This is a genomic window from Enterobacter sp. 120016 (assembly GCF_018383635.1).
GTDB classification, from domain to species: Bacteria; Pseudomonadota; Gammaproteobacteria; order Enterobacterales; family Enterobacteriaceae; genus Enterobacter; species Enterobacter asburiae_D.
In genome coordinates this window covers 115217-171620 of sequence record NZ_JAHAWC010000009.1, presented here as the reverse complement: position 1 = coordinate 171620, position 56404 = coordinate 115217, and the positions used below count along the sequence as shown (strand labels likewise).

The following is a 56404-nucleotide window of genomic DNA, read 5'->3' as shown; positions in this document are numbered from 1 at the left end:
CCACCAGACTGCTTAGCGTGTTTACCTTCAACATCGGTAACTTTCGCGCGAATCGCTTCGCGGTAAGCAACCTGAGGTTTACCCACGTTCGCTTCAACGTTGAATTCACGCTTCATACGGTCAACGATGATGTCCAGGTGCAGTTCACCCATACCAGCGATGATGGTCTGGTTAGATTCTTCATCAGTCCATACGCGGAATGATGGGTCTTCTTTCGCCAGACGGCCCAGAGCCAGACCCATTTTTTCCTGGTCAGCTTTGGTTTTTGGTTCAACTGCGATGGAGATTACCGGCTCAGGGAATTCCATACGCTCCAGAATGATCGGGTGATCTGGGTCACACAGGGTGTCACCAGTAGTCACGTCTTTCAGACCGATAGCTGCAGCGATGTCGCCCGCACGAACTTCTTTGATCTCTTCACGTTTGTTAGCGTGCATCTGTACGATACGGCCAAAACGTTCACGCGCCGTTTTCACGGAGTTCAGGATGGTGTCACCGGAGTTAACCACACCAGAGTAAACGCGGAAGAAGGTCAGGTTACCCACGAATGGGTCGGTAGCAATTTTGAACGCCAGTGCAGAGAATGGCTCTTCGTCGCTTGCGTGACGCTCAGCCGGAGTATCTTTACCGTCGTCCAGGATGCCGTTGATCGCAGGAACGTCAACCGGGGATGGCAGGTAGTCAACTACCGCATCCAGCATCGCCTGAACACCTTTGTTCTTGAACGCAGAACCACAGGTTACCAGGATGATTTCGTTGTTCAGAACGCGCTGACGCAGAGCTTTTTTGATCTCTTCTTCAGTCAGTTCTTCACCACCCAGGTATTTCTCCATCAGCTCTTCAGAAGCTTCAGCAGCGGATTCGATCAGGTTCTGGTGCCATTCGTCAGCCAGGTCCTGCATCTCAGCCGGGATATCTTCGTATTCGAAGGTAACGCCCTGGTCTGCATCGTTCCAGTTGATGGCTTTCATTTTCACCAGGTCGATAACGCCGGTGAAGCCTTCTTCAGCACCAATTGCCAGCTGCAGCGGAACAGGGTTCGCGCCCAGACGGGATTTGATCTGACCAACAACTTTCAGGAAGTTAGCACCCATACGGTCCATTTTGTTAACGAACGCGATGCGTGGAACTTTATATTTGTTCGCCTGACGCCATACGGTCTCAGACTGTGGCTGAACACCACCAACTGCGCAATAAACCATTACCGCGCCGTCAAGAACACGCATGGAACGTTCTACTTCGATGGTGAAGTCAACGTGGCCCGGGGTGTCGATGATGTTTACGCGATGCGGTTCGTACTGCTTAGCCATACCTGACCAGAATGCAGTAGTCGCTGCGGAGGTGATAGTAATACCACGCTCCTGCTCCTGTTCCATCCAGTCCATGGTGGCTGCGCCGTCATGAACTTCACCGATTTTATGGTTTACACCGGTGTAGAACAGAATACGTTCGGTAGTAGTGGTTTTACCGGCGTCGATGTGCGCACTGATACCGATGTTACGGTAGCGTGCGATGGGTGTTGTACGAGCCATTTGATTCCTCGTTTATATCTTTAGGCGTTCAGTTAAGTTACCCAGAGCGGGCGGCTTCTCTGAAGCGCCCGCCTGGTGACTAATACTCCGAAGGGATTACCAACGGTAGTGTGCGAACGCCTTGTTGGCTTCTGCCATACGGTGAACGTCTTCACGTTTCTTAACTGCAGTACCTTTGTTGTCTGCAGCATCAGAAAGTTCGTTCGCCAGACGCAGAGCCATGGATTTATCACCGCGTTTACGAGCAGCTTCAACGATCCAACGCATTGCCAGAGCATTACGACGAACCGGACGAACTTCAACTGGAACCTGATAAGTAGAACCACCAACGCGGCGGGACTTAACTTCTACAGTTGGGCGAACGTTGTCGAGAGCGACTTCGAAAGCTTCCAGTTCATTTTTACCAGAACGCTGAGCCAGGGTCTCAAGCGCGCTGTATACGATTGCTTCTGCAGTAGATTTTTTACCATCTACCATCAGGATATTTACAAATTTTGCCAGCAGTTCTGATCCGAATTTCGGATCTGGAAGGATTTTACGCTGACCAATGACGCGACGACGTGGCATGGGAATACTCCGTTGTTAATTCAGGATTGTCCAAAACTCAAAGAGTTTAGTGTGACATTAAGATAAATCAGTTTGGCCTTACTTAACGGAGAACCATTAAGCCTTAGGACGCTTCACGCCGTACTTGGAGCGAGCCTGCTTACGGTCTTTAACACCTGAGCAGTCGAGCGCACCACGAACGGTGTGGTAACGAACACCCGGAAGGTCTTTAACACGACCGCCACGGATCAGGATCACGGAGTGTTCCTGCAGGTTGTGACCTTCACCACCGATGTAGGAAGTCACTTCGAAACCGTTAGTCAAACGCACACGGCATACTTTACGCAGTGCGGAGTTTGGTTTTTTAGGAGTGGTGGTATATACACGAGTACATACGCCACGTTTCTGCGGGCAGGCTTCCAGCGCAGGCACGTTGCTCTTTGCAACTTTGCGTGCGCGTGGTTTGCGTACCAGCTGGTTAACTGTTGCCATTAAATAGCTCCTGGTTTTAGCTTTTGCTTCGTAAACACGTAATAAATCGACCTCATACAATATGAGGACGCGAAATTTTAGGGCTACGTCGAAAAGGTGTCAAGAAATATACAGCGATCTCAGATCACCAGTTCATTTGACTGGCGTGCGTCACAGTAAGATTGACGAAATCAGTATAGCCAACCACGTCAATTTTGGCTGAAATTTGACCAGAAAGACCCCGCGCATCCAGATCGTCTTTCAGCGCAGAGACTGTTATGGGGGCATTCGTGAGAATTTCAACGAAACGACTGCCTTCCAGTGCGGCAAGCACGCCATCCTGAATCAGCAGCAGGTCATCACCTTCGCGCAGCATACTCAGTAACGCGTCGGTATCACATTGCCATGGTGAATGGCTCAGAGTATGGAGCATGACGGCCTCAGAAAGTCAGAATAGTGTCGTAGTGGGAAAGGTGTTCGCGCAATGCAGCAGAAGACAGGACCGTCGCATCCAGCACGAAAGGCGTTGCCTCGTTTAAACCACGCGCGGCCAAAGAGTCAGCACAAACATAGAAGGTTTCGATATCGTAAAGCGGTAACACTTTGAACGTCGCGATGTAATCACGCGCCAGAATGGCCTGAGGCTGTTGCCCCGTCAGAAGCTGAAATACGCCGTCGCCCAAAAAGAAGACACCGATATCTTCGGTCAGCGCGGAAGTCGCAAGTAACGCATCCAGCCCTTCTCGACCAGAAGCGCTGCCGTGCGGCGCAGAGGTAAAAACAAATGCCACGCGCTTCATCAAAATTGCACCACTCTGTCACAGGTTAATGCCGCCTGTGCCAGTGCACCCAGACCACTCAACGAAAAACCGGGCTGCAGGTTAGAACCCGATAAACCAAGACGCGCGGCTTCGGTTGCATCGGTCACGCCGCGGCGCAGTGCCGCCGCCACGCAGATGTGCAGTTCTACGCCCTGCTTTTCGTTTAATGCCTGCCAGCCGCGCACCAGATCGAACTCATCGCTCGCCGGTGACGTAAACTGATTCGCGTTATACACCCCTTCCCGATAGAAAAAGACGCTCGCCAGCTCATGCCCGGCCGCCAGTAGCGCATGCGCAAACTGCAGCGCGCTGCTGGCCTGCTGAGTACCGTAGGCCGGGCCTGTCACCATTAACGCAAAACGCATTACTTATCTTGTCCCAGGAAATCGCCGCTTTTGAACTGGCGAATATAGAGGTAGACCGTGTGCTTGGAGATGTTCAGACGATCGGCCACCTGGTTGATGGCGTCTTTAATATCAAAAATCCCTTTCTCATAGAGATTGAGCACGATCTGACGATTCTTGGCGTTGTTCGAGACGTTGCGATCGGCATTCACCTCTTCAATCGTAAACTCAAGCGTCTGCGTCACCAGATCTTCAACGGAGGAGGCAAAGTTAACAGAAGAGCCAACGTCCGGCGTTTCTGGTGGAATAAAGGTGCTCATGATTTGCGAGAATGGCACATCAAGGTTCATGTTGATGCACAGTAGCCCAATAACACGATGCTCGCGGTTTCGAATCGCGATGGTTTCTGATTTCATCAGCACGCCACTTTTGGCGCGGGTGAAATAGCATTTGGAGACGCTGCTGTCCGCGCCGGTCATGTCATGCAGCATACGCAATGCAAGGTCGGTAATTGGCGAACCAATTTTACGGCCAGTATGCTCACCATTCGCAATGCGGATGGCGGAACACTTCAGATCTTGCAGGGAGTGCAATACGATTTCGCAGTGGGAGCCAATGAGCATCGCTAACCCGTCCACTACCGCTTCATAGGATTTCAGAATATCGAAGTCGGTCTGATCGAAAGGACGTTGATCCAGCAAATCAAGTTCACTGGTTTCGTTGGTTAAAAGCGACCTGGACATGAAAAAAACACTCCTTTTCAGGAGCCTGTCGTTAGGTTTTCAGGGCAGGCTCATTATCTACACGGACAACTAAATTAATACAGCGTGCCTAACGCTTTCCAGTGTTAATTATATCTGCCCCACAATAAAAAACCGCCGCCTTAAAGGCGGCGGTTTTTTTACAGCATTACTTCTTAGCAGCAGCGGCTTTATCGTCAGCCGGCGCGTCTGCTTTGGCATCCGCTTTCGGTGCCGGTTTGATGTCCAGCAGCTCTACGTCAAAGACCAGCGTAGAGTTGGCAGGGATACCCGGAACGCCGGTTTTGCCGTAGGCCAGATCCGGTGGGATAACCATCTTAATCTTACCGCCTTTCTTGATGTTTTTCAGGCCTTCAGTCCAGCCAGGGATCACACCATCCAGACGGAAGGAAAGCGGCTCACCGCGGGTGTAAGAGTTGTCGAACTCTTTACCGTCGATCAGCGTACCTTTGTAGTTCACAACAACGGTGTCGCTGTCTTTAGGCGCATCGCCGGTGCCTTCTTTCTCAACTTTGTACACCAGGCCAGTAGAAGAGGTTTTCACACCCTTCTCTTTCGCAAAGGTATCGCGGTAGGCTTTGCCTTTCGCTTCGTTGTCTTTCGCGTCCGCGTCCATCTTAGTCTGCGCGGCACCCTTCACGCGCGCTTCAAACGCCTGCAGAGTCTGTTCAATTTCCTGGTCAGACAGCTTGCTCTTATCTGCAAATGCGTCCTGAACGCCCGCGATCAGCTGAGCTTTATCCAGTTTGATGCCCAGTTTCTCTTGTTCTTTCAGAGAGTTTTCCATGTAACGACCCAGAGATGCGCCCAGTGCGTAGGCGGATTTCTGGTCGTCATTTTTGAACGCCGCTTTGCTGTCTGCAGTAGCAGCAGGCTTCGCAGCAGTATCAGCAGCGAATGACAGCGGCGCGTTCAGCGCAACGGCCATCGTGGTCGCCAGCAGCGTTACTTTAAACAGTGATTTCATCCATATCTCCAGGGCCTGGGGACTCTCACCCCAGCGTTAAACGTAAATGAGTGACGTACTATAAAACGTTGCGGAAGAAATCTACAGACAGACACTTCCAATTCTCGCCACTTTTCAGACTATTTTTGTTTAAATAAGTTTCCTGCCAAAGGGATGCGGACTGTACTTAAGGATAAACTCAGTTAAACTGCGCCGCCGCAGGGCCATTATGGCGAATCTGAAATAAACGAGGTGAATGATGAAGGATACAGCAATAGAAGCGAGATTGGCTGAGCTGGAAAGCCGCCTGGCTTTTCAGGACATCACCATCGAAGAGCTAAACCAGACCGTGACCGCACATGAGCTCGAAATGGCAAAACTGCGGGATCTGATGCGCCTGCTCACTGAAAAAGTGAAGGCAACGCAGTCATCGCACATCGCCTCTCAATCTGAAGAGACGCCACCTCCTCATTATTGAGGCGTAAAAAAAGCGGGATTATCCCGCTTTTTTATTTTCCGCATGACGGAATTAATGGCAGCCGCAGCCGCCGTTACCGCAACCACCTTTACCGTGATCGTGGTCGTGACCATGGTCGTGGCCGTGACCACCGCAGCAGCCGTCGTGGCCGTGATCGTGGTCATGGTCGTGACCGTGCGCACCGTGAACGTGGCCATGAGCCAGCTCTTCTTCGGTCGCTTCACGGATCGCAACAACTTCTACGTTGAACTTCAGGTTCTGGCCAGCCAGCATGTGGTTACCGTCAACCACGACGTGGTCATCTTCCACTTCGGTGATTTCAACAGGAACCGGGCCCTGGTCAGTTTCAGCCAAGAAGCGCATGCCAACCTGCAGTTCGTCAACGCCCATGAACACGTCTTTAGGAACGCGCTGAACCAGGTTGTCGTCATACTGACCGTAAGCGTCGTTCGCGCCCACAGCAACGTCAAATTTGTCGCCAACTTCATGACCTTCCAGCGCGGTTTCCAGGCCAGAAATCAGGGAGCCGTGACCATGCAGGTAGTCAAGCGGCGCACTCACCGGAGACTCATCAACCAACACACCGTCTTCTGTACGTACCTGATAGGCCAGGCTGACCACCAGGTCTTTTGCTACTTTCATGATATCTCCTGAGCGTGGGAAAATTGCTGGCGCAGATTGTAGCGGAAATCTGCACCCGTGTACCCTTTAGCTTAAAAAAACTCAGGGCATATCGCTAGTCCGGATGAAAAATCCCGATAACTTGCTCTTCTTTGCGAACGTGATCGCGGGCCTCTTTATCGGCCTCACGCATCTGGTGACCGCACTTAACACACTCAACAACATCAATATTATTTTCCCGCCACATCGCCAGGGTATCTTGCACCTGGCAGGTCGGGCATTTTGCACCCGCAATAAAGCGTTTACGTACAGCCATCTTTCGTTACCCTTTATTCAAATTCATCCCAGCCATCAAGCTGGCGTCGTTCCTGCTGCATCTCTCGCTGGAAGATCTCCTCCAGCTCGCGACGCGCTTCCCGCACGCGGGAGATCTGCTCAGTATCGGTATGTACCGGCATCAGCTCGCGCAACATTTGCATATCCAGCCGGCGGAAGTGCATCTGGGCGCGCTGCGCCTGATGCGGATGCATGCCGAGCGAGATCAGCGCCTTGCGGCCCAGCTCCAGCGCACTGGAGAACGTCTCACGGGAGAAGTGTTTCACACCCGCCTGCAACAGTTCGTGAGCTTCAACACGTCCCCGCGCACGCGCCAAAATATGCAGATGCGGGAAATGCTGCTGACACAGCTCCACCAGCTTCATCGTGTCTTCCGGATCGTTACAGGTAATCACGATGGACTCTGCCGCTTCCGCCCCCGCCGAGCGCAGCAGCTCGAGCTGGGTGGCATCGCCGTAATACACCTTATAGCCATATTTGCGCATCAGGTTGACCGCGCTGATATCCCGCTCCAGTACCGTAATGCGCATTTTGTTCGCCATCAGCAAACGACCGATAACCTGTCCGAAACGGCCAAAGCCCACCACAATCACCTGAGGCTTGTCGTCTTCCACCCACGGCGCTTCGTCTTCATCGTCCGTCGGGTTCAGGCGGCGCGACAGCAGTTTATCCACCAGCTTCATCAGCAGCGGCGTGGTCATCATAGACAGCGTGACCGTCACCAGCAAAAGCGCCATCTGATCGTCTTTAAACAGCTTCTGGGAGGAGGCGGTCGAAAACAGCACAAACGCGAACTCGCCCCCCTGGCTTAACACGCTGGCAAACTGCATGCGTTCCGAACTGCGCAGCCCGTAGATACGTGCCATGACGTACAGCACCAGCGTCTTCACCGCCACCAGGATGGCAACGCTCACTATCACCCACAGCAGATGGGTATAGAGCACGCCAAGGTTGAGCGCCATCCCCACCGAGATAAAGAACAGGCCTAACAGCAGCCCTTTGAAGGGATCGATGGCAATTTCCAGCTCGTGACGATACTCGCTCTCCGCCAGCAGCACCCCGGCGATAAAGGTCCCGAGCGCCATCGACAGCCCCAGCGCGTCCATAAATAACGCCGATCCCAGCACCAGCAGCAGCGTCGCGGCGGTAAATACCTCGCGAACGCCCGACGCGGCAATAAAGCGGAACACGGGACGTAGCAGGAAACGACCGCCGATCAGCATGCCCGCGAAGGCCAGCACCTTCATGGCGATTTTAGCCCAGTCGAAATGATCGTCCCCGGATCCCGCCAGCAGCGGTACCAGCGCCAGCGCCGGGATCACCGCCAAATCCTGGAACAGCAGCACCGAAAAGCCCAGCTGACCGGCTTCGTTGCGATTCATCCCTTTATCGCGCATCAGCTGCAGCGCCATCGCCGTCGACGACATCGCAAGGCCTATCCCGCCAATCACCGCCGCCTGCCATGAAAAGTGGGTCAGCATTAGCAGGCCGCCCAGGATCGCGGCGCTGAACAACACCTGCGCGGCGCCCACGCCAAAGATAGAGCGTCGGAGTTGCCACAGTTTCGAAGGATTCAGCTCCAGGCCGATGATGAACATCAGGAACACCACGCCCAGCTCGGAGAAATGGAGAATCTCATCTACATCGCTGATGAATCCCAGTCCCCAGGGACCAATCGCGATCCCCGCCAGCAGATAACCCAACACCGCACCGATACCAATGCGTGCAGCAAGCGGCACCGCGACGACGGCCGCAAATAAAAACAGCACCCCGGCGAGGAGCAAATTCGATCCTTCCATTAACGACCTCCTGCCGGAATGGGTGACGCCAGCCATTCACCGTAGGCTCTGGCGTGGCTTGCCAGTTCTTTCGGATCCTGTCGCCGCGCCCAGTAGACAATAATCGGGCTCATCCAGTGCATACGGCACATCGCCGCCGTCAGCTCGAAAGGCCGCAGGATGTCGCTCATCGGATAACGATTCAGCCCGTCGTGACGGTAAGCGCTTTCGGGTTCACCGGTCGTAATCACACTACGCCAGTACTTTCCCGCCAGCTGGTTGCCCCCCACCCCGCTGGAGAAGCCCCGGCTCAGCACGCGGTCCAGCCACTCTTTGAGCAGCGCCGGACAGCTGTAGGTATAAAGCGGATGCTGGAACACAATCACGTCATGCTGACGCAGCAGCTCCTGCTCGTAAGGGATATCAATAAAGAAATCAGGATAGTGCGCGTAGAGATCGTGCACCGTCACGTTGCTGAGCTGTGTGGCCGGCTTAAGCAGCACCCGGTTTGCCACCGAGTCCTGAGATTCCGGATGGGCATACAGCAGCAGCACTTTTGCTGTCTGAGACATCATTCCCCTCCCGGTCTTGTTTCTGTTTTTGTGTATCGTCGTTGTTTTGGGCTACCATGGCGGCCCGGTGCGGAAAATGGCCCACACCTTACATTATCATAATGACAAATTAACATAGTCGGAACATACGGCGCTTCTATGATTGTTTTCTCCTCGTTACAAATTCGTCGCGGCGTGCGCGTCCTGCTGGATAACGCCACTGCTACCATCAACCCAGGCCAAAAAGTGGGCCTGGTCGGCAAAAACGGCTGCGGTAAATCCACCCTGCTGGCGCTGCTGAAAAACGAGATTAGCGCTGACGGCGGTAACTTTACCTTCCCGGGGAACTGGCAGCTTGCCTGGGTAAACCAGGAGACGCCTGCGCTGAGTGAACCGGCGCTCGACTATGTTATCGACGGCGACCGTGAATACCGTAAGCTCGAGGCGGAACTCAACGCCGCGAACGAGCGCAACGACGGCCACGCCATCGCCACCGTTCACGGCAAGCTGGACGCTATCGACGCGTGGACCATTCGCTCCCGCGCCTCCAGCCTGCTGCACGGCCTGGGCTTCAGCAATGAACAGCTGGAACGCCCGGTCAGCGACTTCTCCGGCGGCTGGCGTATGCGTCTCAACCTGGCGCAGGCGCTGATCTGCCGCTCTGACCTGCTGCTGCTCGATGAACCGACCAACCACCTCGATCTCGATGCGGTTATTTGGCTGGAGAAGTGGCTCAAGAGCTATCAGGGCACTCTGATTCTGATCTCCCACGACCGCGACTTCCTCGACCCGGTGGTGGATAAAATTATTCATATCGAACAGCAAACGATGTTCGAGTACACCGGCAACTACAGCTCCTTCGAGCGCCAGCGCGCGACGCGTCTTGCCCAGCAGCAGTCCATGTACGAAAGCCAGCAGCAGCGCGTGGCGCACCTGCAGAGCTTCGTGGATCGCTTTAAGGCCAAAGCCTCAAAAGCCAAGCAGGCCCAGAGCCGCATCAAGATGCTGGAACGCATGGAGATGATTGCCCCGGCGCACGTGGATAACCCGTTCCACTTCAGCTTCCGCGAGCCGGAAAGCCTGCCAAACCCGCTCCTGAAGATGGAAAAAGTGAGCGCGGGCTATGCCGACCGCATTATTCTCGACTCCATCAAGCTCAACCTGGTCCCGGGTTCACGCATTGGCCTGCTGGGGCGTAACGGTGCCGGTAAATCAACGCTGATCAAGCTGCTGGCGGGCGAGCTTAACCCGGTCAGCGGTGAAATCGGCCTGGCGAAGGGCATCAAGCTGGGCTACTTCGCCCAGCATCAGCTGGAATTTTTACGCGCGGATGAATCGCCGATTCAGCACCTCGCGCGCCTGGCGCCGCAGGAGATGGAGCAGAAGCTGCGCGACTATCTCGGCGGCTTCGGCTTCCAGGGGGATAAGGTCACCGAAAACACCGAGCGCTTCTCCGGGGGCGAAAAGGCCCGTCTGGTGCTGGCGCTGATCGTCTGGCAGCGCCCGAATCTGCTGCTGCTCGATGAACCGACCAACCACCTGGATCTCGACATGCGTCAGGCGCTGACCGAAGCGCTGATTGAGTTCGAAGGCGCGCTGGTTGTAGTTTCGCACGATCGTCACCTGATCCGCTCTACCACGGACGATCTCTACCTGGTGCACGGCGGCAAAGTCGAACCGTTCGACGGCGATCTGGAAGACTACCAGCAGTGGCTGACGGACGTGCAGAAGCAGGAAAATCAGCCAGAAGAATCAGCAAAAGACAACGCCAACAGCGCGCAGGCGCGTAAAGACCAGAAGCGTCGTGAAGCGGAGCTTCGCACCCAGACGCAGCCGCTGCGTAAAGAGATTACCCGTCTCGAAAAAGAGATGGAAAAGCTCAACGCCACGCTGGCTATCGTTGAAGAGAAGCTCGGCGACAGCGGTCTGTATGACCAGAGCCGCAAGTCTGAGCTGACCGACTGCCTGCAAACGCAGGCGAAGACCAAATCCAGTCTCGAAGAGTGCGAAATGGCGTGGCTGGACGCGCAGGAACAGCTGGAAGCGATGCTGCAGGCTGAATAACACGCCGGGAGGGTTATGAGTTTCGATATCACGAGCGAGATTACGTTCCGCAAGCTCAGCATCTTCATGACGTTTATGGAGAAAGGGAATATCGCGCGTACCGCCGAAACTCTGGGCCTGAGCGGCGTCAGCGTGCACCGCGCGCTGCACACGCTGGAAGAGAACGTGCGCTGCCCGCTCTTTACCCACAAGGGGCGCAACCTGATTGCCCTGCCTTCCGCCTGGACGCTGCTGGAGTATTGCCAGGAGGTGATGCAGGTGATGGAGCGCGGGCTGGAAGAGTCGCGCAAAATCGCCGGTATCGGCCAGGGGAGGCTGCGCGTGGGCACGCTCTACTCCCTGACGCTGGAAACCGTGCCGCGCCTGATTATGGGCATGAAGCTGCGCCGTCCGGATCTGGAGATGGATCTGACGATGGGCTCCAACGACACCCTGCTGCACATGCTGGATGAAGGCTCGCTGGACGCGATTCTTATCTCCATCTCCGAAAGCGACATCGACCGCAACAGCCTTGAGGTTCTGCCGCTCTTCCACGACGACATCTTCCTCGCCGCACCGGCTTCCGCCACGCTGAATACCAGCGGGCCAGCGGATCTGCGTGATTACAAAGACCAGAAATTTGTCGCTCTGGCAGAAGGGTTCGCCACGTATGCCGGGTTTCAGGAAGCGTTTCATATCGCCGGGTTCGAGCCGGAAATCGTCACGCGCGTAAATGACATTTTCTCGATGCTGAGCCTGGTACAGGCGGGCGTTGGATTTACGCTGATGCCGGGCAGGATGAAGAAGGTCTACGAGAATTCGGTGCAGCTGTTGAAGCTGGCGGAGCCGTACCAGATGCAGCAGCTGATCGCGATTGTCTTTGCCCGCAACCGCGAGCAGGACCCGAGCCTGCGGGCATTAGCCGCCGAAGGGCGGATGTATGCGCGCAGTTTGCAGGAAAGTGTGTGATACAAAACAAGGCAACCGAACCCGTAGGACCGGTAAGGCGCAGCCGCCACCGGGCAAAAAAACTCACGCACGAAGCCGCTTCGCCAGATGCACCGCCACGTCTACCCCGCTGCGCTCCAGCGAAAGGGTCTCCCCTTCCCACGCAGCCTGCCGCGTCAGGCAGGTCAGTACGCCGCCGGGCGGCATCTCAATTGCCAGCCGCGCTTCGCGCTCGTTAGCGGAAATCACCGCCTCCTGCCAGCGCACGGTTCGCGCCATGTTCATCGCCAGATCGTCGGCAATCTTTTCCGGCTGCCAGAGCACGCGGCCGGTACTGCCGCTCAGGTACGCGCAGCGTGGACGAGCCAGCGTGACGGACTCAAACGCCGCCGCCAGCTTTTGTGCCGGTTTCGCCAGCAGCGCGCAGTGCGACGGCACGCTTACCGCCAGCCGTTTGGCCTTGCTCGCCCCTTTTGCCAGCGCTCGCGCCGCCACCTGCGCCATCCCGTCATCGCTTCCGGCAATCACGATCTGCGTTTCAGCGTTCAGGTTGGCAATGTAGGTTCCGGTGCCTTCAATCAGCGTTTCCACCTGCGGCAGGGTTAAGCCCATGATTGCCGTCAGGCCGTAGCCGTACGGGTACGCCTGCTCCATCAGGTCACCGCGCAGCGCCACCAGCCTCAGCGCGTCCGAAAAGTCCAGCGCGCCTGCGATAACCGCCGCCGGATAAGCGCCGATGGACAGCCCGCTAACGATATCCGGCGACACGCCGCGACGCTCCAGCTCTCGCCCCCAGGCCACGCCTGAAATCAGCAGACACAGCTGAACCGCACGGGTGTGAGCGAGTGAGGCTGCACTATCCAGCGTATCGACTTCGCTGCCCAGCACCTCGCGTGCCTGTGCCAGCGTCGTTCCCGGCAAATTTTGCAGCATGCCTTCATGCTGCGTGCCCTGTCCCGGAAAGGTAAACAGTATTTTCATCACTCCTCCCTGCGCCACGGATCCGCCACCAGGCGCGGTCCGCGGCGGGTTTTCAGCAGCGTTTTGCCGTCACGCAGCCACTCCGCCAGCGCAAAGCCCCCTTCGGGCGTATCCACCTGCGTATCCGCCCGACACAGCGCGCGGCTAAGCTGCGACTGCCATGCGGTAAAAGCATCGGGGGAAATCGGCTGCGGCGCGCGGATCAGCAGATCGAGATCGCTGTCGGCATGGATCACCGGAATGCCGGTCGCCAGCGCGTAGCCGGTGCTGCCGGTGATCCCCCACGTCCACGGCCACGCCTGCTGCGCAAGCTGCAGCGCCACCTGAACCGGCGGCTGGGTGACAAACGGCGAACGCAGCAGATCGGCGGTGGCGCACAGGTCTTCCGGCGACACCACGCGCTGCACGTTTTCGGGCTTCACCCATCCGGCCGCCCGCTGGTCGCGGCGCAATCCGCGCACGCCAACGGGAATGCGGCCTTCACTATCAACATCACGCCGCACCACCACCGGCAGGCCGGTATGCCATGCCGCCTCCACCCAGGATTCGGTGATGCCTTCCAGCGCGTCGCGCGCGGTAAGCCAGATGAGGTCGTGCGGGCGTAATGTTGTGGTCATAATTACATTCCTGAAGTCAACGAGATAAACAGCGGCAGCGACAGGATACACAGTACGGAGCTTAACAGCAGCACGGCTTCAGCATCCGGCGACTGCACGCCAAAGCGGTTACCGAACACCACGCCGAAGAAGCCTGCGGAGAGCGCAATCATCAGGATAGCGGTGATCGCCACGGAGCCGTGCAGACCGAAGATCAGCACAATACCCCAGGCAATAGCGGGCTGAATCAGCAGCTTGGCGATGGTGGACGTAATCACCATGGTGTTGATCTGCAGCTTACGGGCAGAGAGGATCACCCCGGTCAGGAACAGCGCCGCAGCGGTCGCCGACAGCCCCAGCGGTTTAATCGCCGCAAGCACCAGTTCCGGCATTTTGATCCCGATGGCGGAAAGAATCACGCCCAGCAGCGGGCCCATCACGATCGGTTTCTTAATGGAGCGCCACATCAGCACCGGCAGCATGGAGAGCGTTGAGCCAGAGTTATTCCCCTCGGCGCGCGCTTTCTCACGCTCCAGGATCAGCAGGCAGAATGGGGTCATCAGCACCGAACCGCAGGCAATAGAGACCGCAACGGAAAGCGACGTGGAAGATCCTTCACCCAGCACGCTGCCCAGAATCGGCAGGCCCAGCGCAGCGTAGTTAGGTAAAGCTACCGTCAGGGTCAGCACTGCCGCGTCCTGCGGGGATTTCTTAAAGACTTTAGTCGCGAGGAAGTAGATGGCCGCATAGGTGATCCACATCGCCAGGGTCAGCACCAGAATCAGCGGCGACTGCGCCACGATGCCGGTCCACGGCGTTTGCACGGTGGCGCTGAACAGCGCGGCAGGCAGTGCAAAATCCATCACGAAGATATTGAGCAGGGAAACGTTTTTGTTATCGACCATCTTTGCCTTACCGGCCCAGAAACCCAGCAGCATGATGACGAAAATCGGTGCAAGAGCATGAACAATTACGTAAGTCATAAATCACCTGTAGTAAAAAAAGTTTTAGCACTGGTGCGATGTTTATTATTTTTCAGGATGCAGGCTCCCACGCGGGCGCAGCGGACGCGCTCGCGGGGGTTTGCATCTCTGGCAGGTCTTTTTTTTACTTACCAGCTGGCTCGCATGCGTTCGCGTACGAGCGCCGAGCTGCGGCGGTTGTCAGCACCCAGACGATTTTTAAGCGTCGCATCCTGACGGGCATCGCTGATGGCCTGTTGCAGGGTGGATTTCACCTGCGCCAGATCGCGATCGGACGGGGCATCCGGGTTGCTGATATCCAGCAGGCTGGAGAGCAGCCCCAGCGTGGCGTAGTTGCTGATGTCGTAGGCCATTGGCGGAATGGTTGCCGCCAGTTTTTCCAGCGCCTCGACGGTACGCAGGGTAATACGCGCCGCAGACTCTTTTCCCATCGCGTGGATCAGCACGCCCTTGTCGTTAAAGGCGATCAGACGGTTGGCCTGGTAGCCGTGCGCCAGGAACGCGCCGGACATCGCCTTGCCGACGATAAGCCCAATCACCGGGTGACCGGCCAGGCGCGCGTTAGCATACGCGGCAGCGGCGCCTGCCAGCGCCTGATGAATACCAAACGCCTCTTCACGACGGCCATAGGCCTGGCTCGGGACGTCGATCACCGCCACAATCGGGCGCTTCACGGCTTTATCGGCATCCGCCGCGACGGTTTCGCTGACCACTTTCGCCAGCGTCCAGCCTTCCAGCAGACCGACCTCACCTTTCGCCGCCCGCGGGAAGTGGTTGTTGGCATCCGGCACCACGGCCACAAAGCGCACCGCCTCACCGTTCAGCTCGCCGTCTGCCGCCTGCACGGACGGGCAGAGCCCTTCGATACGTTTGGCGTTCGGGGCGAGGGTTTCCAGCCACAGCTCGCCACGGCTTTTTGAATTACTCATCATTTCACCTCCCGGGCAAAAAGCGCGTTAATCTGTTCGGCATCGGCCTGCTTGCGGGTGTCGAAATTCGTCAGACGGTTCAGGTAATCGTCGTAGTTATCGGTGCGGTGTTTCGCCGGTACGCCTTTCGCAATCGCGTCGTTCATCGCCGCCTTCACCGCATTTACGCCGTCGCCCACCAGCGCGTCCACCAGGCCGCTTTGATAGCGCACTTCGCCGCCGGTCATGCTCCAGATAAACGGACGGTCGCGGGAGTCGTACTCTTCAATGCCCGCCTCCTGCTCGATAACCTGCGGGCCGTTGAGGCCAAGACGCGCTTCGCGGGTCACAATCAGGTAGCTGCACAGCGCTGCCGCAATGGACATCCCGCCGAAGCAGCCCACGGTCCCGGCCACAATCCCGATGACGGGCGTGTAGCGACGCAGGTCTACAATCGCGGCGTGGATATCGGCAATCGCCGCCAGGCCGAGGTTAGCCTCCTGAAGACGCACGCCGCCGGTTTCGAGGCACAGCACTGCCTGCGTCGGAATGCCGTTACGGTTATCTTCCGCCGCCAGCTCCAGCGCCGCCGCCATTTTTGCACCGGACACTTCGCCCATGCTGCCGCCCTGGAACGCGCCTTCAATCGCGACCACGACCGCAGGCTGACCGTTGATGGTGCCTTTTGCGACGACCATGCCGTCATCGGCCTGCGGGACAATGCCCTGCGGCCCAAGCCACGGAGAGATAATGCCTTCAAACGGATCCAGCAGTTCGCGGTAGCTGCCGTCATCCAGCAGGGCCTGCGCGCGCTGGCGCGCTTTTAGTTCGATAAAGCTGCTGTCATCACGCATGGCTCACCCCCTCAAAAACCTGTTCGATGCGAATGCGGGCCACGCCCGGCGTCGCGCCGAAGTCATGAATGGTCAGTTTGCCTGCGGGCAGGCTGCTGACGGTCTGCAGGCGGTTGAACAGCGCCTCCCAGCGGCCACGGCTGTTGTCGACTGAGGTGGTGATATCAATGGTTAGCGTCTGGCCCGGTTCGGCGGTGAAGAGCACCTCCATATCCCCGGAGCCGACGACGCCCGCCAGCGCCCTGCCGCTTAACGCGCGGCTGGCTGGCACGGTCAATGTAATTTTTTCCATAACTTCCTCTTAATGCTTTGAATAAGGCGTTTCGACGCGGTCGAGAAACAGCGTGGCGGCAAGCAGGTCGGCAGCGCCGCCCGGTGAAGCGTTGAGCGAGAGCATCTGGCGGTCCAGGCTCGCCAGCGCCTGCTGGCCCGCCGCCGTTGCACAGCCTCCGGCGTTCAGTACCGCACTGGCACCGCTCTGCATGGCGTCCAGCCCCTCCATTCCGGCGCGCGACAGCACGCAGGTGTCGGTGAGCGACGTCATGATGGCCATCAGCGCGTCGAGCCTGGCCTGCGCCTCACTGCTGCCGTTCAGACGGCTGAGGCGAAGCTGCGGCAGTGCGCGCTGCATAACGTGCGGGAACGCCTGCTGCGCCTCTTCGCGCGCGCCCGGCACGCGGTAGCGGTGCGTGGCGCGCAGACCTTTGCTGAACACCTTCGGTGCCGCGTCGTCCGGGAGTTTCGCCAGCTGAGCGGCCGTATTCGCGACGACCTGCGCAGTTGCCTCCCCGCCCAGCATCGCCACCGCGCTCACCAGCAATCCCAGCGCCCAGATCGCGCCACGATGGGTATTCACCCCGTCGGTGGCCGCCATCATCTGCTGTTCGCCTTCGCGGCCAAGACGGCCAACGGTTTGCCGAAGCGCAATATCTGCCGGACGGAGCCAGCTTTGCTGCGCCAGCGCCTGAAACGTGGGGGTCAGGCTGCGCGCGGAGCGCTCCATCAGCGCAAGGGATAAATCGTGGTGCGCGCCGTTCCCCCGACTGTCCACCAGACCGGGTTTCGGGCTTAAACGTGCTTCGTCAATCAGACACTGCGTGGCGGTTCGCGCCAGCCATTCGGCACCGCCTTCAACCTGAATCTGGGGCAGAAGTTTCATTACCAGCTCCGGAATTTCGCAGGTGGGTTATACAGACCGCCGGACCACTCAACGAGGTCTGACACGCTGCCCGCCGCCAGCAGAGAGCGGGTGGCGTCGGTGCGGCGAATCCCCATATCTTCCGGGTACACCACCTTGCCGCTCTGGCGCAGTTCCGCTACGCGCTTGGCGTCAACGCCCAGGCCGATATCGGTGATCCCCGCGACGGCGGCAACCATGGCCCGACGCTCTTCCAGATCTTTCGCCCGGTAGAGGTAGGCAATCCCCTCTTCCGTCAGCACGTGCGTCACGTCATCGCCGTAAATCATCACCGGTGCCAGCGGCATGCCGGAGGCTTTCGCCACGTCAACGGCATCGAGTTTTTCCACGAAGGTTGGCTTCACGCCCGCCTGGAAGGTTTCTACCATCTGCACGACCAGTTTTTTACCGCGCTGCATCGGGTCAGGCTCGGTGATCATGTTCAGCCAGGCCGGGGTAGCGTGACGACGACCGTGCGGGTCATGGCCCATGTTTGGCGCACCGCCGAAGCCGGAAAGACGACCGCGCGTTACCGTTGAGGAGTTGGCGTAACCGTCAACCTGCAGCGTAGAGCCGATGAACATATCCACCGCGTACTGGCCTGCCAGCTGGCAGAAGGCGCGGTTGGAACGCATAGAGCCGTCGGCACCGGTAAAGAACACGTCCGGACGGGCGCGGATGTACTCTTCCATCCCCAGCTCGCCGCCGAAGCAGTGCACGCTTTCCACCCAGCCGCTTTCAATGGCGGGGATCAGCGTCGGATGCGGGTTCAGCGTCCAGTGTTTACAGATTTTGCCCTTCAGGCCGAGCTGTTCGCCGTAGGTGGGCAGCAGCAGCTCAATCGCCGCGGTGTTAAAGCCGATACCGTGGTTCAGGGACTGCACCTGGTGCTCCGCGTAGATGCCTTTGATGGCCATCATCGCCATCAGGATATGTTCCTGCTTAATGAGGCGCGGGTCGCGGGTGAACAGCGGTTCAATAAAGAACGGTTTGTCCGCAACGACCACGTAGTCGATCCAGGAGCCCGGAATATCCACGCGCGGCAGCTCGCACTCGTCGTCCACCAGCTCGTTCACCTGCGCGATGACGATGCCGTCATGGAAAGCGGCGGCCTCCACCAGCGCCGGGGTATCTTCGGTACTCGCCCCGGTATAGAGGTTGCCTTTGCGGTCGGCTTTAAAACCGGCAATCAGCGCCACGTTGGGCGAAAGGTCGACGTAGAGGCGTGAGTAAAGTTCGATGTAGGTGTGAATCGCACCGATTTCGAGCTGACCGTCTTCCAGCAGCTGCGAAATACGCAGGCTTTGCGTCCCGGAGAAGGAGAAGTCCAGCTTGCGGGCGATGCCTTTCTCGAAGATGTCCAGATGCTCGCTGCGGCCGACGCTCGGCATGATCATATGCAGGTCGTGGACAATTTGCGGGTTCACTTCGGCCAGCGAGCGGGAAAGGAAATCCGCCTGCTTCTGGTTGTTCCCTTCAAGAACGACCTTGTCGCCAGGCGCGATTAATTTTTCCAGCATGGCGACAAGATCGCCGGTTGGCAGTACCTTGCCCTGCACCGGTACGGAGGCCAGACGACGCGCTTTTTCGCTGCGTCGCGTGTTCCATTGCCGGGTGGGTGTTTGCCCAGATAACATTATTAACCTCCTGATTCAGCTAATCATTTTGATTTGCTTAACGTTGAGTAAAGTGTGCGCTCTGGTGAGAAAGGCATCAATTAAGCGTAGAGCGGAATCATTAGCCTGAGAGTAATAATCAAGGTAAAGATTTGTGATCGGGATCAGTTCATGTTTCGGAAAACCAGGCTAAACGGGGTACAATTCGGAAAGTACCGTAAATTTCTGACAAGAATCAGCATCGCCCTTATGACCCAAATCATTCCATCAGACTTCGACATTGCGGCCGAAGACAGCACCGAGTTCGTGCCCATGCGCGGCGTGGCTAACCCCCACCTGCAGACCATGCTGCCGCGACTGATCCGCCGCAAGGTTCAGTTCACCCCGCACTGGCAACGGCTTGACCTGCCAGACGGTGATTTTCTGGATCTCGCCTGGAGCGAAGCGCCGGAACAGGCCCGCCATAAGCCGCGTCTGGTGGTCTTTCACGGCCTGGAAGGCAGCCTGCACAGCCCGTATGCGCATGGATTAATTGAGGCGGCAAAAGCGCGCGGCTGGCTCGGCGTGGTGATGCATTTTCGCGGCTGCAGCGGCGAACCGAATCGTCAGAAACGCATTTATCACTCGGGTGAAACCGAAGACGGAACGTGGTTTTTACACTGGCTGCGGGACAACTTTGGCACCGTGCCAACCGCCGCGGTGGGCTACTCGCTGGGCGGAAATATGCTGGCCTGTCTGCTGGCCAAAGAGGGCGAAAGCGTACCGCTGGATGCCGCCGTCATTGTCTCCGCGCCGTTTATGCTGGAGCAGTGCAGCTACCACATGGATAAAGGCTTTTCCCGCGTCTATCAGCGCTACCTGCTCAACCTGTTGAAGGCCAACGCGGCGCGTAAGCTGAAGGCCTACCCGGATACCCTGCCGGTCAGCCTGCGCCAGTTGAAAAAGGTGCGCCGTATTCGCGAGTTCGACGACCTGATCACCGCGAAAATCCACGGCTTCGCCGATGCGATTGACTATTATCGTCAGTGCAGCGCCATGCCGCTGCTCAGCAAGATCACGCAGCCGACGCTGATTATTCATGCCAAAGATGACCCGTTTATGGATCATCACTCGATCCCCGCGCAGGAATTCCTGCCCGACAACGTTCACTATCAGTTGACGGAGCACGGCGGCCACGTCGGGTTTATCAGCGGCACGCTGCGCCGCCCGAAAATGTGGCTTGAGGCGCGTATTCCTGACTGGCTAACTCCTTATCTGGACGGTGCAAAATGATTATTCCCTGGCAGGATCTGGCTCCCGAAACGCTCGATAATCTGATTGAAAGCTTTGTATTACGCGAAGGCACCGATTATGGTGAACAGGAACGCTCGCTTGAGCAAAAGGTCAACGATGTTAAGCGCCAGCTGAAAAGCGGCGACGTGCTGCTGGTGTGGTCAGAACTGCATGAGACGGTCAATATCATGCCCCGCAACGCGTTTCACGGCTGATCTTCCACCCTTTTCAGTCAGGGAGTTGCTATGTCTGCCAGACATCCGGTTATTGCCGTTACGGGGTCGAGTGGTGCGGGAACCACCACCACCAGCCTCGCATTTCGCAAGATTTTCGCCCAGCTGAATCTCCGTGCGGCGGAGGTCGAAGGCGATAGCTTTCACCGCTACACGCGTCCGGAAATGGACATGGCCATCCGTAAAGCGCGCGATTCGGGTAAACACATTAGCTACTTCGGTCCGGAAGCCAATGACTTCGGCCTGCTGGAACAAACCTTTATTGAGTACGGCCAGAGCGGCAAAGGGCAGTCCCGCAAATATCTGCATACCTATGATGAAGCCGTTCCCTGGAATCAGGTGCCGGGAACCTTTACCCCGTGGCAACCGCTGCCGGAACCCACCGACGTCCTGTTTTACGAAGGACTGCACGGTGGCGTGGTCACCCCTCAACACGACGTGGCCCGCCACGTGGATCTGCTGGTCGGCGTGGTCCCTATCGTTAACCTGGAGTGGATCCAGAAGCTGACGCGTGACATGAGCGAGCGCGGCCATTCTCGCGAAGCGGTGATGGACTCCGTGGTGCGCTCCATGGAGGATTACATTAACTTCCTGACGCCGCAGTTTTCCCGCACCCATATCAACTTCCAGCGCGTGCCGACGGTGGACACCTCCAACCCGTTTGCCGCCAAAAGTATCCCGTCTCTGGATGAGAGCTTTGTGGTGATCCATTTCCGCAATCTCGACGGCATTGATTACCCCTGGCTGCTGGCCATGCTGCAGGGCTCGTTTATTTCGCACATGAATACGTTAGTGGTGCCGGGCGGAAAAATGGGGCTGGCGATGGAGCTCATCATGACGCCGCTGGTGGAGCGACTGATGGAAGGGAAGCAGATCGCGTGAACATGTTCCCTCTCCCTGTGGGAGAGGGTTAGGGTGAGGGCATCAACACGCACGATGCCCAAATAATTAGGCCTCGATCACTTCATACGAATGCGTGATTTTTACCGCTTTCTCCAGCATTAACGCCACAGAGCAGTACTTCTCCGCAGACAGGTCAACCGCACGCGAGACGGCCGCGTCTTTCAGCTCTTTACCGGTGACCACAAAGTGCAGGTTAATATGGGTGAACAGGCGTGGCGCCTCTTCGCGACGTTCTGACGTGAGTTTGACTTCACAATCCGTCACGTCATGACGACCTTTTTGCAGAATCGACACCACGTCAATTGCGCTGCATCCACCTGCCGCCATCAGCACCATTTCCATTGGGCTTGGCGCTTTATCGCCGGAGTTACCGTCCATCAAAATCTGGTGTCCTGACGCGGACTCGCCCAGGAACGTTAAACCTTCAACCCATTTCACGCGCGCTTGCATATTCTTAAACTCCAACGTTGCATTTTTGGTGACAGATTACGCGTGCGTTACATTTCTCGCAATGGAAGGCGACCTGCATCATGCTGAAGCGAGACACCAGGAGACACGCGGCGAAAGCTATGCTAAAACACTCTGGATGCTACAGTAATACATTGACGTTACACATGTATGCAGAGGACATCAAACTTTACTGGCTGCGAAACGTTACGGTAGCCGACTTCCCAGGGTATGGGTAAGAATTCGATTGCAACCCCAGAGTCCGGATGCATCTGATGACTCTGGTGACAGCTTATAACAGAGGATAACAGCGCATGGTGCTTGGCAAACCGCAAACAGACCCGACTCTCGAATGGTTCTTGTCTCATTGCCACATTCATAAGTACCCATCAAAGAGCACGCTGATTCACCAGGGTGAAAAAGCGGAAACGTTGTATTACATCGTTAAAGGCTCGGTGGCAGTGCTGATCAAAGATGAAGAAGGGAAAGAGATGATCCTTTCTTATCTGAACCAGGGCGATTTCATCGGTGAACTGGGCCTGTTTGAAGAGGGCCAGGAACGTAGCGCCTGGGTTCGTGCAAAGACAGCATGTGAAGTGGCTGAAATTTCTTACAAGAAGTTCCGTCAGCTGATTCAGGTTAACCCTGACATCCTGATGCGTCTTTCTTCCCAGATGGCGCGCCGTCTGCAGGTCACGTCAGAAAAAGTGGGTAACCTCGCCTTCCTGGACGTTACCGGCCGTATCGCACAAACCCTGCTGAACCTGGCGAAACAGCCAGACGCTATGACCCACCCGGACGGCATGCAAATTAAAATTACCCGTCAGGAAATTGGTCAGATCGTCGGTTGCTCCCGTGAAACAGTGGGCCGTATCCTGAAAATGCTGGAAGATCAAAACCTGATCTCCGCCCACGGTAAAACCATCGTGGTTTACGGAACGCGTTAATTCCGCTTAAACGGCGTGCCATCGCAAGGTGTCACGCCGTTTTTGTCTCTACTCCCCATGTGGCGCAGGCTGATCTATCACCCGGAAGTTAACTACGCACTGCGACAAACGCTGGTGTTGTGTCTTCCTGTGGCCATAGGTCTGATCCTCGGACATCTTCAGCAAGGCCTGCTGTTTTCCCTCGTGCCCGCCTGCTGCAACATCGCCGGTCTGGACACGCCGCATAAGCGCTTTTTCAAACGCCTGATTATCGGCGGCTGCCTGTTTGCGGGCTGTAGCCTCGCCGTACAGCTGTTACTGGCTCGTGATATCCCGCTGCCGCTGATCCTGACCGTGCTGGCGATGACCCTCGGCGTCACGGCGGAAATCAGTTCGCTGCACGCCCGCCTGCTTCCCGCCTCGCTGATTGCGGCCATTTTCACGCTGAGCCTCGCCGGGAATATGCCGGTGTGGGAGCCGCTGCTGATCTACGCCCTGGGGACATTATGGTACGGGCTGTTTAACTGGTTTTGGTTCTGGCTGTGGCGCGAACAGCCGCTGCGTGAATCCCTGAGCCTGCTCTATGTGCAGCTTGCGGATTACTGCGAAGCCAAATACACCCTGCTCACCCAGCATACCGATCCGGAAAAGTCCTTACCGCCGCTGCTGACGCGCCAGCAGAAGGTGGTGGATCTGATAAGCCAGTGCTATCAGCAGCTGCATATGCTCGCCGCCAACAAGAACCACGAGTACAAACGGCTGCTGCGCACCTTCCAGGTCGGATTGGATCTGCAGGAGCATATCTCCGTTAGCCTGCACCACCCGCAGGAGGTGCAAAAGCTGGTCGAGCGCAGCCATGCCGAAGCGGTGATCCGCTGGAACGCGCAGACCGTCTCGGCACGCCTGCGGGTGCTGGCCGACGATATTCTCTACCACCGCTACCCCACGCGCTTTAACATGGATAAGCAGCTGGGCGCGCTGGAGAAAATCGCCCGTCAGCATCCGGATAACCCCGTCGGCCAGTTTGCCGCCTGGCACTTCAGCCGCATCGCCCGCGTGTTGCGCACGCAGCGCCCGCTTTATCCCCGCGACCTGATGGCGGATAAGCAGAAACGGCTACCGCTATTGCCCGCCCTCAAAAGCTATCTTTCTCTTAAATCGTCCGCACTGCGCAACGCCGCAAGGATTAGCGTTATGCTCAGTACCGCCAGCCTGATGGGCATGGCGCTACACCTGCCGAAACCCTACTGGATCTTAATGACCGTGCTCTTTGTCACCCAGAACGGCTACGGCGCCACGCGGGTGCGTATTCTGCATCGGGCTGGCGGAACGATGGCCGGGCTGATCATTGCGGGCGTGACGCTGCACTTCCACGTGCCGGAAGGTTATACCCTGGCAGGCATGCTGGCGGTTACGCTGGTGAGCTACCTGATTATCCGCAAAAACTACGGCTGGGCGATGGTGGGCTTTACGGTGACGGCGGTATATACCCTGCAGCTACTCACGCTCAATGGCGAACAGTTTATTGTCGCCAGGCTGATTGATACCCTGATCGGCTGTCTGATTGCCTTTGGCGGCATGGTCTGGCTGTGGCCGCAGTGGCAAAGCGGACTGCTGCGCCAGAACGCCCACGATGCCCTGGAAGCCGACCAGCAGGCCATTCGCCTGATCCTGAGCGACGACCCGCAGCCCTCCCCGCTGGCCTATCAGCGGATGAAGGTCAACCAGGCGCACAACGCCCTGTTTAACTCACTCAACCAGGCGATGCAGGAGCCGGGCTTTAACTCGCACTATCTGGCAGACATGAAGCTCTGGGTGACGCACAGCCAGTTTATCGTCGAGCACATTAACGCCATGACCACGCTGGCGCGCGAGCACACGATGCTAACGCCGGATCTGGCGCAGCGCTATTTGCAGTCGTGTGAAATTGCGCTGCAGAGGTGTCAGCAGCGTCTGGAGTATGACTCGCCGGGTGAATCAGGAGATTCGAACATTCTGGAAGCGCCGGAGACGTTAACCCACGGGCCAATGAGCACGCTGGAGCAGCATTTGCAGCGCGTTCTCGGGCATCTGAACACCATGCACACCATTTCGTCGGTGGCATGGCGTCAGCGTCCGCATCATGGCGTTTGGTTAACGCGCGTATTAAAGCGGACGCCGTATTAGCCTTTTACGATCTTCGCGACCGCCGCGGCAAAGCGGGTTAACCCGTCCTCAATATCCCTGTCTTCCACCACCAGCGACGGCGCAAAGCGCATCACGTCCGGCCCGGCATTGAGCACCATCACCCCTTCGTGCGCGGCGGCGTGCAGGAAATCACGCGCGCGGCCCTTGTACTGCGGCTTCAGCTCGGCGCCAATCAACAGCCCCATCCCGCGGATTTCGCTGAACACGTCGTACTGCTCATCAATCTTTTGCAGGTGTTTAACGAACAGCTCGCGCTTCGCGCTCACGGCGTTCAACACCTCCGGCGTGTTGATAATGTCGAATGCGGCGCCCGCCACGGCGCTCGCCAGCGGGTTACCGCCGTAGGTAGAGCCGTGAGAGCCGACGTGGAACGCGGAGGCGATCTCCTGCGTCGTCAGTACCGCACTCACCGGGAAACCACCACCGAGCGCTTTAGCGCTGGTCAGAATATCCGGCGTCACGCCGTAGTGCATATACGCGAACAGATCGCCGGTACGCCCCATCCCGCACTGGACTTCATCAAAGACCAGCAGCGCCTGATGTTCGTCGCACAGCGCGCGCAGCCCTTTCAGGAATTCCGGGGTTGCCGCGGTCACGCCGCCTTCACCCTGGATTGGCTCGACCACCACCGCGCAGGTATGGTCGTCCATCACCGCTTTCACCGCATGCAGATCGTTAAACGGCACGTGGACGATGTCGGCCGGTTTCGGACCAAACCCGTCGGAATATTTCGGCTGGCCGCCAACGGAGACGGTAAAGAAGGAGCGTCCGTGGAAGGCGTTGTGGAAGGCGATGATTTTGGTTTTGTACGGGCTGTGGCGCGTGGTGGCGTAGTAGCGCGCCAGCTTAAAAGCGGTTTCGTTAGCCTCGGTGCCGGAGTTCATAAACAGCACGCGCTCGGCGAAGGTGGCATCGATGATCTTACGTCCCAGGCGCAGCGCCGGTTCGTTGGTGAACACGTTGCTGGTGTGCCACAGGGTTTCGCCCTGGGTTTTCAGCGCCTCCACCAGCGCGGGATGGCAATGACCCAGCGCCGTGACCGCAATACCGCCCGCGAAATCCACATACTCTTTACCCTGCTGATCCCAGACGCGGCTGCCTTTTCCCTTCACCGGGATAAATTCAGCCGGTGCATAAATCGGCAGGATCACTTCATCAAATGTCGCGCGGGTAATTGCTGGTTGTTCAGTTGCCATGTCATGACCATCCATTTTATGTCACAGTGATTGTGAAAATATAATCACAAAATATGCATAAAAAATCACAGCAAGGCAACAGATATTCAGCGATTGAGGAAATTTGCCAGCAGCGCGTGGCCCTGTTCGCTGAGGATGCTTTCCGGGTGGAACTGCACGCCTTCGAGGTCCCATTCGCGGTGACGAATCCCCATAATCTCCTGGGTATCGCTCCAGGCGGTCACCTCAAAGCAGGCGGGCAGCGTCGATGGGTCAATGACCAGAGAATGGTAGCGCGTCACGGTTAACGGGTTATTGAGCCCTGTAAATACCCCGGTGCCGGTGTGGGTGACCGGAGAGGTTTTACCATGCATCACTTTGGCGGCGCGCACGATGGTGGCACCAAACGCCTGGGCAATCGCCTGATGGCCCAGGCAGACGCCCAGGATCGGCAGCTTGCCGGCATAGTGCTGGATCACATCCAGAGAAATACCCGACTCCGACGGCGTACACGGCCCCGGAGAAATCACGATTTTCTGCGGAGCCAGCGTGTCGATATCGTCGAGATCGATCTCGTCGTTGCGGCGGACAACCACCTCTGCACCCAGTTCACAAAAATACTGGTAAAGGTTCCAGGTGAAGGAATCGTAGTTATCAATCAGCAGAATCATGGCGGCTCCCGAAAAAAATGCCGCCCTATTCTACTCAGATTCCCGCGCTTCGCTCACTACTTTGGCAAAGATAGCGTTTAACGCGGTTAAATCTCCCGTTGCGCCACTTCGGTTAGCCGCCACCCACTGCTCGGGATCGATATCACGCCAGTCCAGCGCGTAGCCCGCGTGAAGCGCCAGCTGCTCGAAGAAAACGCGCTGGGCAATACCGTTGCCGCGCATGAAGGGATGCAGCATGTTGATTTCGCAGTAATAGTGGCTAACCCGGTCAACAAACGCCGCTTTCTCAAGTCCCACAAGATACTTTTCGCTTTCCAGCGCCGCCATCAGCTCGTTGCCCATCTTCTCGATGTACTCAAAATGGCAGAAGGGAATATCCCCTTTAAAAATATCGTCGGTACGGAGCTCGCCTGCCCGCTTCATCTCGCTGCGGTACAAATGACGATGAATAAGGCACAGATGGGGCAACCCGGGCGCGGAAGGCCCAAGCTCCAGCGTCTCAATATGGGGTTCTGAGGGACCATTACCTTTTTCAAGGAGACAACTGGCCTGTAAATTGACGTTACGCTGCTGCTCCCAGAGACGGGATTTTTGCTTGTCGGTGAGTTTTTTCACTTAACGCCTCCCTGAATAGTCCGTTTGCCACAAGTATAAGCAGCAAAACGCGCTTTCGCAGGGAGGGTTACATAACGCGGGCAGGAGAAGCCCGCGTTCAGAAGAATTACGGCAGAACTTTCGCGGAGAGGATAACCACCGGTTTTGACGGCACATTCTGATACGGACCGACGTCGTGAGTAGGCACCTGAGAAATCTTGTCGGCCACGTCCATCCCTTTCACGATTTTACCGAAAACGGCATAGCCAAAGTCGCGCTGACCGTGGTCGAGGAAGGCGTTATCCGCCACGTTGAGGAAGAACTGGCTGGTCGCGCTGTCTTTGTCCGCGGTACGCGCCATGGAGATGGTGCCGCGCTTGTTCAGCAGGCCGTTGTCCGCTTCGTTTTTAATAGGCGGGTTAGGCTGCTTCTGCTGCATCTGCTCGTTGAAGCCGCCGCCCTGCACCATAAAGCCCGGGATCACGCGGTGGAAGGTGGTGTTGTTATAGAAACCACTGTTCACATAGTCGAGGAAGTTTTTCACAGAAACCGGAGCTTTCTGGCTATTCAGTTCCAGCTCAATGTTCCCGGCGGAGGTGGTCAGCAGAACGTGAGGGTCCCCTTTGGCTGCCAGCGCAGCAGGGGAAACGGCAGAAAGAGCAAACACAGCTGCGACAGCCGCCAGTGTTGATTTGAGCATGAGAATTCCTTAACAAAGCGCAGTATAAAAAGCGAATGGCTTGATTCTAAAGAGCAGTATGAACGGAGACCAGCCTTTTACCTAATTTTACGAAATTGAAACAGTTGTAACCACGCAAACGGTTGGCTTTCGCGCCATTTTGTGTGATAGCGATCACACAAAACTATGCAATGAACTTCTAATTTCTCTTAAAAGATATGAATGGATCACTTTAATGTCTAAAATCTGCCCGCTCTCAGCGCCCCTGGGCGCTTTTCTTTTTCTGAACAGGCCAGACATGACTAACAGCAATCGCATCAAGCTCACATGGATCAGCTTCTTCTCCTACGCCCTGACCGGCGCGTTGGTGATCGTCACCGGGATGGTGATGGGGAATATCGCAGACTACTTCCAGCTGCCCGTTTCCAGCATGAGTAATACCTTCACCTTCCTCAACGCAGGGATCCTGATCTCTATCTTCCTGAATGCCTGGCTGATGGAAATCGTCCCGCTGAAAACCCAGCTGCGCTTTGGCTTTGTGCTGATGGTCGCCGCCGTGGCGGGCCTGATGCTGAGCCACAGCATCGCGCTGTTCTCAGCCGCCATGTTCGTGCTCGGTCTGGTCAGCGGGATCACCATGTCGATCGGTACGTTCCTGATTACCCATATGTATGAAGGCCGCCAGCGCGGCGCGCGCCTGCTGTTTACCGACTCCTTCTTCAGCATGGCCGGTATGATTTTCCCGATGGTCGCGGCCGTTCTGCTGGCGCGCAGCATCGAGTGGTACTGGGTCTATGCCTGCATTGGTCTGGTCTACGTGGCGATCTTTATTCTGACCTTCGGCTGCGAGTTCCCGGTGCTGGGCAAGAAAGCGCAAACCACCGCAGAGCCCGTTGCGAAAGAAAAATGGGGCATCGGCGTGCTGTTCCTCTCCGTTGCCGCCCTGTGCTACATCCTGGGCCAGTTGGGCTTTATCTCCTGGGTACCGGAATACGCCAAAGGTCTGGGCATGAGCCTGAACGATGCGGGTCAACTGGTGAGCGATTTCTGGATGTCTTACATGTTCGGCATGTGGGCGTTTAGCTTCATCCTGCGCTTCTTCGACCTGCAGCGCATTCTGACCGTGCTGGCAGGTATGGCGACCGTACTGATGTACCTGTTCATCAACGGTTCACCGGAACATATGCCGTGGTTCATTCTGACCCTGGGCTTCTTCTCCAGCGCGATCTACACCTCGATCATCACCCTGGGCTCTCTGCAGACCAAAGTGGCCTCGCCGAAGCTGGTTAACTTCGTCCTGACCTGCGGCACCATCGGCACCATGCTGACCTTCGTGGTAACCGGCCCGATCGTGGCCCACAGCGGCCCGCTGGCGGCGCTGCACACCGCTAACGGTCTGTATGCCGTGGTGTTCATCATGTGCTTCATCCTGGGCTTCGTGACCCGCCACCGCCAGCACAACGCGGCAGCAGCGTCTCACTAACCCTTACGCCCCTTTGCGCTCTGCAGAGGGGCTGTTTCTGGCAAAGCTTACCTCTTCTCCCCCGACGTCCGTCTGGATCCACGTCTGCGCCAGCTGCGTTGTGGCAATCACGCGTCCCTGACGAATCGACCAGCGCACCGGCACCTGGCAGCGCACCGCTTCAAACCCGCTCTCAGCAGGCAGAATAATCAGGTTCGCCGGGTTCCCCGTCTTAATGCCGTAATCGCTCAGGCCAAAGGTCCGGGCGCTGTTATGAGTGATGAGATTCAGGCCGCTGTCGATTTGCGGATAGCCCATCATCTGGCAGACGTGCAGCCCCATATGCAGCACCTGCAGCATGTTGCCGGTGCCGAGCGGGTACCAAGGGTCGAAGACGTCGTCGTGACCAAAGCAGACGTTAATGCCCGCCTCCTGCAGCTCTTTCACCCGGGTGATGCCGCGGCGCTTCGGATAGTCATCAAAGCGCCCCTGCAGATGGATATTGACCAGCGGGTTAGCGACGAAGTTAATCCCCGACATTTTCAGCAGACGGAAGAGCCGCGAGGTGTAAGCGCCGTTATAGGAGTGCATGGCGGTGGTGTGGCTGGCCGTCACGCGCGGGCCGATACCTGCCTCATACGCCAGCGTTGCCACCGTCTCGACAAACCGCGACTGCTCGTCGTCGATTTCATCGCAGTGGATATCCAGCGGACGGTCATACTTCTTCGCCAGCTCAAACGCGATATGCAGCGACTGCACGCCATACTCGCGGGTGAACTCAAAGTGTGGGATCGCCCCCACCACGTCGGCCCCCAGCTTTAACGCCTCTTCCAGCAGCGCCGCGCCGTTCGGGTAAGAGAGAATACCTTCCTGCGGGAACGCGACGATTTGCAGCATCACCCACGGGGCAACCTCCTGCTTCACCTCCAGCATCGCCTTAAGGGCGGTAAGCGTCGGGTCGGAGACATCCACATGGGTGCGGACAAACTGGATGCCGTTGGCGATTTGCCACTTCAGCGTTTTCCAGGCGCGCGCTTTCACATCCTCATGACTGAGCAGCGCCTTGCGCTCCGCCCAGCGCTCAATGCCTTCGAACAGCGTGCCGGACTGGTTCCAGTTCGGCTCACCCGCGGTCTGGGTCGTATCAAGATGGATATGCGGCTCAATGAACGGCGGGATAGCAAGCCCGCCGCGCGCGTTCAATACTTCATAACTTTCGGCGTGGGTGTCGTCCATCGGGGTGATGTCACCAAATCGCCCGTTCTCAATGGCAAGCTGCCACAGCCCTTCCCGACCCGGTAAACGAACATTCTGAACAAGCCATAACGGTGTTGTAGACATACCCTTCCCCTAAAAAACGCCGCTGATATTCAGGCGTATCAATTTTGGCAAAACCGCCCCTGATTTGTACACAAATTCAACGGGCACGAAAAGCCTGCGATTTCCGCCACTTATAAAAATCCTGACAAATCAGTCGCATACCACCTAAGGAGTAGGCGAAGACGTATTTGATTTGCATCAATAAGCGCCCCTGCTGAATCGTTAAGGTAGGCAATAATAGAAAAGAAATCGAGGCAATAATGAGCAAAGTCAGACTCGCTATCATCGGTAACGGCATGGTCGGCCACCGCTTTATTGAGGATCTTCTCGATAAGGCCGATGCTGAGCAGTTCGATATTACCGTGTTCTGTGAAGAACCCCGCAAGGCGTACGACCGTGTGCACCTGTCTTCCTACTTCTCCCATCATACCGCCGAAGAGCTCTCTCTGGTGCGGGAAGGTTTCTACGAGAAGCATGGCGTAAAAGTGCTGGTGGGCGAACGCGCTATCACCATCAACCGTCAGGAAAAAGTGATCCACTCCAGCGCCGGGCGTACGGTTTTTTACGACAAGCTGATCATGGCGACGGGTTCCTATCCGTGGATCCCGCCGATCAAAGGCTCGGAAACTCAGGATTGCTTCGTCTACCGTACCATTGAAGACCTCAACGCCATTGAGTCCTGCGCGCGCCGAAGCAAACGCGGTGCGGTTGTCGGCGGCGGTCTGCTGGGCCTGGAAGCGGCTGGCGCACTGAAAAACCTCGGCGTTGAAACCCACGTCATCGAATTTGCCCCGATGCTGATGGCCGAACAGCTGGACCATATGGGCGGCGACCAGCTGCGTCGTAAAATCGAAAGCATGGGCGTGAAGGTTCACACCAGCAAGAACACCAAAGAGATCGTGCAGGAAGGGACTGAAGCGCGCAAAACCATGCGCTTTGCCGACGGCAGCGAGCTGGAAGTGGACTTTATCGTCTTCTCCACCGGTATTCGTCCGCGCGACAAGCTGGCGACCCAGTGCGGTCTGGCCGTGGCGCAGCGCGGCGGGATCATGATCAACGACGCCTGCCAGACCTCCGATCCGGATATCTACGCCATCGGCGAATGCGCCAGCTGGAACAACCGCGTATACGGCCTGGTGGCGCCGGGCTACAAAATGGCGCAGGTCGCCGTGGACCATATCCTCGGCAGCGAAAACGCGTTTACCGGTGCAGACATGAGCGCCAAGCTGAAGCTGCTGGGCGTGGACGTGGGCGGTATTGGCGATGCGCATGGCCGCACCCCGAATTCCCGCAGCTATGTCTATCTCGACGAAAGCAAAGAAGTCTACAAACGCCTCATCGTCAGCCAGGACAATAAAACCCTGCTCGGTGCGGTGCTGGTGGGCGACACCAGCGACTTCGGCAACCTGCTCCAGCTGGTGCTGAACGCCATCGAACTGCCGGAAAACCCGGACGCGCTGATCCTCCCGGCCCACGCGTCCAGCGGCAAACCGTCTATCGGCGTGGATAAACTGCCGGATAGCGCGCAGATTTGCTCCTGCTTCGACGTCACCAAAGGCATGCTGATCTCCGCCATCAACAAAGGCTGCCACACAGTTGCGGCCCTGAAAGCCGAAACCAAAGCCGGTACCGGCTGCGGCGGCTGTATTCCGCTGGTCACTCAGGTGCTGAACGCCGAGCTGGCGAAACAGGGCATCGAAGTGAACAACAACCTGTGCGAGCACTTCGCGTATTCTCGCCAGGAGCTGTACCACCTGATCCGCGTGGAGGGCATTAAGTCCTTCGACGAACTGCTGGCGAAGCACGGCCAGGGCTACGGCTGCGAGGTGTGTAAACCGACCGTCGGCTCGCTGCTGGCCTCCTGCTGGAACGAGTACGTGCTCAAGCCCGAGCATACGCCGCTGCAGGACACCAACGACAACTTCCTGGCCAACATCCAGAAAGACGGCACCTACTCCGTTATTCCACGTTCCGCCGGTGGCGAAATTACGCCGGAAGGGCTGGTGGCCGTGGGGCGTATTGCCCGTGAATTTAACCTGTATACCAAAATCACCGGCTCCCAGCGTATCGGCCTGTTTGGCGCGCAGAAGGATGACCTGCCGGAAATCTGGCGTCAGCTGATTGAAGCGGGCTTCGAAACCGGCCACGCGTATGCCAAAGCGCTGCGCATGGCAAAAACCTGCGTGGGCAGCACCTGGTGCCGCTACGGCGTCGGCGATAGCGTGGGCTTCGGCGTGGAGCTGGAGAACCGCTACAAAGGCATCCGCACTCCGCACAAAATGAAGTTCGGCGTCTCCGGCTGTACCCGCGAATGCGCGGAAGCGCAGGGTAAAGACGTGGGTATCATCGCCACCGAGAAAGGCTGGAACCTTTACGTCTGCGGCAACGGCGGGATGAAGCCACGCCATGCGGACCTGCTGGCGGCGGATCTCGATCGCGACACGCTGATTCAGTACCTCGACCGCTTCATGATGTTCTACATCCGTACCGCCGATAAGCTGACCCGTACCGCTTCCTGGCTCGATAATCTGGAAGGCGGCATCGATTACCTGAAATCGGTGATCATCGACGACAAGCTGGGTCTGAACGAACATCTGGAAGCCGAGATGGCGCGCCTTCGCGAGGCGGTGATCTGCGAGTGGACGGAAACCGTCAACACCCCGGCGGCGCAGACGCGCTTCAAACACTTTATCAACAGCACCCAGCGCGACCCGAACGTACAGGTTGTGCCGGAGCGTGAACAGCATCGTCCGGCAACGCCGTATGAACGTATTCCGGTCACGCTGGTGGAGGAAAACGCATGAGCCAGTGGATAAACATTTGCGATATTAACGACATCATCCCCGCCACCGGCGTGTGCGCGCTGCTGGGCAAAGAACAGGTCGCGATTTTCCGCCCTCGCCACGATGAACAGGTTTTTGCCATCAGCAATATCGACCCGTTCTTTGAGGCCAGCGTGCTCTCCCGCGGCTTGATTGCCGAACATCAGGGGGAGCTGTGGGTTGCCAGTCCGTTGAAAAAGCAGCGTTTCCGCTTAAGCGACGGTTACTGCATGGAAGATGAGAGTCATTCAGTGAAGCACTATGACGTTCGCGTGAAGGACGGCAAGGTGCAGCTGAAAGGCTAATCCCCCACCCTTTTAGGGATAACGGCAGGAAAGTCGTATGTTCTGTACGATCCCTGCTGTTATCCTGACGTCAATTCTTACCCCCTCCATGAATGCTGCGAGGTAACGTCGTGGATCACCTGCCAATTTTTTGTCAATTACGCAACCGCGACTGCCTGCTCGTGGGCGGCGGCGACGTGGCCGAACGCAAAGCGCGCCTGCTGTTAGAAGCTGGCGCCCGACTGACCGTTAACGCCCTCGCCTTTGCCCCACAGTTTGAGGTATGGGCCCAGGAAGGGATGCTCACGCTGGAACAGGGAGAGTTTGATGTCTCCCTGCTGGATACCTGCTGGCTGACCATTGCCGCAACGGATGACGATGAAGTGAACCAGCGCGTCAGCGACGCCTGCGAAGCGCGCCGAATTTTCTGCAACGTGGTGGATGCGCCGAAAGAGGCCAGCTTTATCATGCCGTCGATTATCGACCGCTCGCCGCTGATGATTGCGGTGTCGTCCGGCGGACGCTCGCCGGTTCTCGCCCGCCTGCTGCGGGAAAAGCTGGAAGCCCTGTTGCCCCAGCATCTTGGTCAGATTGCCCATTACGCCGGGCAGCTGCGTTCACGCGTGAAGCAAACCTTCACGACCGTGGGCGAGCGCCGTCGCTTCTGGGAAAAATTCTTTGTGAACGACAGGCTGGCGCAGTCGCTGGCCAATCAGGACACCAAAGCCGTTGAAGAGACGACCGAACGGCTCCTGAGCGAGCCGCTGGACCATCGCGGCGAAGTGGTGCTGGTCGGGGCCGGGCCGGGAGATGCGGGCCTGCTGACGCTGAAAGGACTGCAGCAGATCCAGCAGGCCGATATCGTGGTTTACGATCGCCTGGTTTCCGATGACATCATGAACCTGGTGCGCCGCGACGCCGACCGCGTATTCGTCGGCAAACGGGCGGGCTACCACTGCGTGCCGCAGGAGGAGATTAACCAGATCCTCCTGCGCGAGGCGCAGAAAGGTAAGCGAGTGGTGCGTCTTAAGGGCGGCGATCCGTTTATCTTTGGGCGCGGCGGCGAGGAGCTGGAAACCCTGTGTGACGCGGGCATTCCGTTCTCTGTCGTGCCGGGCATTACGGCGGCATCCGGGTGTTCAGCCTACTCTGGCATTCCGCTGACCCACCGCGACTACGCCCAGAGCGTGCGTCTGGTGACGGGCCACCTGAAAACCGGCAGCGAGCTGGACTGGCATAACCTGGCCGCCGAAAAGCAGACGCTGGTGTTCTACATGGGGTTGAACCAGGCCGCGACCATCCAGGCGAAGCTGCTGGAGCACGGCATGGAGGCAGATATGCCGGTCGCGCTGGTGGAAAACGGCACCGACATTACGCAGCGCGTGGTGAATGGCGTACTGACGCAGCTCGGCGAGCTGGCGCAGCAGGTTGAAAGCCCGGCGCTGATTGTGGTGGGTCGTGTGGTTGAACTGCGCGACAAGCTGAACTGGTTCTCGAATCACTAACGCATATTCTTCCTTTCCGGAGTAGTCCTTAAGCGGACTACTCCCCTCTTACCGCTGTCGATAACATACCGCCCCGAAGTGGAACTTTTCCCTTTATTCCCTTGAGTTACATCCAATTTTCGTTTTTAAGACAAGGAATGCGTATGTTCAAACTGGCAAAAGCCGCCGTTCTGGTTGGCCTGTTATCGACTCTGACTGCCTGCACCGGTCACGTACAGAACACCAAAAATAACTGCAGTTATGATTACCTGCTGCACCCGGCGATCTCCATTTCGAAGATCATCGGCGGTTGCGGCCCGGCGGGGCAGCAGTAAGCGATTTTCAGGCGTAAAAAAACCGGGGCTTTCCCGGTTTTTTGTTGGTGCGGAGCGGTTTCTTTGTCGGGTGGCGCTAACGCTTACCCGACCTACACTGTCCGTAGGCCGGGTAAGGCGAAGCCGCCACCCGGCAAGCAGACTTACGGCTTCGCGACAAACCCAATCGCTTCGTACACCGCCTTCAGGGTTTCGGACGCGCGCGCGCTGGCTTTTTCTGCGCCCTCTTTCATCACCTTCTGCAGGAAGGCTTCGTCGTTGCGGTAGCGGTTATAGCGCTCCTGCAGCTCGGTCAGCATCCCGGAAACGGCATCTGCCACTTCGCCCTTCAGGTGGCCGTACATCTTGCCTTCGAAGTGCTGTTCCAGCTCAGGAATGCTTTGGCCGGTCACGCCGGAGAGGATATCCAGCAGGTTGGAGACGCCCGCTTTGTTCTGCACGTCGTAGCGCACAACAGGCGGCTCGTCGGAGTCGGTGACCGCACGCTTGAGCTTTTTGACGACGGATTTCGGATCTTCCAGCAGGCCAATAACGTTGTTGCGGTTATCGTCAGACTTGGACATCTTCTTGGTCGGCTCCAGCAGCGACATCACGCGCGCGCCGGATTTTGGAATAAACGGCTCTGGCACTTTAAACACATCACCGTAAATCGCGTTAAAGCGCTGGGCGATATCGCGGCTCAGCTCCAGATGTTGCTTCTGGTCTTCACCCACCGGCACCTGGTTGGTTTGATACAACAGGATGTCCGCCGCCATCAGCACCGGATAGTCGAACAGGCCGGCGTTGATGTTTTCAGAGTAGCGCGCGGATTTATCCTTGAACTGGGTCATGCGGCTCAGCTCGCCGAAATAGGTGTAGCAGTTCAGTGCCCAGCCCAGCTGCGCGTGCTCTGGTACGTGAGACTGAACGAAGATGGTGCTCTTCTCTGGATCGATGCCGCAGGCCAGGTACAGCGCCAGCGTATCCAGGGTGGCTTTACGCAGCTTCTCAGGATCCTGACGCGCGGTAATCGCGTGGAGATCGACGATGCAGTAAATGCAATGGTAGTCATCCTGCATGCTGACCCACTGACGTAACGCACCCATGTAGTTACCAATGGTCAATTCACCTGAAGGCTGTGCGCCACTAAAAACGATGGGCTTAGTCATTATTCAATTCCTGATGTTCACTGTGCGAAAGCCCGAGTGCGGGCAACAAATCTTTGAAGTGGTCGAAGACCACATCCGGCTCACTTAGCGTGATGGCCTCACCGTAGTTGTAGCCATAGGTTAACCCCACGGAAGGACACCCGGCCGCACGGGCAGCCAGAATATCATTGCGCGAATCCCCGACAAAGAGCAGCTCCGCAGGCGTTAAGGATAATTTTCCTGCCACCAGCAACAGCGGTTCCGGATGCGGCTTTTTGTTCTGCACGTCATCGCCGCCCACAATCACGGAGAAGTACTTCGCGATATCCAGCGCTTCCAGCAGAGGCGCAACGAACGGGGTTGGCTTGTTGGTCACCAGCCCCAGCGGGAGGCCCTTCGCGTGCAGCGCGCTCAGCGTTTCCTGAACGTCCGGGAACAGGAAGCTGCCCTCCTCGACGGTCTCTTCGTAGAAACGATCGAACAGTTTGCGCAGAATACGCAGCTGCTCATCCTTAGGGATGTCAGCGTGATCCACGCTCGGTTTACCCTGCGCGGAACGCTGCGACGCGCGCTCCTGGCGAGCCCACGTCAACGCGCGCTCCATCAGAACATCGGCACCGTTGCCAATCCACGTAACCACGCGCTCTTCGCCCGCAACGGGCAGTTCAAGAGCGTACAACGCCTGGTCTACGGCGCTCGTTAAGCCCGGCGCGCTGTCGACCAGCGTGCCGTCGAGGTCGAATGCCACACCCCGAATTGCCTGCAATTTATCCATGACTTACCTTCGCCAGCTCACGGCGCATTTCATCAATGACTTTTTTGTAATCCGGCTGGTCGAAAATTGCCGAACCTGCAACGAACATATCCGCGCCCGCTGCCGCAATTTCACCAATGTTATTCACTTTCACCCCGCCGTCCACTTCCAGACGAATATCGTAACCTGACTCATCAATACGACGGCGCACTTCACGCAGCTTATCCAGCGTGTGGGGGATAAACGACTGACCGCCAAAGCCTGGGTTCACGGACATCAGCAGGATCACGTCCAGCTTGTCCATGACATAGTCGAGATAGCTCAGCGGCGTGGCCGGGTTAAACACCAGCCCTGCTTTACAGCCGTTCTCTTTGATCAGCTGCAGCGTGCGGTCTACGTGTTCAGAGGCTTCCGGATGGAAAGTGATGATACTGGCACCCGCTGCGGCGAAGTCAGGCACGATGCGATCGACAGGCTTCACCATCAGGTGAACGTCGATCGGCGCGGTAATGCCATAGTTACGCAATGCCTTAAGCACCATTGGGCCAATGGTCAGATTCGGGACGTAGTGGTTGTCCATAACGTCGAAATGGACGACATCTGCGCCAGCCGCGAGAGCTTTGGCGGTGTCTTCACCCAGGCGGGCAAAATCGGCCGACAGAATTGAGGGAGCAATCAAAAACTGTTTCATCCGCTTCTCCTTGAAATGTGTTTACCGGCGGGCAAAACGGCTCAGGGGCGATAAAGAGCCAGAAGTTCGTCCACCTTTTTACGTGTGCCGCCGTTGCTGCTAATGCTACGCCGCACTTTGACCTGAAAATGCTTCGCGGCTTTGTACCATTCGCGCGTATCAGGGGTATCGTGATTCGAAATTAACACCGGAATTCTTTTGCTGACCAGCTTTTCCGCCATCTCAGCCAGACGAGCCTGTTCGGCCGGGCTGAAGCTGTTGGTGTGATAAGCGGTGAAATTCGCCGTTGCAGACAGAGGTGCGTAAGGCGGGTCACAGTAAACCACCGAGTTTACGCCTGCCAGTTCCATACACTCTTCATAAGAGAGGCAATGAAACTCTGCGTTCTGCGCTTTTTCGGCAAAGTGATACAGCTCGTCCTGCGGAAAATACGGGCGTTTATAGCGACCAAACGGCACGTTAAACTCCCCACGCAGGTTATACCGGCACAGGCCGTTGTAACCATGGCGGTTGAGATAGAGGAACAGCAGCGCCCTGCGGAACGGATCCTGACTCTGATTAAACTCAGTGCGGAACTGGTAGTAAACGTCCGGGTGATTATTCTCCGGCGTAAACAGCTTGCGCGCCTCTGCGACATACTCTTCGGTACGCAGCTTAACGATGTTATAGAGGCTGATAAGGTCGTTGTTGATATCCGCCAGGATATAACGAGAAAAATCGGTGTTGAGGAACACCGATCCTGCGCCCACGAAAGGCTCGATAAGACACTCGCCTTTAGGCAGGTGCTTTTTAATATCATCGAGCAGGGGGTATTTCCCCCCTGCCCATTTCAGAAAAGCGCGATTTTTTTTCATGCTGACTAACTGATTACACCTTCTCCGGCTGTGGAGAAAGCTCCGACAGCATCCTGCGCTTTAAACATTACTTCAGATCGGCCTGAACCTGATGAATCGGCTTAGCCCACGGGTTTTTCGCCTGAACATCCGCTGGCAGTGCCGCCACGGCACGTTTCGCTTCATCTTTGGACGTATAAACACCGCTGACCAGCACGTACCACGGTTGACCGTTACGGGTCGTCTGATAAACAACGTAGTTTTTCAGATTTGATTTCTTCGCCCAGCTGTTGAGGTTGTCATAGTTAGACGAACTGCTCAGCTGCAGCGTGTAGTTGCTGGATGGCGCAGACTTCAGCGAACCAACGTTACCTGCCGTTTTGCCTGCGGCGCTGCTGGAGGCTGTTGCCGTGGCTGCTGGAGCCGTTGCTGCAGGCGCAGCTGTGGCAGACGGTGCCGTTGTGGTCGCCGTTGCTTTCGGCGCAGTCTGCGTGACTGGCGCTTTAGCAGGCTCGCTCACCGCAGCCGTTTCGGTGTGCTTCGGCTGTGCCGGTACGGCTTTCACTTCAGGCGCTTTGACGACTGCCTGAGGTTTGGTTTCACGCTTAGGCTCAATCACCGCCTGCTTACGTTCAGGACGCGTCGCAGTTTGCGTCTGGCGCGGTTTGGTTTCCGTCGCAGCCGTTTGCGGCTGAGCATTACCACCGCGAATCGGGGCAACGGTTGCCGGCTCGGTTGGCAGCGTGGAGTTAACCACGACGTTATCAACCTGCTGCTGGTTCTGCGGCTGCGTCAGCGCATTGTTCAGGTCACCCTGAACTTCTACGCGCTGCTGGCCTTCAGGCGTAGCAGGTGCCTGACCCTGAGCAGGGGTTGAAGAAACGGGAGGCAGAGAAACATCCTGCGGCGCGGTGGTGTTTCCTGCGGTCTGCTCTGCGGAAGTCGCACCCGGTGCAGGCTGTGCGCCATTCGCCTGATTGGTCGCATCGTTACCGGACAGGTTGATGCTCTTCTCAGCGGAAGCAGTTTGCTCGGTTGAGTTCGTTGACGGTGCTTTAAGCGCGGAGCCAATGCCGACAATCAGCAGCACAAGCACCAGAACGCCAAGGCCCATCATAATGTACTGGCGGGACGCCGGTTTAGGCGCAGCGGCTTTTTTACGTTTACGCGGGCGACGCTCTACAGGCTGTTCGTCCATTGAATCTTCTTCGGACTCATAATCCTCTTCTGCTCGCTCTTCGTGCGCGTTGCGGCTGCGCGAAGGGCGACGATCGTCTGCATCCAGATCAACATCGTCAAAGTTGATCTGCGGCTCGTTATCACGTTCTGAAGATTGACGAGAACGACCAGTACGACGATCGCTGGGATCGGGTTTCAGCTCGTCTTCTGGTTTGAATTCATCCATTTAACACCCCACTCAAAGGCTTATGCTAACGACTTTGCATTTCACCTGAAGCTAAACGACCACCGGCGACAGTGGCCTGACCTTTCTAGTTGTTACGCCTGCTGACAATCAGCGATAGCGCCAAGAACGACATCGTGCGGCACTCCGCCGCGCACTTCACTCTTCCCTATTGCAAGCGGGAGTACAAGACGCATCTCGCCTGCCAATACTTTTTTATCGCGCATCATGTGGGGTAAATACGCTTGCGCCGACATCTCCTGCGGTCCGGTCACCGGCAAACCTGCACGCTCAAGCAGCGCAATGATGCGTGCCGTCTCTTCCGGTGTGAACTGCCCGAGACGTTCTGAAGTACGGGCAGCCATTACCATTCCGGCCGCGACGGCTTCACCGTGCAGCCAGTTACCGTAACCCATTTCGGCTTCAATGGCGTGACCAAACGTATGCCCAAGATTCAGTAAAGCACGTAAGCCCGTTTCACGCTCGTCTGCTGCGACAACTTCTGCTTTCAGCTCACAACAACGACGGATGCAGTATGCCAGTTTAGCCTCATCCAGGCACAGCAGCGCATCCATATTCTCTTCAAGCCAGTTAAAGAACTCGCCATCCAGAATAATGCCGTATTTGATCACTTCCGCCAGACCAGAAGCCAGTTCGCGCTTCGGCAGGGTTTTCAGACAGTCGAGATCCACCACCACCGATGCGGGCTGGTAGAACGCGCCAATCATGTTTTTGCCGAGCGGATGGTTGACTGCCGTTTTGCCACCCACAGAGGAGTCGACCTGGGACAGCAACGTGGTCGGGATTTGAATAAAACGGACGCCACGTTGATAGCTTGCGGCCGCAAAGCCGGTCAGATCGCCCACAACACCGCCGCCCAGGGCAAGCAGTGTTGTATCGCGACCGTGCGGTTTTTGCAGCAATGCGGTAAAGACGGTATCCAGTACCGTCAGGCTTTTATACTGCTCGCCATCGGGGAGAATCACACTGTCGACTTTTACGCCCGCCTGCTCAAGCAGGTGGCGTACGCGGTCGAGATAAAGCGGAGCCAGCGTCTCATTGGTGACCAGCATCGCCTGATCACCCGCTTTCAGTGGTAAAAAGGAAGCTGGGTCGTTAAACAAACCAGCCGCGATGGTGATAGGGTAACTACGTTCCCCGAGAGTAACTGTAATCCTCTCCATGACGCGACATCCACCTTTAATGCTTTTACCCGCAGGCGAGTGTATATAAAGCCAGAATCAGTTGCTTTCCAGCATATGAATAATCTGGTTTGCAACCACTTTAGCGCTCTGGTCGTCAGTACGAATGGTCACATCGGCAATCTCTTCATACAGCGGATTGCGTTCATCGGCCAACGCTTCCAGAACTTCGCGTGGTGGCGTTTCAACCTGCAGCAGCGGGCGCTTTTTATCGCGCTGCGTACGTGCCAGCTGTTTCTCGATGGTCGTCTCAAGATAGACCACTACGCCACGGGCGGAGAGACGGTTGCGGGTTTCGCGAGATTTCACAGAGCCGCCGCCTGTTGCCAGAACGATGCCCTGCTTTTCCGTGAGTTCGTTGATCACTTTTTCTTCTCGGTCACGGAAACCTTCTTCGCCTTCTACGTCGAAAACCCAGCCCACATCAGCTCCGGTTCGTTTCTCAATCTCTTGATCAGAATCGTAAAATTCCATATTGAGTTGTTGAGCTAACTGACGCCCAATAGTGCTTTTGCCGGCACCCATAGGCCCAACCAGAAAGATATTGCGTTTCTCTGCCATTTTATCGGTACTACTAAGACTATTCGTTAATGGTAATCCCCGCTTCGCAGACACTCAGCGTAGCAGGACATGAACTGAAACCTCATATGCAATAGAGCGAGAGTCAGACTAAAAATTATCTCAATACTCCGGCTTGTTTGGCAACTGATTAAATCACCGCGTCGGGCGCATAAGGTAATAAGACGTAAGTCCAACTCAAATCGGTACTCCTTGTATGCTAATTCATGCCCCACGTCAAACATCTGCAACAAACTGAATGCAAAATCATTGCGGGGATCGTTACCCGTCAGCGAATACCGACCAGACGTGGCGTAATAAACACCACTAACTCGCGCCGTTCATTATCCTTCCCATCATGGCGAAAAAGCTGCCCAAGCCAGGGGATGTTTCCCAGCCCCGGGACGCTGTCACTACCGGTTTTGTTCTTCTGCGAAAAAATTCCGCCTAACGCCAGCGTTTCTCCACTTTTTACCTCTACCTGGGTTTCTATCTCCTGTTTGTCGATCGCCAGCGTTTCGCCGTCCGCCTGCTGCAGAACCTGTCCCGGCATATTTTCGCTGATGTGCAATTTCAGGCGCACGCGCCCTCCCGGTAACACCACCGGTGTGACCTCCATCCCTAATACCGCCTCTTTAAACTCAACGGAGGTGGCGCCGCTTTCACCGCTTGAGACCTGATATGGAATTTCACTCCCCTGCTTGATGCTGGCCGGCTGCATATGCGAGGCCAGCAGCCGCGGGCTGGCGATGATATCGACCTGCTGTTTTTGCTCCAGCGCAGAGAGCTCCAGATCCAGCAGCCGACCATTGATCCGCCCGATGTTAAAACCCACGTGGCTGGTGGCGCTGGCGACGGAAAGATCGCTGCCAAGCGTGGTGAGCTGACCAACCTTGCCCGCGTCGGTGGCGTCGGCGAGATTCCACTTCACTCCCAGCTCACGCAGGCTTTTTTCATTCATGGTCACAATATGCGCCGCCAGCTCGACCTGTTCGACGGGAATATCCATCTGAGCGGCCCAGCGCTGCAGCGTCTCCACCACCGTCTGGTTATCCCTAATCAGCAGGCGGTTGGTGCGTTTGTCGACAGATAAACTCCCCTTTGGGCTCAGGAGTTTTTCCGCGGCTTTTTGCAGCTCTCCGGCATCGGCATAGGAAAACGGGATACTGTGAGACACCAGCGGCGCATCAAGCTGTCGACGCGCCCGCTCCTGCTCTGAGCGTTCCTGCTGTTCACGCTGCCAGGCCGCGCTATGCACGTAAAAAATGCCGCCCTCCTCTCGCAAAACCAGGCCAGCGCTGGTGACAACCGTCTGTAACGCCTGCCGCCAGGGGACGCGCGTCAGGTTAAGCGAAAGCGTGCCGCCGACATCGGGCGATATCACCAGATTACGGCTCTCCTGCGCGGCCAGGCTCTGAAGCAACTGGACTACAGGCACGTCATCCACCACCAGCGTGACCGGTTTTGGCGCGGCGGCCCACAGCGGATGGCTGAACGCCAGCAGCCACAGCATTATCCGTAAATTCATTCTTATCCGTTCCTTCTCGTTGCCACGTCCATTTTTCTGGTTCACATGTGTCACCCACATCAATAACCAGTTCCGTTTCATTGATGGCTGTTATCGTCCAGCCTGTCGGGAAGCGCTCATGCGTTTTCAGCCGGTGCCAGCGCTTTTGCCCATCCTGTAAAATGCCGATAGCCTGCTGTCCTCCCACCATGCCGCGATAGTGCCACTGCGCCAGCTCGCCAATGGCGCAGGGATCGTCCGGCGGGCGAAACGGATCGCGCATGCCGGTCAATAGCAGCGCTGAGCAAACCAGCAAATATCGCGCGCTATTTCGCATGTTCCAGCTCCAGCCGCAGGCGCAACGCTGTACCCTGTGGCGAAATCGCAAAAGCGGCGATCTGCACATCCCGCTGCGCCAGCCGGGAAAAAAGCGCCGGAAGCGCCTGCCACTCAATCTCCAGCATCAGTTCGCCTCCGTTCTGCAACGGCTTCCAGTGAACCAGCGTCGCGTTATCGCCCTGAAAATCGAGCGGGGAAAAAGATATCAGCTCCCGTGATTCCGCTGCTTCCGGACGAAACGGCACCTTTCTGACGACAGGCCATAACGCTGCGTTAGCTCTCGCGTCCTGAATCAGCTGGCGTTGTCGTTCAGCACACTGCCTGTCTACCGGGCTGAGCAAGGTGCCCCACGCGGCCAGTCCGGCCAGGAGACTCCCCAGACACCAGAAGAGCACCCGATACCAGGGACGGCTTTCGCACCAGCGTTCTAACAGAGTATCCACGCGTTAACCCTCGCTTTTAAGATGAAGGGTGAACATCCAGCGCCCCTGGCTGTCTTGTCGAAGCTCACCCGTCGTCCCGGGCGTAAAACCCGCGATTTGGCCAAGCGCATCGCGCAGAGCAGACAGGGCCGGCAGGGTTAGGGCATACCCGCTCAGCACCAGCACGGGAGGCTGATAGCGCAGCTCTGTCAGCCAGACCTGTGCCGGAATGGCGCGGGAAAGCGACTCCAGCACCGGCTGCCATGCGCGTCGCTGAAGTGTCTGCGCTGGCATCTGCGCCTGTGAGGCGAGTTTCTGCCGGGAGAGAAGCGCATGCTGCACGGTCTGCATTCCCGTGAGTTCCGTTTGCAGCGCGTGCAGCCTCATAAGAGGGTTCATCCGCAGACCGAACATGATCATGAACATCAACAGCACGGTGCCAACACCCATTGCGCCCCAGAAACGCAGGCATCGCGCGCGCCGCTGCTGTCGCCAGGGCAGAAAGTTCATGATGCTCATCCGGGCACCTCGCTCATGGCCAGCGCCAGCGCAACGGTATAGTCAGCGCCGCAGTCCGGTAGCGGGGCATGGCAGCGTTCCAGGATTTCCCACGGGTCACGTCGGTTATCAAACAGCGCGATGTCATCCGGTCCAAGCGCCAGCAGCGCCGCCAGCTCGGCCACGCTTTCGGCTTCTGTGGTAAAGCGGCGTCCCCACTGGTGCCGCATCGCCCACAGCCACTGCCGATCGTCCCGCCAGGCGATGCACGTCGCGGGTGCCACCGCAGGAAGAAGATTCGCCAGCGCGCTGGCATCCGGCGTAATGGCCACCAGCCGCAAACGCAGCGTTTTCGCCAGCGCCAGAAGGGTGTCGACCTCGTTGTTTTGCGCGGCAGTCACGTGAAAGGTATTGCTGAAGGTGTCCTGCGCGTAATCGAAACAGAGCGTATCGGCAGACATCTCCAGTTCGCGCGCGAGCGCCGCGCCAAGCCATGAGAGCTGCTCGCTGTCGCGCAGCGCAACGGTCGGGCGGGGAAGCGACCGCTGCAGGGTGCGCGCTGCCGGGAAAGAGAGGAACGCCCGGTGGTAGTGCGGCAGCGTTTTCCGCCAGTCGCGTAACGCATCAACCAGCTGTTCTGGCTGACAAATTTTGCCGTCACGAATGATGCCTTCGGCCAGAGGAATCGCCCACCAGCGGCGCAAGCACCAGCCGGACTTCTCCCGGGCCAACGCGACGATCAGCACCCTATCCTGTTGAATATGAACGCCCGTTTGCCATGTTTTGAAAGCCATGCTTCACGATCTCCTTATCGCCCGTCACCTTGACGGCTATATCAATGAATCAGGCTTGCCTTTATACTACCGCGCGATTGTTTAGAAACTGCCCAAGTGAAACCAAATGGGAAATCTCCGGTGAAGTTCGTAAAGTATTTATTCATCCTTGCAGTCTGTTGCATTCTGCTGGGAGCAGGCTCGATTTACGGTTTGTACAAATATATTGAGCCACAGCTACCTGATGTCGCCACGCTTCGCGATGTGCGACTCCAGATCCCGATGCAGGTCTATAGCGCCGATGGCGAGCTCATGGCGCAGTATGGCGAGAAGCGTCGTATTCCGCTGACCTTAAACCAAATCCCTCCCGTGATGGTGAAAGCCTTTATCGCCACGGAGGACAGCCGTTTTTACGAGCACCACGGTGTCGATCCGGTGGGGATTTTCCGTGCCGCGAGCATTGCGCTGTTCTCTGGTCACGCCTCTCAGGGGGCGAGTACCATTACGCAGCAGCTGGCGCGTAACTTCTTCCTCAGCCCCGAAAAGACGCTGATACGTAAGATCAAAGAGGTGTTCCTTGCGATCCGTATTGAGCAGCTGCTGAGCAAAGACGAAATCCTTGAGCTGTACCTCAACAAAATCTACCTGGGCTACCGCGCCTATGGCGTGGGGGCTGCCGCGCAGGTGTACTTCGGTAAGCCTGTTGAGCAACTCACCTTAAGCGAAATGGCAACCATTGCCGGTCTGCCGAAAGCGCCGTCCACGTTTAACCCGCTCTACTCGCTCGATCGCGCCACCGCGCGTCGTAACGTCGTCTTGTCACGTATGCTGAGCGAAGGCTACATCAGCCAGAGCGAGTACGACCAGGCGCGTAACGATGTGATTGACGCTAACTACCACGCCCCTGAGATCGCCTTCGCTTCTCCTTACCTGACCGAAATGGTTCGCCAGGAGATGGTGAATCGCTATGGTGACAAGGCCTATGAAGATGGCTATCGCGTGTACACCACCGTCACCCGCAAAGTCCAGCAGGCGGCTCAGGAAGCGGTGCGCAACAACGTGATGGACTACGATATGCGTCACGGCTATCGCGGCCCGTCAAACGTGCTCTGGAAAGTGGGCGAAAGCGCGTGGGACAGCAAAAAAATCACCAGTACGCTGAAGGCGCTGCCAACCTATGGTCCGCTCCTTCCTGCCGTGGTGACGCAGGCCGATCCTCAGGAAGCCGTTGCGACGCTCGCGGACGGTACCTCCGTCTCGCTGCGTATGGACGGTATCCGCTGGGCGCGTCCGTACCGCTCGGATACGCTTCAGGGCGCAACGCCGCGTAAAGTGACCGATGCGGTACAAACCGGGCAGCAAATCTGGGTGCGCAAGGTAGGCGAATCCTGGTGGCTGGCCCAGGTGCCGGACGTCAACTCGGCCCTGGTCTCTATCAACCCGCAGAACGGTGCCGTTCTGGCCCTGGTCGGCGGGTTTGATTTCAACCAGAGCAAATTTAACCGCGCCACCCAGGCGCTGCGTCAGGTCGGTTCCAATATCAAACCGTTCCTCTACACGGCAGCGATGGATAAGGGCTTGACCCTCGCCAGCATCCTTAACGACGTGCCGATCTCCCGCTGGGATGCCGGTGCCGGTTCCGACTGGCAGCCGAAGAACTCCCCTGCGGAGTATGCCGGTCCTATTCGTCTCCGTCAGGGTCTGGGGCAGTCGAAAAACGTGGTGATGGTGCGCGCCATGCGCGCGATGGGCGTCGACTATGCCGCAGAGTATCTGCAGCGCTTTGGTTTCCCGGCGCAGAACATCGTTCGCACCGAGTCGCTGGCGTTAGGCTCCGCCTCGTTTACGCCGCTTCAGGTCGCACGCGGTTACTCGGTGATGGCCAACGGCGGCTTCCTGATTGACCCGTACTTCATCAGCAAGATCGAGAACGACCAGGGCGGCGTACTGTTCGAAGCGAAGCCGAAGATTGCCTGTCCTGACTGCGATATTCCGGTCATTTATGGCAATACGCCGAAATCCGAGGTGCTTGAAAACAAGGACATGGAAGATCCTGCCGTGTCTCAGGAGCAGCAGAACGGCGTCGTGCCGCAGCCGCAGCTCGAGCAGGCTAACCAGTCTCTGGTAGCACAGACCGGTGCGCCGGAGTATGCCCCGCATGTGATCAACACGCCGCTGTCGTTCCTGATCAAAAGCGCGCTGAACACCAACATCTTCGGTGAACCGGGCTGGCAGGGTACAGGCTGGCGTGCAGGGCGTGATTTGCAGCGCCATGACATCGGCGGTAAAACGGGGACAACCAACAGTTCGAAAGATGCGTGGTTCTCCGGTTACGGGCCGGGCGTGGTGACATCGGTCTGGATCGGTTTCGACGATCACCGCCGTGACTTAGGTCGTACAACGGCCTCCGGCGCGATTAAGGATCAGATTTCCGGCTACGAAGGCGGAGCGAAGAGCGCGCAGCCGGCCTGGGACGCCTACATGAAGTCCGTCCTTGAAGGCGTGCCGGAGCAGCCGTTGACGCCACCGCCAGGCGTGGTGACGGTCAATATCGACCGCAGCACGGGCCAGCTCGCCAACGGCGGTAATAGTCGCGCAGAGTATTTCATCGAGGGCACGCAGCCAACCACGCAGGCGGTGCATGAGGTGGGTACAGAGATTATTGATAACGGCGAAACGCACGAGCTGTTTTAAGCATAAAAATGCCCGGTAAAAACCGGGCAAATAATCGTAGGCCGGGTAAGGCGAAGCTGCCACCCGGCTTTTTTTATGGCCTACAGTCGCCCCTGCCCCTTCAGCCACTCCCGGACCAGGAACAGCGCGCTCACGTTGCGAGCCTCATTAAAGTCAGGGTCTTCCAGCAGATCCATCAGGTGCGCTAGCGGCCAGCGAACCTGCGGCAGCGGCTCCGGCTCATCCCCTTCGAGCGATTCAGGATAGAGATCTTCGGCCACCACGATATTCATTTTGCTGGAAAAATAGGACGGCGCCATGCTCAGCTTTTTCAGGAATGAAAGCTCATTCGCCCCGAATCCGACCTCTTCTTTCAGCTCGCGGTTTGCCGCTTCAAAGACGGTTTCACCCGGGTCGATAAGCCCTTTCGAGAAACCAAGCTCGTAAGATTCCGTTCCCACGGCGTATTCGCGGATCAAAATCAGATGATCGTCAATAATGGGAATAATCATCACCGCTTCGCGCGAAGAGGGGCGCATACGTTCATAAACGCGACGCACACCGTTGCTGAACTCCAGGTCCACACTTTCGACATTAAACAGGCGCGATTTGGCGACAGTTTCAACATTCAGAATGGTGGGTTTTTGTAGTGGTTTGCTCATCGTGATGGGTCTTAGCAGTGAGAACTGGCGTTATTGTGCGATATGCCGCACGGTTTCGGCAATGTCAATCGTTCTTTATTTACATTTATGCAACGTATCAGGGATCAATCCTCAATTCAAAACAAATGTCAAGAGGTTGAAATGTTTCCAGGAATTTGCTGATATCGCGCCATAACAGGCTTTGCTATCATCACCGGTCACTGGGATGCGCTTCAGAATGCTCAAGTTCGACTCCATACTTGCCGATAGCCAACCACAGACTCTCATTCAATGTAAAGGTGCTACTGACTACACCTGTAAGATAAGTAAGATGGGGAAAGCATGAGCACCATTTTGATTGTTCTCGCTGCTATGCTGGCCAGCGCATTGGTTGCAGGGTGGTTGTACAGGCGCCGCGTACAGCGCCGTTATCGTCTGCCCTTTTTAAATGCATTTGCGGGTGCGAGCACGCGTAAACTCACGCAAGACGAGCGCGATGCAGTTGAAAACTATCTCGAAATCCTGAACCGTTCTCAGCTAACGCCTGGGCCGACGGGAGCTACCGCTGCGCCCGTCGCGCTAAAGCTTAACGCGCAAAGTGATACCGTGCTCTGCGTGACGCGCTCCATCACGCGCTATGGCATCACCACTGATGACCCCAACAAATGGCGCTATTACCTGGATTCCGTCGAAGTGCATCTGCCCCCGTCCTGGGAGCAGTACATAAATGACGAGAACAGCGTTGAGCTGATCCACACCGATTCGTTGCCCCTGGTTATCTCGCTTAACGGCCATACGCTGAATGAATACCTTCAGGAAGCCCCGCGTTTTGCGCTGGAGCGCGCGAGTTCAACGCAGGCATCCATTCGTGGCGAAGAGACTGAGCAGATCGAACTGCTGAATATTCGCCAGGAGACGCATGAAGAGTACGCCCTGAGCCGCCCGGACGGCATCCGTGAAGCCATTCTGATCGTCGCGGCCTTCCTGCTCTTTTTTATCTGCCTGCTCACGCCGGATGTGTTTGTCCCCTGGCTGGCGGGAGGCGCGGTGCTGCTGCTGGCAGCAGGGCTGTGGGGGCTCTTTGCCCCACCGGCCAAAACCTCGTTGCGAGAGATCCACTGCCTGCGCGGTACGCCAAAGCGCTGGGGCCTGTTCGGTGAAAACGATCAGGAACATCTCAACAATATTTCACTCGGTATTATCGACCTTATCTACCCGCGCCACTGGCAGCCGTGGATTGCGCAGGACCTAGGCCAGAAAACCGATATTGATATCTACCTTGACCGCCACGTTGTGCGTCAGGGGCGCTTCCTGTCTCTGCATGATGAAGTGAAAAATTTCCCGCTTCAGCACTGGCTGCGCAGCGCGGTCATTGCCGGCGGCGCCGCGCTGGTCTTAGTCATGCTGCTGCTCTTCGTGCCGCTGGATATGCCCATCAAATTCACCCTGTCGTGGATCAAAGGGGCGCAAACCATTGAAGCGAGCAGCGTCAACAAGCTGGATGAAGCCGGTGTACGCGTGGGGGACACGCTGCGCCTGAAGGGGACCGGGATGTGTAATATTCACACCCCGGGGGCGTGGAACACCCGCCAGAACTCACCGTTCATGCCGTTCGACTGCTCGCAAATTATCTGGAACGACGCGCCGCCGCTGCCGCTGCCGGAATCCGAAGTGGTGAATAAGGCCACGGCGCTGACCCAGACGGTGAACCGCCAGCTGCACCCGAAACCGGACGATGATTCGCGCGTCAGCCCTGCGCTGCGCTCGGCCATTCAGAAATCAGGCATGGTTCTGCTGGATGATTTTGGTGACATCGTCCTGAAAACGCAGGATTTATGCTCCTCTCAGGATGAGTGCATACGTCTTAAAAATGCCCTGGTAAACCTGGGTAACAGTAAGGACTGGGACTCGCTGGTGAAACGCGCCGAAGCGGGACGACTGGATGGCGTTAACGTGCTGCTGCGTCCGGTGAGCGCTGAATCGCTGGATAACCTGGTCGCTACCTCGACCTCGCCGTTCATGATGCGCGAGACCACCCGTGCGGCTCAGGCGCTGAACAGCCCGGCACCGGGCGGATTTGTGATTGTCAGCGATGAAGGCAGCGACCTGGTCGATCAGCCTTACCCGCAGGTTGCGCTTTATGACTACCCGGCGCAGGAGCAGTGGAGCCAATTCCAGCGCCTGGCGCAGATGCTGATGCAAACGCCGTTCAGCGCCGAAGGGATTGTCACAAGCATCTACACCGATGCCAACGGCACTCGCCATATCGGCCTGCACCGGATGCCGGATAGCGCAGGTTTATGGCGCTACATCGGCACCTCTCTGCTGATGACCGCGATGCTTGCCGCCATTTTCTGGAACGGCTTTATGGCCCTGCGCCGCTACCAGCGCTCGCGCACCCGGCTTGCCGACATCCAGCAGTATTATGAAAACTGCCTCAATCCTAAGCTGATCCCCTCGTCTGAGAGCCTGATCTGATAACGTTGTTGCGCGACAAGATGTGCTACCCTGTCGCGCACGTTTCTTCTGGCTGGAGTTCCCCCTAATGCATCTTGATATCGCCTGGCAGGAGGTTGACACCGTTCTGCTGGATATGGACGGCACGCTGCTCGATCTCGCCTTTGATAACTATTTCTGGCAAACGCTGGTTCCTGAAACCTACGGCGAACAGCAGGGGATCTCCCCGGCAGAAGCGCAGGCATTCATTCGTTCGCAATATAGCGCGGTGCAACATACGCTAAACTGGTACTGTCTTGACTACTGGAGCGAGCGCCTCGGTTTGGATATTTGTGCCATGACCACCGCCCAGGGCCCGCGCGCCGTTCTGCGCGAGGATACCGTGCCCTTTCTGGATGCGCTGAAAGCCAGCGGCAAGCGCCGTATTTTGCTGACCAACGCGCATCCCCATAATCTGGCGGTGAAGCTGGAGCATACCGGCCTGGCGTCGCACCTTGATTTATTACTTTCCACCCACACATTTGGTTATCCGAAAGAGGATCAGCGGTTGTGGCATGCGGTGAAGGAAGAGACGGGTTTGCAGCCAGAACGTACGCTGTTCATTGATGACAGCGAGCCCATTCTGGATTCCGCGGCAAGGTTTGGCATTCGCTACTGTCTTGGCGTGACCAATCCTGACTCTGGCCTGGCTGAAAAAAGCTATCTGCGCCACCCTGGACTGAACGACTATCGCCAGATGATCCCCTCACTGACCGTGAAGGAGACGCCATGAAAGAAAAACCCTCTGACGGGGTAAGACTGGATAAATGGCTGTGGGCAGCGCGTTTTTATAAAACACGCGCCCTTGCCCGCGAGATGGTTGACGGCGGAAAAGTGCATTACAACGGCCAGCGCAGCAAACCGAGCAAGCTGGTTGAGCTGAATGCCACCTTAACGCTGCGTCAGGGCAACGATGAACGTACGGTGGTGATTAAAGCCATTACCGAACAGCGTCGACCCGCAACGGAAGCCGTACTGCTTTATGAAGAGACGGCGGAGAGCATTGAAAAGCGCGAGAAGACCGCGCTGGCGCGCAAAATGAACGCGCTGACGATGCCTCACCCGGACCGGCGGCCGGATAAAAAAGAGCGCCGCGATCTGATGAAATTTAAACACGGTGAGACTGATTAACCTCACCCGCACGAGAGATGAAAATGGCCCAACACGACCAATTACACCGCTATCTGTTTGAACAATTCGCCGTGCGCGGCGAGCTGGTCACCGTATCCGAAACCTGGAAACAGATTCTGGAAAACCACAACTACCCGCTGCCGGTAAAGACCCTGTTGGGCGAACTGCTGGTTGCCACCAGCCTGCTGACGGCGACGCTGAAGTTTGCCGGTGATATCACCGTGCAGCTGCAGGGTGACGGCCCGATGACGCTGGCGGTGATCAACGGCAATAACCAGCAGCAGATGCGCGGCGTGGCGCGCGTTCAGGGCGACGTGCCTGAAAATGCGGACCTCAAAACGCTGGTAGGTAATGGCTACCTGGTGATCACCATCTCCCCTGAGGAAGGTGAGCGCTATCAAGGCGTGGTGGGTCTGGAAGGCGATACCCTGGCAGCCTGCCTGGAAGATTACTTCATGCGTTCAGAACAGCTGCCGACGCGTCTCTTCATCCGCACCGGTGAAGTGGACGGTCAGCCTGCTGCCGGGGGTATGCTGCTGCAGGTTCTGCCTGCGCAGGACGCACAGACCAATGACTTCGAGCACCTGGCGACGCTGACCGAAACCATCAAAGCGGAAGAGCTGTTCAACCTGTCCGCGACCGACGTGCTGTGGCGTCTGTACCACGAAGAAGAAGTGACGGTCTACGACCCGCAGGCGGTGGAATTTAAGTGCACCTGCTCCCGCGAGCGCTGCGCTGGCGCGCTGAAAACCCTGCCGGATGAAGAGATCGACAGCATCATGGCGGAAGACGGCGAAATTGATATGCACTGTGACTACTGCGGTACGCACTACGTGTTCAATTCGATGGATATCGCTGAGATCCGCAATAACGCCTCCCCGGCGGATCCGCAGGTTCACTAATATCCCCATCCTGTTCCCTCTCCCTTTGGGGAGAGGGCTGGGGTGAGGGGTAAAAAACTCCCCCCAAGCTGAATCGTTTTCCCTATGTAACTCTTACGTAATTTTCTTACGTGTATGCGATTACATTCACATTCTTTCCGATAAAATCACCACTCTTTAACCTTTTCGGAACATTTTCCCCAACCAAAAAGGGATTCCTGCGATAATCCGCCTGCGCTGTGACTGGAGTCGCAGCGTTTTCCGTTAGTAAGGGTTTTGTCCAGATGCGTAAATCTATGAGCCCCGTCGCGGTTAACAACCTCAGAAAAACCCTACAATTTCAGGCAGTACATATTGGCTAAGGAGCAGTGATATGCGTGTTACTGGTTTAACCCCGCAAGATCTCAAGGCTTATGGAATTCACGACGTCCAGGAAATCGTCTACAACCCCGACTACGATACGCTGTATCAGGAAGAGCTCAATCCAGCACTGGAAGGATACGAGCGTGGTGTGTTGACGAATCTTGGTGCTATCGCCGTCGATACCGGTATCTTTACCGGTCGTTCGCCGAAAGATAAGTATATCGTCCGAGACGAAACCACCCGCGATACGCTGTGGTGGGCTGACAAGGGCAAAGGGAAGAACGACAACAAACCGCTCTCCCCGGAAACCTGGCAGCACCTGAAAGGGCTCGTCACCCATCAGCTTTCCGGCAAGCGCCTGTTCATTGTCGACGCTTTCTGCGGCGCTAACGCCGACACCCGTCTCTCCGTGCGTTTTATCACTGAAGTGGCCTGGCAGGCGCATTTCGTGAAAAACATGTTTATTCGTCCAACCGACGAAGAGCTGCAGGATTTCACCCCGGATTTCATCGTGATGAACGGTGCAAAATGCACGAATCCACAGTGGAAAGAGCAGGGTCTGAACTCCGAAAACTTTGTGGCCTTCAACCTGACCGAGCGTATCCAGCTGATCGGCGGAACCTGGTACGGCGGCGAAATGAAGAAAGGGATGTTCTCCGTCATGAACTACCTGCTGCCGCTGCGGGGCATCGCCTCCATGCACTGCTCGGCTAACGTCGGTGAAAAAGGCGACGTGGCGGTATTCTTCGGCCTGTCCGGCACCGGTAAAACCACCCTCTCCACCGATCCAAAACGTCGTCTCATTGGCGATGACGAACACGGCTGGGATGACGACGGCGTATTCAACTTTGAAGGCGGCTGCTACGCGAAGACCATTCGCCTGTCCGAAGAGGCCGAGCCGGATATCTTCCACGCGATCCGTCGCGATGCGCTGCTGGAAAACGTCACCGTGCGCGCCGACGGCTCCATCGACTTCGACGATGCGTCGAAAACGGAAAACACCCGCGTCTCTTACCCGATCTACCACATCGACAATATCGTGAAGCCGGTGTCAAAAGCGGGTCATGCCACGAAGGTCATTTTCCTGACGGCGGATGCGTTCGGCGTGCTGCCTCCGGTGTCCCGCCTGACGGCCAGCCAGACGCAGTACCACTTCCTCTCCGGCTTTACCGCCAAGCTGGCGGGTACCGAGCGCGGCGTGACGGAGCCAACCCCAACCTTCTCAGCCTGCTTCGGCGCGGCCTTCCTGTCGCTGCACCCGACGCAGTACGCTGAAGTGCTGGTGAAACGCATGCAGGCATCCGGCGCGCAGGCCTATCTGGTGAACACCGGCTGGAACGGTACCGGCAAACGTATCTCTATCAAAGATACCCGCGCGATTATCGACGCCATTCTGGATGGTTCTCTGGACGACGCCGAAACCTTCACGCTGCCAATGTTTAACCTGGCGATCCCAACGTCGCTGCCGGGTGTGGATACGCATATCCTCGACCCGCGCAATACGTACGGTTCTCCTGAGCAGTGGCGCGAGAAGGCGGAATCGCTGGCGAAGCTGTTTATTGAGAACTTCGAGAAGTATACCGATACCCCGGCGGGTGCTGCGCTGGTGAGTGCGGGACCAAGGTAAAAGCAAAAGGCAACGTAAGTTGCCTTTTTTAATGTTTTCTCCCTCTCCCCGTGGGAGAGGGTCGGGGTGAGGGCATCAGGCCGCAGAGACCACATTTTGTCGGGGGGTGGCGAGCGCCACCCTTTTTTTAACCCTCTTTCACCTGCCCCCGCGTCACCGGTACCGGCAGCCAGGCGCGAATGCTCAATCCACCCCGCTCGCTGGTGCCAATTTCCAGCAGCCCGTTGTGGTTATCGATAATACGCTGAACAATCGCCAGGCCTAAGCCCGTACCGCTGGTGCTGCGCGCGCTGTCGCCGCGCACAAACGGCTGGAACAGATGCTTACGCTGCTCGGGCTTGATGCCCGGACCGTCATCCTCCACCTGGAACCAGGCGCGGTTGAGTTCAGACCCGCTGCTG

Annotated in this window: 59 protein-coding genes (2 of these 59 cut by a window edge); 19 read left to right on the top strand and 40 right to left on the bottom strand. The window is 57.1% G+C overall.

All coding sequences use genetic code 11. The features are described from left to right. From fusA to fkpA, 8 genes are all read right to left on the bottom strand, one after another. Window positions 1-1532: the 5' portion of an elongation factor G gene (gene fusA, locus KIF87_RS14915; protein ID WP_063144212.1), read on the bottom strand. Its footprint begins 583 nt before the window's first position; the window shows 1532 of its 2115 coding nt (coding positions 1-1532); it begins with the start codon at window positions 1530-1532; its stop codon lies beyond the left edge, outside the window. A 96-nt stretch (window positions 1533-1628) separates the two neighbouring features. Beyond that, entirely contained in the window at window positions 1629-2099 is a 471-nt protein-coding gene (gene rpsG / locus KIF87_RS14910; protein WP_004106370.1) for a 30S ribosomal protein S7, read from the bottom strand. A gap of 96 nt (window positions 2100-2195) precedes the next feature. Beyond that, a complete protein-coding gene (gene rpsL, locus KIF87_RS14905) occupies window positions 2196-2570 on the bottom strand; it encodes a 30S ribosomal protein S12 (protein ID WP_000246815.1) in 375 nt (124 codons plus the stop codon). Between the two features lie 124 nt (window positions 2571-2694). Then, window positions 2695-2982: a sulfurtransferase complex subunit TusB gene (tusB, locus tag KIF87_RS14900; protein WP_054830114.1), complete on the bottom strand. Its 288-nt coding sequence runs from the start codon at window positions 2980-2982 to the stop codon at window positions 2695-2697. A gap of 7 nt (window positions 2983-2989) precedes the next feature. Then, a complete protein-coding gene (tusC, locus tag KIF87_RS14895) occupies window positions 2990-3349 on the bottom strand; it encodes a sulfurtransferase complex subunit TusC (RefSeq protein WP_213329136.1) in 360 nt (119 codons plus the stop codon). Beyond that, window positions 3349-3735: a sulfurtransferase complex subunit TusD gene (tusD, locus tag KIF87_RS14890; protein WP_121426097.1), complete on the bottom strand. Its 387-nt coding sequence runs from the start codon at window positions 3733-3735 to the stop codon at window positions 3349-3351. Before tusD ends, tusC begins: the two co-directional genes overlap by 1 nt. Then, on the bottom strand, window positions 3735-4457 hold the full coding sequence (locus tag KIF87_RS14885; protein ID WP_003861697.1) for a helix-turn-helix transcriptional regulator: 723 nt from the start codon (window positions 4455-4457) through the stop codon (window positions 3735-3737). The genes tusD and KIF87_RS14885 overlap by 1 nt, the downstream gene beginning before the upstream one ends. Window positions 4458-4623: 166 nt before the next feature. After that, window positions 4624-5442, bottom strand: coding sequence for an FKBP-type peptidyl-prolyl cis-trans isomerase (gene fkpA / locus KIF87_RS14880; protein ID WP_023309460.1), 819 nt, complete (start codon window positions 5440-5442; stop codon window positions 4624-4626). Between the two features lie 238 nt (window positions 5443-5680). Here fkpA and KIF87_RS14875 point away from each other — a divergent pair, with 238 nt between their 5' ends. Beyond that, a complete protein-coding gene (locus tag KIF87_RS14875; protein WP_159515679.1) occupies window positions 5681-5899 on the top strand; it encodes a protein SlyX in 219 nt (72 codons plus the stop codon). 51 nt (window positions 5900-5950) lie between these two features. Here the strand turns inward: KIF87_RS14875 and slyD are convergent, their stop codons facing one another. From slyD to kefG, 4 genes are all read right to left on the bottom strand, one after another. Next, the gene (gene slyD, locus KIF87_RS14870) at window positions 5951-6541 is read right to left on the bottom strand and encodes a peptidylprolyl isomerase (RefSeq protein ID WP_063865788.1); all 591 of its coding nucleotides are present in this window, start codon (window positions 6539-6541) and stop codon (window positions 5951-5953) included. A 94-nt stretch (window positions 6542-6635) separates the two neighbouring features. Next, on the bottom strand, window positions 6636-6836 hold the full coding sequence (locus KIF87_RS14865; protein ID WP_213329135.1) for a YheV family putative zinc ribbon protein: 201 nt from the start codon (window positions 6834-6836) through the stop codon (window positions 6636-6638). A 13-nt stretch (window positions 6837-6849) separates the two neighbouring features. Then, window positions 6850-8655: a glutathione-regulated potassium-efflux system protein KefB gene (kefB, locus tag KIF87_RS14860; protein ID WP_213329134.1), complete on the bottom strand. Its 1806-nt coding sequence runs from the start codon at window positions 8653-8655 to the stop codon at window positions 6850-6852. Next, entirely contained in the window at window positions 8655-9206 is a 552-nt protein-coding gene (gene kefG / locus KIF87_RS14855; RefSeq protein WP_014885493.1) for a glutathione-regulated potassium-efflux system ancillary protein KefG, read from the bottom strand. The genes kefB and kefG overlap by 1 nt, the downstream gene beginning before the upstream one ends. A gap of 138 nt (window positions 9207-9344) precedes the next feature. Between kefG and KIF87_RS14850 the strand changes: the two genes are divergently transcribed. Next, a complete protein-coding gene (locus KIF87_RS14850) occupies window positions 9345-11249 on the top strand; it encodes an ABC transporter ATP-binding protein (RefSeq protein ID WP_213329133.1) in 1905 nt (634 codons plus the stop codon). Between the two features lie 15 nt (window positions 11250-11264). Then, window positions 11265-12197, top strand: a complete 933-nt coding sequence (locus tag KIF87_RS14845; RefSeq protein WP_032662318.1) for a LysR substrate-binding domain-containing protein — start codon at window positions 11265-11267, stop codon at window positions 12195-12197. A 63-nt stretch (window positions 12198-12260) separates the two neighbouring features. Here the strand turns inward: KIF87_RS14845 and mdcH are convergent, their stop codons facing one another. The 8 genes from mdcH to mdcA all read right to left on the bottom strand — a co-directional run bounded on the left by mdcH (window position 12261) and on the right by mdcA (window position 19312). After that, window positions 12261-13157, bottom strand: coding sequence for a malonate decarboxylase subunit epsilon (gene mdcH, locus KIF87_RS14840; RefSeq protein WP_213329132.1), 897 nt, complete (start codon window positions 13155-13157; stop codon window positions 12261-12263). Further along, the gene (locus tag KIF87_RS14835; protein ID WP_213329131.1) at window positions 13157-13774 is read right to left on the bottom strand and encodes a malonate decarboxylase holo-ACP synthase; all 618 of its coding nucleotides are present in this window, start codon (window positions 13772-13774) and stop codon (window positions 13157-13159) included. The genes mdcH and KIF87_RS14835 overlap by 1 nt, the downstream gene beginning before the upstream one ends. Window positions 13775-13776: 2 nt before the next feature. Then, window positions 13777-14736, bottom strand: a complete 960-nt coding sequence (locus KIF87_RS14830) for an AEC family transporter (protein WP_024907941.1) — start codon at window positions 14734-14736, stop codon at window positions 13777-13779. 128 nt (window positions 14737-14864) lie between these two features. Beyond that, entirely contained in the window at window positions 14865-15665 is an 801-nt protein-coding gene (mdcE, locus tag KIF87_RS14825) for a biotin-independent malonate decarboxylase subunit gamma (protein ID WP_198886846.1), read from the bottom strand. Continuing rightward, the gene (locus KIF87_RS14820; protein ID WP_116342651.1) at window positions 15665-16498 is read right to left on the bottom strand and encodes a biotin-independent malonate decarboxylase subunit beta; all 834 of its coding nucleotides are present in this window, start codon (window positions 16496-16498) and stop codon (window positions 15665-15667) included. Before KIF87_RS14820 ends, mdcE begins: the two co-directional genes overlap by 1 nt. Continuing rightward, window positions 16491-16790: a malonate decarboxylase acyl carrier protein gene (gene mdcC / locus KIF87_RS14815; protein ID WP_014885504.1), complete on the bottom strand. Its 300-nt coding sequence runs from the start codon at window positions 16788-16790 to the stop codon at window positions 16491-16493. Before mdcC ends, KIF87_RS14820 begins: the two co-directional genes overlap by 8 nt. 9 nt (window positions 16791-16799) lie before the next feature. Then, on the bottom strand, window positions 16800-17657 hold the full coding sequence (locus tag KIF87_RS14810) for a triphosphoribosyl-dephospho-CoA synthase (protein ID WP_213329130.1): 858 nt from the start codon (window positions 17655-17657) through the stop codon (window positions 16800-16802). Then, window positions 17657-19312 (bottom strand): malonate decarboxylase subunit alpha, encoded by a 1656-nt coding sequence (gene mdcA / locus KIF87_RS14805; RefSeq protein ID WP_032648362.1) that lies wholly within the window; start codon window positions 19310-19312, stop codon window positions 17657-17659. Before mdcA ends, KIF87_RS14810 begins: the two co-directional genes overlap by 1 nt. A gap of 228 nt (window positions 19313-19540) precedes the next feature. On the opposite strand from mdcA, the gene KIF87_RS14800 reads away from it, so the two are divergent. The 3 genes from KIF87_RS14800 to KIF87_RS14790 are packed head-to-tail and all read left to right on the top strand — an operon-like array spanning window position 19541 to window position 21678. Next, complete coding sequence (locus KIF87_RS14800; protein ID WP_213329129.1) at window positions 19541-20563, top strand: hydrolase; 1023 nt, start codon at window positions 19541-19543, stop codon at window positions 20561-20563. After that, window positions 20560-20778 carry a YheU family protein gene (locus KIF87_RS14795; RefSeq protein WP_063144226.1) on the top strand — a complete coding sequence of 73 codons (219 nt, stop codon included), beginning with the start codon at window positions 20560-20562 and terminating at the stop codon, window positions 20776-20778. Before KIF87_RS14800 ends, KIF87_RS14795 begins: the two co-directional genes overlap by 4 nt. 30 nt (window positions 20779-20808) lie before the next feature. Next, complete coding sequence (locus KIF87_RS14790) at window positions 20809-21678, top strand: phosphoribulokinase (protein WP_032662303.1); 870 nt, start codon at window positions 20809-20811, stop codon at window positions 21676-21678. A 66-nt stretch (window positions 21679-21744) separates the two neighbouring features. Here the strand turns inward: KIF87_RS14790 and KIF87_RS14785 are convergent, their stop codons facing one another. After that, the gene (locus tag KIF87_RS14785; protein ID WP_008503018.1) at window positions 21745-22149 is read right to left on the bottom strand and encodes an OsmC family protein; all 405 of its coding nucleotides are present in this window, start codon (window positions 22147-22149) and stop codon (window positions 21745-21747) included. 311 nt (window positions 22150-22460) lie between these two features. On the opposite strand from KIF87_RS14785, the gene crp reads away from it, so the two are divergent. Both crp and KIF87_RS14775 read left to right on the top strand, forming a co-directional pair. Then, window positions 22461-23093, top strand: a complete 633-nt coding sequence (crp, locus tag KIF87_RS14780; RefSeq protein WP_000242758.1) for a cAMP-activated global transcriptional regulator CRP — start codon at window positions 22461-22463, stop codon at window positions 23091-23093. Between the two features lie 57 nt (window positions 23094-23150). Then, window positions 23151-25238 (top strand): YccS/YhfK family putative transporter, encoded by a 2088-nt coding sequence (locus KIF87_RS14775; RefSeq protein ID WP_213329142.1) that lies wholly within the window; start codon window positions 23151-23153, stop codon window positions 25236-25238. On the opposite strand, the gene argD is transcribed toward KIF87_RS14775, so the two are convergent. The 4 genes from argD to ppiA all read right to left on the bottom strand — a co-directional run bounded on the left by argD (window position 25235) and on the right by ppiA (window position 28399). After that, entirely contained in the window at window positions 25235-26455 is a 1221-nt protein-coding gene (argD, locus tag KIF87_RS14770; protein WP_029742139.1) for a bifunctional acetylornithine/succinyldiaminopimelate transaminase, read from the bottom strand. The genes KIF87_RS14775 and argD overlap by 4 nt on opposite strands. 86 nt (window positions 26456-26541) lie before the next feature. After that, complete coding sequence (gene pabA, locus KIF87_RS14765; protein WP_213329128.1) at window positions 26542-27105, bottom strand: aminodeoxychorismate synthase component 2; 564 nt, start codon at window positions 27103-27105, stop codon at window positions 26542-26544. A gap of 30 nt (window positions 27106-27135) precedes the next feature. Next, entirely contained in the window at window positions 27136-27720 is a 585-nt protein-coding gene (locus KIF87_RS14760; RefSeq protein WP_032662293.1) for a putative adenosine monophosphate-protein transferase Fic, read from the bottom strand. Window positions 27721-27826: 106 nt separating this feature from the next. Continuing rightward, window positions 27827-28399 carry a peptidylprolyl isomerase A gene (gene ppiA / locus KIF87_RS14755; protein ID WP_023309471.1) on the bottom strand — a complete coding sequence of 191 codons (573 nt, stop codon included), beginning with the start codon at window positions 28397-28399 and terminating at the stop codon, window positions 27827-27829. 277 nt (window positions 28400-28676) lie between these two features. Between ppiA and tsgA the strand changes: the two genes are divergently transcribed. Further along, window positions 28677-29861: an MFS transporter TsgA gene (gene tsgA / locus KIF87_RS14750; RefSeq protein WP_121426109.1), complete on the top strand. Its 1185-nt coding sequence runs from the start codon at window positions 28677-28679 to the stop codon at window positions 29859-29861. A 3-nt stretch (window positions 29862-29864) separates the two neighbouring features. Here the strand turns inward: tsgA and KIF87_RS14745 are convergent, their stop codons facing one another. Then, window positions 29865-31181: a cytosine deaminase gene (locus tag KIF87_RS14745; protein WP_213329127.1), complete on the bottom strand. Its 1317-nt coding sequence runs from the start codon at window positions 31179-31181 to the stop codon at window positions 29865-29867. A 239-nt stretch (window positions 31182-31420) separates the two neighbouring features. On the opposite strand from KIF87_RS14745, the gene nirB reads away from it, so the two are divergent. From nirB to KIF87_RS14725, 4 genes are all read left to right on the top strand, one after another. Further along, window positions 31421-33964, top strand: coding sequence for a nitrite reductase large subunit NirB (nirB, locus tag KIF87_RS14740; protein WP_032648349.1), 2544 nt, complete (start codon window positions 31421-31423; stop codon window positions 33962-33964). Beyond that, complete coding sequence (gene nirD / locus KIF87_RS14735) at window positions 33961-34287, top strand: nitrite reductase small subunit NirD (RefSeq protein WP_029740471.1); 327 nt, start codon at window positions 33961-33963, stop codon at window positions 34285-34287. The genes nirB and nirD overlap by 4 nt, the downstream gene beginning before the upstream one ends. Before the next feature lie 110 nt (window positions 34288-34397). Further along, window positions 34398-35771, top strand: a complete 1374-nt coding sequence (cysG, locus tag KIF87_RS14730; protein WP_213329126.1) for a siroheme synthase CysG — start codon at window positions 34398-34400, stop codon at window positions 35769-35771. 143 nt (window positions 35772-35914) lie between these two features. Next, the gene (locus tag KIF87_RS14725) at window positions 35915-36085 is read left to right on the top strand and encodes a YhfL family protein (protein ID WP_213329125.1); all 171 of its coding nucleotides are present in this window, start codon (window positions 35915-35917) and stop codon (window positions 36083-36085) included. Between the two features lie 143 nt (window positions 36086-36228). On the opposite strand, the gene trpS is transcribed toward KIF87_RS14725, so the two are convergent. The 12 genes from trpS to KIF87_RS14665 form a co-directional block, all read right to left on the bottom strand. Further along, on the bottom strand, window positions 36229-37233 hold the full coding sequence (gene trpS, locus KIF87_RS14720; RefSeq protein ID WP_047345753.1) for a tryptophan--tRNA ligase: 1005 nt from the start codon (window positions 37231-37233) through the stop codon (window positions 36229-36231). Then, a complete protein-coding gene (gph, locus tag KIF87_RS14715; RefSeq protein ID WP_121426114.1) occupies window positions 37226-37987 on the bottom strand; it encodes a phosphoglycolate phosphatase in 762 nt (253 codons plus the stop codon). Before gph ends, trpS begins: the two co-directional genes overlap by 8 nt. Next, on the bottom strand, window positions 37980-38657 hold the full coding sequence (gene rpe, locus KIF87_RS14710) for a ribulose-phosphate 3-epimerase (protein ID WP_024907923.1): 678 nt from the start codon (window positions 38655-38657) through the stop codon (window positions 37980-37982). The genes gph and rpe overlap by 8 nt, the downstream gene beginning before the upstream one ends. Before the next feature lie 41 nt (window positions 38658-38698). Next, window positions 38699-39511 carry an adenine-specific DNA-methyltransferase gene (dam, locus tag KIF87_RS14705; protein WP_023309480.1) on the bottom strand — a complete coding sequence of 271 codons (813 nt, stop codon included), beginning with the start codon at window positions 39509-39511 and terminating at the stop codon, window positions 38699-38701. Window positions 39512-39578: 67 nt separating this feature from the next. After that, window positions 39579-40895, bottom strand: coding sequence for a cell division protein DamX (gene damX / locus KIF87_RS14700; protein ID WP_213329124.1), 1317 nt, complete (start codon window positions 40893-40895; stop codon window positions 39579-39581). Window positions 40896-40987: 92 nt separating this feature from the next. Continuing rightward, window positions 40988-42076 carry a 3-dehydroquinate synthase gene (gene aroB, locus KIF87_RS14695; protein ID WP_121426116.1) on the bottom strand — a complete coding sequence of 363 codons (1089 nt, stop codon included), beginning with the start codon at window positions 42074-42076 and terminating at the stop codon, window positions 40988-40990. Window positions 42077-42133: 57 nt separating this feature from the next. Then, window positions 42134-42655 (bottom strand): shikimate kinase AroK, encoded by a 522-nt coding sequence (gene aroK, locus KIF87_RS14690; protein ID WP_003861630.1) that lies wholly within the window; start codon window positions 42653-42655, stop codon window positions 42134-42136. A 286-nt stretch (window positions 42656-42941) separates the two neighbouring features. Then, window positions 42942-44165, bottom strand: coding sequence for a DNA uptake porin HofQ (gene hofQ, locus KIF87_RS14685; protein ID WP_249665920.1), 1224 nt, complete (start codon window positions 44163-44165; stop codon window positions 42942-42944). After that, window positions 44092-44496: a HofP DNA utilization family protein gene (locus tag KIF87_RS14680; protein WP_213329122.1), complete on the bottom strand. Its 405-nt coding sequence runs from the start codon at window positions 44494-44496 to the stop codon at window positions 44092-44094. Before KIF87_RS14680 ends, hofQ begins: the two co-directional genes overlap by 74 nt. Further along, on the bottom strand, window positions 44486-44941 hold the full coding sequence (locus KIF87_RS14675) for a HofO family protein (protein WP_213329121.1): 456 nt from the start codon (window positions 44939-44941) through the stop codon (window positions 44486-44488). The genes KIF87_RS14680 and KIF87_RS14675 overlap by 11 nt, the downstream gene beginning before the upstream one ends. A gap of 3 nt (window positions 44942-44944) precedes the next feature. Beyond that, complete coding sequence (locus KIF87_RS14670; protein ID WP_213329120.1) at window positions 44945-45439, bottom strand: PilN domain-containing protein; 495 nt, start codon at window positions 45437-45439, stop codon at window positions 44945-44947. Then, a complete protein-coding gene (locus KIF87_RS14665) occupies window positions 45436-46212 on the bottom strand; it encodes a type IV pilus biogenesis protein PilM (RefSeq protein WP_213329119.1) in 777 nt (258 codons plus the stop codon). The genes KIF87_RS14670 and KIF87_RS14665 overlap by 4 nt, the downstream gene beginning before the upstream one ends. Window positions 46213-46332: 120 nt before the next feature. Between KIF87_RS14665 and mrcA the strand changes: the two genes are divergently transcribed. Continuing rightward, the gene (gene mrcA / locus KIF87_RS14660) at window positions 46333-48885 is read left to right on the top strand and encodes a peptidoglycan glycosyltransferase/peptidoglycan DD-transpeptidase MrcA (protein ID WP_213329118.1); all 2553 of its coding nucleotides are present in this window, start codon (window positions 46333-46335) and stop codon (window positions 48883-48885) included. Between the two features lie 80 nt (window positions 48886-48965). On the opposite strand, the gene nudE is transcribed toward mrcA, so the two are convergent. After that, a complete protein-coding gene (gene nudE, locus KIF87_RS14655; RefSeq protein ID WP_023333707.1) occupies window positions 48966-49526 on the bottom strand; it encodes an ADP compounds hydrolase NudE in 561 nt (186 codons plus the stop codon). A gap of 321 nt (window positions 49527-49847) precedes the next feature. On the opposite strand from nudE, the gene KIF87_RS14650 reads away from it, so the two are divergent. The 5 genes from KIF87_RS14650 to pckA all read left to right on the top strand — a co-directional run bounded on the left by KIF87_RS14650 (window position 49848) and on the right by pckA (window position 56003). Further along, window positions 49848-51983, top strand: coding sequence for an intracellular growth attenuator family protein (locus tag KIF87_RS14650; RefSeq protein WP_213329117.1), 2136 nt, complete (start codon window positions 49848-49850; stop codon window positions 51981-51983). A 67-nt stretch (window positions 51984-52050) separates the two neighbouring features. Next, window positions 52051-52734: a GMP/IMP nucleotidase gene (gene yrfG, locus KIF87_RS14645; RefSeq protein ID WP_032641117.1), complete on the top strand. Its 684-nt coding sequence runs from the start codon at window positions 52051-52053 to the stop codon at window positions 52732-52734. Further along, on the top strand, window positions 52731-53132 hold the full coding sequence (gene hslR, locus KIF87_RS14640; RefSeq protein WP_213329116.1) for a ribosome-associated heat shock protein Hsp15: 402 nt from the start codon (window positions 52731-52733) through the stop codon (window positions 53130-53132). Before yrfG ends, hslR begins: the two co-directional genes overlap by 4 nt. Window positions 53133-53149: 17 nt before the next feature. Next, window positions 53150-54034 (top strand): Hsp33 family molecular chaperone HslO, encoded by an 885-nt coding sequence (gene hslO / locus KIF87_RS14635; RefSeq protein ID WP_162269339.1) that lies wholly within the window; start codon window positions 53150-53152, stop codon window positions 54032-54034. Window positions 54035-54386: 352 nt separating this feature from the next. Then, on the top strand, window positions 54387-56003 hold the full coding sequence (gene pckA / locus KIF87_RS14630) for a phosphoenolpyruvate carboxykinase (ATP) (RefSeq protein WP_213329115.1): 1617 nt from the start codon (window positions 54387-54389) through the stop codon (window positions 56001-56003). Between the two features lie 127 nt (window positions 56004-56130). Here pckA and envZ read toward each other — a convergent pair whose 3' ends face one another. Further along, on the bottom strand, window positions 56131-56404 hold the final stretch of the coding sequence (gene envZ / locus KIF87_RS14625) for a two-component system sensor histidine kinase EnvZ (protein ID WP_010436407.1). The gene runs 1073 nt beyond the window's last position; the window shows 274 of its 1347 coding nt (coding positions 1074-1347); its start codon lies off the right edge, out of view — the gene reads right to left on this strand; the stop codon is at window positions 56131-56133.

Coding starts and splice junctions, on each gene's coding strand:
- rpsG (WP_004106370.1), bottom strand. CDS start 2,099: ATGCCACGTCGTCGCGTCATTGGTCAGCGTAAAATCCTTCCAGATCCG.
- rpsL (WP_000246815.1), bottom strand. CDS start 2,570: ATGGCAACAGTTAACCAGCTGGTACGCAAACCACGCGCACGCAAAGTT.
- tusB (WP_054830114.1), bottom strand. CDS start 2,982: ATGCTCCATACTCTGAGCCATTCACCATGGCAATGTGATACCGACGCG.
- tusC (WP_213329136.1), bottom strand. CDS start 3,349: ATGAAGCGCGTGGCATTTGTTTTTACCTCTGCGCCGCACGGCAGCGCT.
- tusD (WP_121426097.1), bottom strand. CDS start 3,735: ATGCGTTTTGCGTTAATGGTGACAGGCCCGGCCTACGGTACTCAGCAG.
- KIF87_RS14885 (WP_003861697.1), bottom strand. CDS start 4,457: ATGTCCAGGTCGCTTTTAACCAACGAAACCAGTGAACTTGATTTGCTG.
- fkpA (WP_023309460.1), bottom strand. CDS start 5,442: ATGAAATCACTGTTTAAAGTAACGCTGCTGGCGACCACGATGGCCGTT.
- KIF87_RS14875 (WP_159515679.1), top strand. CDS start 5,681: ATGAAGGATACAGCAATAGAAGCGAGATTGGCTGAGCTGGAAAGCCGC.
- slyD (WP_063865788.1), bottom strand. CDS start 6,541: ATGAAAGTAGCAAAAGACCTGGTGGTCAGCCTGGCCTATCAGGTACGT.
- KIF87_RS14865 (WP_213329135.1), bottom strand. CDS start 6,836: ATGGCTGTACGTAAACGCTTTATTGCGGGTGCAAAATGCCCGACCTGC.
- kefB (WP_213329134.1), bottom strand. CDS start 8,655: ATGGAAGGATCGAATTTGCTCCTCGCCGGGGTGCTGTTTTTATTTGCG.
- kefG (WP_014885493.1), bottom strand. CDS start 9,206: ATGTCTCAGACAGCAAAAGTGCTGCTGCTGTATGCCCATCCGGAATCT.
- KIF87_RS14850 (WP_213329133.1), top strand. CDS start 9,345: ATGATTGTTTTCTCCTCGTTACAAATTCGTCGCGGCGTGCGCGTCCTG.
- KIF87_RS14845 (WP_032662318.1), top strand. CDS start 11,265: ATGAGTTTCGATATCACGAGCGAGATTACGTTCCGCAAGCTCAGCATC.
- mdcH (WP_213329132.1), bottom strand. CDS start 13,157: ATGAAAATACTGTTTACCTTTCCGGGACAGGGCACGCAGCATGAAGGC.
- KIF87_RS14835 (WP_213329131.1), bottom strand. CDS start 13,774: ATGACCACAACATTACGCCCGCACGACCTCATCTGGCTTACCGCGCGC.
- KIF87_RS14830 (WP_024907941.1), bottom strand. CDS start 14,736: ATGACTTACGTAATTGTTCATGCTCTTGCACCGATTTTCGTCATCATG.
- mdcE (WP_198886846.1), bottom strand. CDS start 15,665: ATGAGTAATTCAAAAAGCCGTGGCGAGCTGTGGCTGGAAACCCTCGCC.
- KIF87_RS14820 (WP_116342651.1), bottom strand. CDS start 16,498: ATGCGTGATGACAGCAGCTTTATCGAACTAAAAGCGCGCCAGCGCGCG.
- mdcC (WP_014885504.1), bottom strand. CDS start 16,790: ATGGAAAAAATTACATTGACCGTGCCAGCCAGCCGCGCGTTAAGCGGC.
- KIF87_RS14810 (WP_213329130.1), bottom strand. CDS start 17,657: ATGAAACTTCTGCCCCAGATTCAGGTTGAAGGCGGTGCCGAATGGCTG.
- mdcA (WP_032648362.1), bottom strand. CDS start 19,312: ATGTTATCTGGGCAAACACCCACCCGGCAATGGAACACGCGACGCAGC.
- KIF87_RS14800 (WP_213329129.1), top strand. CDS start 19,541: ATGACCCAAATCATTCCATCAGACTTCGACATTGCGGCCGAAGACAGC.
- KIF87_RS14795 (WP_063144226.1), top strand. CDS start 20,560: ATGATTATTCCCTGGCAGGATCTGGCTCCCGAAACGCTCGATAATCTG.
- KIF87_RS14790 (WP_032662303.1), top strand. CDS start 20,809: ATGTCTGCCAGACATCCGGTTATTGCCGTTACGGGGTCGAGTGGTGCG.
- KIF87_RS14785 (WP_008503018.1), bottom strand. CDS start 22,149: ATGCAAGCGCGCGTGAAATGGGTTGAAGGTTTAACGTTCCTGGGCGAG.
- crp (WP_000242758.1), top strand. CDS start 22,461: ATGGTGCTTGGCAAACCGCAAACAGACCCGACTCTCGAATGGTTCTTG.
- KIF87_RS14775 (WP_213329142.1), top strand. CDS start 23,151: ATGTGGCGCAGGCTGATCTATCACCCGGAAGTTAACTACGCACTGCGA.
- argD (WP_029742139.1), bottom strand. CDS start 26,455: ATGGCAACTGAACAACCAGCAATTACCCGCGCGACATTTGATGAAGTG.
- pabA (WP_213329128.1), bottom strand. CDS start 27,105: ATGATTCTGCTGATTGATAACTACGATTCCTTCACCTGGAACCTTTAC.
- ppiA (WP_023309471.1), bottom strand. CDS start 28,399: ATGCTCAAATCAACACTGGCGGCTGTCGCAGCTGTGTTTGCTCTTTCT.
- tsgA (WP_121426109.1), top strand. CDS start 28,677: ATGACTAACAGCAATCGCATCAAGCTCACATGGATCAGCTTCTTCTCC.
- KIF87_RS14745 (WP_213329127.1), bottom strand. CDS start 31,181: ATGTCTACAACACCGTTATGGCTTGTTCAGAATGTTCGTTTACCGGGT.
- nirB (WP_032648349.1), top strand. CDS start 31,421: ATGAGCAAAGTCAGACTCGCTATCATCGGTAACGGCATGGTCGGCCAC.
- nirD (WP_029740471.1), top strand. CDS start 33,961: ATGAGCCAGTGGATAAACATTTGCGATATTAACGACATCATCCCCGCC.
- KIF87_RS14725 (WP_213329125.1), top strand. CDS start 35,915: ATGTTCAAACTGGCAAAAGCCGCCGTTCTGGTTGGCCTGTTATCGACT.
- trpS (WP_047345753.1), bottom strand. CDS start 37,233: ATGACTAAGCCCATCGTTTTTAGTGGCGCACAGCCTTCAGGTGAATTG.
- gph (WP_121426114.1), bottom strand. CDS start 37,987: ATGGATAAATTGCAGGCAATTCGGGGTGTGGCATTCGACCTCGACGGC.
- rpe (WP_024907923.1), bottom strand. CDS start 38,657: ATGAAACAGTTTTTGATTGCTCCCTCAATTCTGTCGGCCGATTTTGCC.
- dam (WP_023309480.1), bottom strand. CDS start 39,511: ATGAAAAAAAATCGCGCTTTTCTGAAATGGGCAGGGGGGAAATACCCC.
- damX (WP_213329124.1), bottom strand. CDS start 40,895: ATGGATGAATTCAAACCAGAAGACGAGCTGAAACCCGATCCCAGCGAT.
- aroB (WP_121426116.1), bottom strand. CDS start 42,076: ATGGAGAGGATTACAGTTACTCTCGGGGAACGTAGTTACCCTATCACC.
- aroK (WP_003861630.1), bottom strand. CDS start 42,655: ATGGCAGAGAAACGCAATATCTTTCTGGTTGGGCCTATGGGTGCCGGC.
- hofQ (WP_249665920.1), bottom strand. CDS start 44,165: ATGCTGTGGCTGCTGGCGTTCAGCCATCCGCTGTGGGCCGCCGCGCCA.
- KIF87_RS14680 (WP_213329122.1), bottom strand. CDS start 44,496: ATGCGAAATAGCGCGCGATATTTGCTGGTTTGCTCAGCGCTGCTATTG.
- KIF87_RS14670 (WP_213329120.1), bottom strand. CDS start 45,439: ATGAGCATCATGAACTTTCTGCCCTGGCGACAGCAGCGGCGCGCGCGA.
- KIF87_RS14665 (WP_213329119.1), bottom strand. CDS start 46,212: ATGGCTTTCAAAACATGGCAAACGGGCGTTCATATTCAACAGGATAGG.
- nudE (WP_023333707.1), bottom strand. CDS start 49,526: ATGAGCAAACCACTACAAAAACCCACCATTCTGAATGTTGAAACTGTC.
- KIF87_RS14650 (WP_213329117.1), top strand. CDS start 49,848: ATGAGCACCATTTTGATTGTTCTCGCTGCTATGCTGGCCAGCGCATTG.
- yrfG (WP_032641117.1), top strand. CDS start 52,051: ATGCATCTTGATATCGCCTGGCAGGAGGTTGACACCGTTCTGCTGGAT.
- hslR (WP_213329116.1), top strand. CDS start 52,731: ATGAAAGAAAAACCCTCTGACGGGGTAAGACTGGATAAATGGCTGTGG.
- hslO (WP_162269339.1), top strand. CDS start 53,150: ATGAAAATGGCCCAACACGACCAATTACACCGCTATCTGTTTGAACAA.
- pckA (WP_213329115.1), top strand. CDS start 54,387: ATGCGTGTTACTGGTTTAACCCCGCAAGATCTCAAGGCTTATGGAATT.